Annotated in this window: 45 protein-coding genes and 3 tRNA genes (2 of these 48 cut by a window edge); 29 read left to right on the top strand and 19 right to left on the bottom strand. The window is 57.8% G+C overall.

Annotated elements, in window-relative coordinates; translation table 11 throughout:
* On the top strand, positions 1-1,874 hold the 3' portion of the coding sequence (locus tag K5Q35_RS11290) for an FAD-dependent oxidoreductase (RefSeq protein WP_220799632.1). 550 nt of this gene lie to the left of the window's left edge; 1,874 of the gene's 2,424 nt are visible here — the last part of the coding sequence; its start codon lies off the left edge, out of view; it ends in the stop codon at positions 1,872-1,874.
* 74 nt (positions 1,875-1,948) lie between these two features.
* Here K5Q35_RS11290 and K5Q35_RS11295 read toward each other — a convergent pair whose 3' ends face one another.
* The 4 genes from K5Q35_RS11295 to K5Q35_RS11310 form a co-directional block, all read right to left on the bottom strand.
* Complete coding sequence (locus K5Q35_RS11295; protein ID WP_013962216.1) at positions 1,949-3,256, bottom strand: HlyC/CorC family transporter; 1,308 nt, start codon at positions 3,254-3,256, stop codon at positions 1,949-1,951.
* A gap of 161 nt (positions 3,257-3,417) precedes the next feature.
* The gene (locus tag K5Q35_RS11300; RefSeq protein WP_220799633.1) at positions 3,418-4,389 is read right to left on the bottom strand and encodes a site-specific tyrosine recombinase XerD; all 972 of its coding nucleotides are present in this window, start codon (positions 4,387-4,389) and stop codon (positions 3,418-3,420) included.
* Positions 4,389-5,927 carry a hypothetical protein gene (locus tag K5Q35_RS11305; protein ID WP_220799634.1) on the bottom strand — a complete coding sequence of 513 codons (1,539 nt, stop codon included), beginning with the start codon at positions 5,925-5,927 and terminating at the stop codon, positions 4,389-4,391. Before K5Q35_RS11305 ends, K5Q35_RS11300 begins: the two co-directional genes overlap by 1 nt.
* Entirely contained in the window at positions 5,917-6,066 is a 150-nt protein-coding gene (locus K5Q35_RS11310; protein WP_013962213.1) for a hypothetical protein, read from the bottom strand. The genes K5Q35_RS11305 and K5Q35_RS11310 overlap by 11 nt, the downstream gene beginning before the upstream one ends.
* A gap of 77 nt (positions 6,067-6,143) precedes the next feature.
* Between K5Q35_RS11310 and K5Q35_RS11315 the strand changes: the two genes are divergently transcribed.
* Both K5Q35_RS11315 and aroB read left to right on the top strand, forming a co-directional pair.
* On the top strand, positions 6,144-6,737 hold the full coding sequence (locus tag K5Q35_RS11315; protein WP_220799635.1) for a shikimate kinase: 594 nt from the start codon (positions 6,144-6,146) through the stop codon (positions 6,735-6,737).
* Entirely contained in the window at positions 6,730-7,842 is a 1,113-nt protein-coding gene (aroB, locus tag K5Q35_RS11320) for a 3-dehydroquinate synthase (RefSeq protein ID WP_013962211.1), read from the top strand. The genes K5Q35_RS11315 and aroB overlap by 8 nt, the downstream gene beginning before the upstream one ends.
* 414 nt (positions 7,843-8,256) lie before the next feature.
* On the opposite strand, the gene K5Q35_RS11325 is transcribed toward aroB, so the two are convergent.
* From K5Q35_RS11325 to K5Q35_RS11340, 4 genes are all read right to left on the bottom strand, one after another.
* Positions 8,257-8,898, bottom strand: a complete 642-nt coding sequence (locus K5Q35_RS11325) for a response regulator transcription factor (protein WP_220799636.1) — start codon at positions 8,896-8,898, stop codon at positions 8,257-8,259.
* A complete protein-coding gene (locus K5Q35_RS11330) occupies positions 8,882-11,227 on the bottom strand; it encodes a cache domain-containing protein (RefSeq protein ID WP_220799637.1) in 2,346 nt (781 codons plus the stop codon). Before K5Q35_RS11330 ends, K5Q35_RS11325 begins: the two co-directional genes overlap by 17 nt.
* A 328-nt stretch (positions 11,228-11,555) precedes the next feature.
* Complete coding sequence (gene rhaI / locus K5Q35_RS11335) at positions 11,556-12,830, bottom strand: L-rhamnose catabolism isomerase (RefSeq protein ID WP_220799638.1); 1,275 nt, start codon at positions 12,828-12,830, stop codon at positions 11,556-11,558.
* Positions 12,831-12,843: 13 nt separating this feature from the next.
* A complete protein-coding gene (locus K5Q35_RS11340) occupies positions 12,844-14,946 on the bottom strand; it encodes a bifunctional rhamnulose-1-phosphate aldolase/short-chain dehydrogenase (protein ID WP_220799639.1) in 2,103 nt (700 codons plus the stop codon).
* Between the two features lie 186 nt (positions 14,947-15,132).
* Between K5Q35_RS11340 and K5Q35_RS11345 the strand changes: the two genes are divergently transcribed.
* From K5Q35_RS11345 to K5Q35_RS11405, 13 genes are all read left to right on the top strand, one after another.
* Positions 15,133-15,945, top strand: coding sequence for a DeoR/GlpR family DNA-binding transcription regulator (locus K5Q35_RS11345; protein WP_013962205.1), 813 nt, complete (start codon positions 15,133-15,135; stop codon positions 15,943-15,945).
* Between the two features lie 24 nt (positions 15,946-15,969).
* Entirely contained in the window at positions 15,970-16,962 is a 993-nt protein-coding gene (rhaS, locus tag K5Q35_RS11350) for a rhamnose ABC transporter substrate-binding protein (protein WP_011569207.1), read from the top strand.
* Positions 16,963-17,034: 72 nt separating this feature from the next.
* Positions 17,035-18,570 carry a sugar ABC transporter ATP-binding protein gene (locus tag K5Q35_RS11355; protein ID WP_220799640.1) on the top strand — a complete coding sequence of 512 codons (1,536 nt, stop codon included), beginning with the start codon at positions 17,035-17,037 and terminating at the stop codon, positions 18,568-18,570.
* Positions 18,567-19,547: an ABC transporter permease gene (locus K5Q35_RS11360; RefSeq protein ID WP_220799641.1), complete on the top strand. Its 981-nt coding sequence runs from the start codon at positions 18,567-18,569 to the stop codon at positions 19,545-19,547. Before K5Q35_RS11355 ends, K5Q35_RS11360 begins: the two co-directional genes overlap by 4 nt.
* The gene (locus K5Q35_RS11365) at positions 19,544-20,545 is read left to right on the top strand and encodes an ABC transporter permease (protein WP_220799642.1); all 1,002 of its coding nucleotides are present in this window, start codon (positions 19,544-19,546) and stop codon (positions 20,543-20,545) included. Before K5Q35_RS11360 ends, K5Q35_RS11365 begins: the two co-directional genes overlap by 4 nt.
* The gene (locus K5Q35_RS11370) at positions 20,542-20,859 is read left to right on the top strand and encodes an L-rhamnose mutarotase (protein ID WP_220799643.1); all 318 of its coding nucleotides are present in this window, start codon (positions 20,542-20,544) and stop codon (positions 20,857-20,859) included. The genes K5Q35_RS11365 and K5Q35_RS11370 overlap by 4 nt, the downstream gene beginning before the upstream one ends.
* Complete coding sequence (locus tag K5Q35_RS11375) at positions 20,856-22,241, top strand: FGGY-family carbohydrate kinase (RefSeq protein ID WP_220799644.1); 1,386 nt, start codon at positions 20,856-20,858, stop codon at positions 22,239-22,241. Before K5Q35_RS11370 ends, K5Q35_RS11375 begins: the two co-directional genes overlap by 4 nt.
* A gap of 849 nt (positions 22,242-23,090) precedes the next feature.
* Positions 23,091-23,789, top strand: coding sequence for a GntR family transcriptional regulator (locus K5Q35_RS11380; protein WP_220799645.1), 699 nt, complete (start codon positions 23,091-23,093; stop codon positions 23,787-23,789).
* A complete protein-coding gene (locus K5Q35_RS11385; RefSeq protein ID WP_013962196.1) occupies positions 23,789-24,616 on the top strand; it encodes a transporter substrate-binding domain-containing protein in 828 nt (275 codons plus the stop codon). The genes K5Q35_RS11380 and K5Q35_RS11385 overlap by 1 nt, the downstream gene beginning before the upstream one ends.
* A 24-nt stretch (positions 24,617-24,640) precedes the next feature.
* On the top strand, positions 24,641-25,318 hold the full coding sequence (locus K5Q35_RS11390; protein ID WP_013962195.1) for an amino acid ABC transporter permease: 678 nt from the start codon (positions 24,641-24,643) through the stop codon (positions 25,316-25,318).
* A gap of 1 nt (position 25,319) precedes the next feature.
* Complete coding sequence (locus K5Q35_RS11395) at positions 25,320-25,985, top strand: amino acid ABC transporter permease (RefSeq protein WP_013962194.1); 666 nt, start codon at positions 25,320-25,322, stop codon at positions 25,983-25,985.
* Between the two features lie 3 nt (positions 25,986-25,988).
* Positions 25,989-26,765 carry an amino acid ABC transporter ATP-binding protein gene (locus K5Q35_RS11400; RefSeq protein WP_308443347.1) on the top strand — a complete coding sequence of 259 codons (777 nt, stop codon included), beginning with the start codon at positions 25,989-25,991 and terminating at the stop codon, positions 26,763-26,765.
* Positions 26,766-26,777: 12 nt separating this feature from the next.
* Positions 26,778-27,692, top strand: coding sequence for an aminotransferase class IV (locus K5Q35_RS11405; RefSeq protein ID WP_220799646.1), 915 nt, complete (start codon positions 26,778-26,780; stop codon positions 27,690-27,692).
* A gap of 778 nt (positions 27,693-28,470) precedes the next feature.
* Here the strand turns inward: K5Q35_RS11405 and K5Q35_RS11410 are convergent.
* Positions 28,471-29,250, bottom strand: a complete 780-nt coding sequence (locus K5Q35_RS11410; protein WP_220799647.1) for a LytTR family DNA-binding domain-containing protein — start codon at positions 29,248-29,250, stop codon at positions 28,471-28,473.
* A gap of 168 nt (positions 29,251-29,418) precedes the next feature.
* On the opposite strand from K5Q35_RS11410, the gene K5Q35_RS11415 reads away from it, so the two are divergent.
* The gene (locus K5Q35_RS11415) at positions 29,419-29,754 is read left to right on the top strand and encodes a multidrug efflux SMR transporter (protein ID WP_220799648.1); all 336 of its coding nucleotides are present in this window, start codon (positions 29,419-29,421) and stop codon (positions 29,752-29,754) included.
* Positions 29,755-30,337: 583 nt separating this feature from the next.
* On the opposite strand, the gene K5Q35_RS11420 is transcribed toward K5Q35_RS11415, so the two are convergent.
* Entirely contained in the window at positions 30,338-31,219 is an 882-nt protein-coding gene (locus tag K5Q35_RS11420) for an NAD(P)-dependent oxidoreductase (RefSeq protein WP_220799649.1), read from the bottom strand.
* Positions 31,220-31,527: 308 nt separating this feature from the next.
* Positions 31,528-31,617: transfer RNA gene (locus tag K5Q35_RS11425), tRNA-Ser, on the bottom strand.
* A 1,257-nt stretch (positions 31,618-32,874) separates the two neighbouring features.
* Between K5Q35_RS11425 and K5Q35_RS11430 the strand changes: the two genes are divergently transcribed.
* Complete coding sequence (locus K5Q35_RS11430) at positions 32,875-40,893, top strand: VCBS domain-containing protein (RefSeq protein WP_220799650.1); 8,019 nt, start codon at positions 32,875-32,877, stop codon at positions 40,891-40,893.
* Between the two features lie 558 nt (positions 40,894-41,451).
* Here K5Q35_RS11430 and K5Q35_RS11435 read toward each other — a convergent pair.
* Together K5Q35_RS11435 and K5Q35_RS11440 are read right to left on the bottom strand one after the other, a co-directional pair.
* Positions 41,452-41,526: transfer RNA gene (locus K5Q35_RS11435), tRNA-Asn, on the bottom strand.
* A gap of 66 nt (positions 41,527-41,592) precedes the next feature.
* On the bottom strand, positions 41,593-42,519 hold the full coding sequence (locus K5Q35_RS11440; protein ID WP_220799651.1) for an MBL fold metallo-hydrolase: 927 nt from the start codon (positions 42,517-42,519) through the stop codon (positions 41,593-41,595).
* A gap of 42 nt (positions 42,520-42,561) precedes the next feature.
* Here K5Q35_RS11440 and K5Q35_RS11445 point away from each other — a divergent pair, with 42 nt between their 5' ends.
* Together K5Q35_RS11445 and K5Q35_RS11450 are read left to right on the top strand one after the other, a co-directional pair.
* Positions 42,562-43,887, top strand: coding sequence for an ATP-binding protein (locus K5Q35_RS11445; protein ID WP_220799652.1), 1,326 nt, complete (start codon positions 42,562-42,564; stop codon positions 43,885-43,887).
* Positions 43,888-44,112: 225 nt separating this feature from the next.
* Positions 44,113-45,285 carry a BamA/TamA family outer membrane protein gene (locus tag K5Q35_RS11450; RefSeq protein WP_259650530.1) on the top strand — a complete coding sequence of 391 codons (1,173 nt, stop codon included), beginning with the start codon at positions 44,113-44,115 and terminating at the stop codon, positions 45,283-45,285.
* A 278-nt stretch (positions 45,286-45,563) separates the two neighbouring features.
* Here K5Q35_RS11450 and K5Q35_RS11455 read toward each other — a convergent pair.
* Positions 45,564-45,640: transfer RNA gene (locus K5Q35_RS11455), tRNA-Ile, on the bottom strand.
* A gap of 125 nt (positions 45,641-45,765) precedes the next feature.
* Here K5Q35_RS11455 and purM point away from each other — a divergent pair.
* The 3 genes from purM to rnd all read left to right on the top strand — a co-directional run bounded on the left by purM (position 45,766) and on the right by rnd (position 48,658).
* Positions 45,766-46,812, top strand: coding sequence for a phosphoribosylformylglycinamidine cyclo-ligase (purM, locus tag K5Q35_RS11460; RefSeq protein WP_220799654.1), 1,047 nt, complete (start codon positions 45,766-45,768; stop codon positions 46,810-46,812).
* Positions 46,809-47,405 (top strand): phosphoribosylglycinamide formyltransferase, encoded by a 597-nt coding sequence (gene purN / locus K5Q35_RS11465; protein ID WP_220799655.1) that lies wholly within the window; start codon positions 46,809-46,811, stop codon positions 47,403-47,405. Before purM ends, purN begins: the two co-directional genes overlap by 4 nt.
* An 89-nt stretch (positions 47,406-47,494) precedes the next feature.
* Positions 47,495-48,658 carry a ribonuclease D gene (gene rnd / locus K5Q35_RS11470; protein WP_013962162.1) on the top strand — a complete coding sequence of 388 codons (1,164 nt, stop codon included), beginning with the start codon at positions 47,495-47,497 and terminating at the stop codon, positions 48,656-48,658.
* An 8-nt stretch (positions 48,659-48,666) separates the two neighbouring features.
* Here rnd and K5Q35_RS11475 read toward each other — a convergent pair whose 3' ends face one another.
* Positions 48,667-49,173, bottom strand: coding sequence for a hypothetical protein (locus K5Q35_RS11475; protein ID WP_013962161.1), 507 nt, complete (start codon positions 49,171-49,173; stop codon positions 48,667-48,669).
* Positions 49,174-49,310: 137 nt separating this feature from the next.
* Between K5Q35_RS11475 and K5Q35_RS11480 the strand changes: the two genes are divergently transcribed.
* Positions 49,311-49,721 (top strand): SufE family protein, encoded by a 411-nt coding sequence (locus tag K5Q35_RS11480; RefSeq protein WP_220799656.1) that lies wholly within the window; start codon positions 49,311-49,313, stop codon positions 49,719-49,721.
* A gap of 8 nt (positions 49,722-49,729) precedes the next feature.
* Here K5Q35_RS11480 and K5Q35_RS11485 read toward each other — a convergent pair whose 3' ends face one another.
* The 4 genes from K5Q35_RS11485 to K5Q35_RS11500 all read right to left on the bottom strand — a co-directional run bounded on the left by K5Q35_RS11485 (position 49,730) and on the right by K5Q35_RS11500 (position 52,799).
* Positions 49,730-50,368: a DUF1638 domain-containing protein gene (locus K5Q35_RS11485; RefSeq protein ID WP_220799657.1), complete on the bottom strand. Its 639-nt coding sequence runs from the start codon at positions 50,366-50,368 to the stop codon at positions 49,730-49,732.
* A 41-nt stretch (positions 50,369-50,409) separates the two neighbouring features.
* Positions 50,410-51,108, bottom strand: a complete 699-nt coding sequence (locus tag K5Q35_RS11490) for a cobalamin-binding protein (RefSeq protein ID WP_013962158.1) — start codon at positions 51,106-51,108, stop codon at positions 50,410-50,412.
* Between the two features lie 177 nt (positions 51,109-51,285).
* Positions 51,286-52,308 carry a betaine--homocysteine S-methyltransferase gene (gene bmt, locus K5Q35_RS11495; protein ID WP_220799658.1) on the bottom strand — a complete coding sequence of 341 codons (1,023 nt, stop codon included), beginning with the start codon at positions 52,306-52,308 and terminating at the stop codon, positions 51,286-51,288.
* Between the two features lie 176 nt (positions 52,309-52,484).
* Entirely contained in the window at positions 52,485-52,799 is a 315-nt protein-coding gene (locus K5Q35_RS11500) for a DUF1476 domain-containing protein (RefSeq protein ID WP_013962156.1), read from the bottom strand.
* 156 nt (positions 52,800-52,955) lie between these two features.
* Here K5Q35_RS11500 and purC point away from each other — a divergent pair, with 156 nt between their 5' ends.
* From purC to K5Q35_RS11525, 5 genes are all read left to right on the top strand, one after another.
* Positions 52,956-53,717 (top strand): phosphoribosylaminoimidazolesuccinocarboxamide synthase, encoded by a 762-nt coding sequence (gene purC / locus K5Q35_RS11505; RefSeq protein WP_013962155.1) that lies wholly within the window; start codon positions 52,956-52,958, stop codon positions 53,715-53,717.
* A gap of 46 nt (positions 53,718-53,763) precedes the next feature.
* Positions 53,764-53,994 carry a phosphoribosylformylglycinamidine synthase subunit PurS gene (gene purS, locus K5Q35_RS11510; RefSeq protein WP_013962154.1) on the top strand — a complete coding sequence of 77 codons (231 nt, stop codon included), beginning with the start codon at positions 53,764-53,766 and terminating at the stop codon, positions 53,992-53,994.
* Positions 53,994-54,662 (top strand): phosphoribosylformylglycinamidine synthase subunit PurQ, encoded by a 669-nt coding sequence (gene purQ, locus K5Q35_RS11515; RefSeq protein ID WP_220799659.1) that lies wholly within the window; start codon positions 53,994-53,996, stop codon positions 54,660-54,662. The genes purS and purQ overlap by 1 nt, the downstream gene beginning before the upstream one ends.
* Before the next feature lie 94 nt (positions 54,663-54,756).
* Positions 54,757-56,460 (top strand): ATP-binding protein, encoded by a 1,704-nt coding sequence (locus K5Q35_RS11520; RefSeq protein ID WP_245538056.1) that lies wholly within the window; start codon positions 54,757-54,759, stop codon positions 56,458-56,460.
* Positions 56,461-56,463: 3 nt separating this feature from the next.
* Positions 56,464-57,671, top strand: partial view of a sigma-54 dependent transcriptional regulator gene (locus tag K5Q35_RS11525; RefSeq protein ID WP_013962151.1) — the 5' portion only. Its footprint extends 127 nt past the window's final position; the window shows 1,208 of its 1,335 coding nt (coding positions 1-1,208); it begins with the start codon at positions 56,464-56,466; the stop codon falls past the right edge of the window.

A 57,671-nucleotide genomic window follows, 5' to 3' on the forward strand; every position in this document is an offset into this window, starting at 1 on the left:
CATGGATCGTGCGCACGACCAAAGGCGATATTGCCACCGAATGGGTCGTGAATGCGGCGGGCCTCTGGGGGCGTGAGGTTGCGGCATTGGCGGGGTTGGAACTGCCTTTGCAGCCGACCGAGCATCAGTATTTTGTCACCGAAACCATCGCTGAGATCGCAGCACTGGATCGCCGTTTGCCATCGGTGGCCGACCGGGACGGCGAATACTATCTGCGTCAGGAAGGCAAAGGGTTGCTTGTCGGTGCCTATGAAAAGGACCTGCGGTTCTGGGCCGAGGACGGCACGCCGCAGGGCTTTGGGCATGAGCTATTCGCCGATGATCTGGAACGGATTGAAGACAACATGATGCGTGCAATCGACCGCGTCCCCGCTGTCGGAGAGGCGGGGATCAAACGCGTGATCAACGGGCCGATGATATGGTCGCCGGATGCCAATGTCCTGTTCGGCCCCGCGCCTGAACTGTCGAACTATTTCTGCTGCAACGGTATCATTCCGGGGTTTTCGCAGTCGGGTGGCATGGGGCTGTTGGCCGCTGATTGGATTGTCACGGGCGAGACGCGCTATGATATGTTCGCATGGGACATGGCGCGGTTCGGGACATGGGCGGATAAGGCCTTCACCAAGGCGCGCGTTGGCGATCAATACGCAAACCGGTTCAAAATCCACTTCCCGAATGAAGAACGCAGCGCCGGTCGCCCCCTGCGCCGCCGCCCCGTCTACGACATTCAACGCGAACGTGGCGCGGTATTCGGGCTGAACTACGGATGGGAACACCCGCTTTATTTCGGCTATCCCGAAGGGGCCGAAGATCACACAGAAGGGTTCACCCGGCAGGATTGGTGGCATCAGGTCGGTGCTGAATGCCGGATGCTGCGCGAGAACGCAGGGGTCAACGACATCTCGAACTTTGCGAAATACCTGTGCAAAGGTCCGGGGGCCGAAGGCTGGTTGAATAGTGTCTTTGCAAACACCATGCCCAAGGCGGTGGGGCGGTCCTGCCTCACGCCGCTGATTGGCAAGCGGGGCGGTATCGCGGGTGATTTCACGGTTACGCGTCTGGGGGAGGAGGAGTTCTGGGTGATTGGCTCCGGTATGGCCGAACGCTATCACCAGCGATTTTTCAAGGCTGTGCCCTTGCCCCGCGACACCATATTTGAAAGCCACACCGATGCGATGTGCGGTTTCAACGTGGCCGGTCCGAGGTCGCGTGACATGCTGCAACGGCTCACCAATACGTCCCTGTCCACCGAGAATTTTCCGTTCATGCGCTCCAAACGGATTGAACTGGCCGGTGTCCGGGTCTTGGCCTTGCGCGTCAGCTTTACCGGCGATTTGGGCTGGGAATTGCACTGCGCGACTGAGGATCAGGCGCAGCTTTATGAGGCGTTGCTCGTCGCGGGTAAAGAGGTCGGTGCAGGCCCGGTGGGCAGCCGCGCCTTGATGAGCCTGCGTGTTGAAAAAGGGTACGGGTCATGGGGGCGCGAATACAGCCCCGAATACTGGCCGCAGGAAGTCGGCCTTGATCGGTTGTGCAAGATGGACAAGGCATTCCTGAACAAAGCTGCGGTTGCGCAAACACTTGCCAAAACTGCGCGTGAACATCTTGTCGTGCTCGCATTGGACAGCGCTGAAACCGATGCATCAAATGCAGATGCCACAGGGGGCGAGCCGATCTTCAAAGACGGGCAGGGCATTGGGCGCGTCACCTCTGGTGCTTATGGATACAGCGTTGGGATGAGCCTCGCGCTTGGCTTTGTGAGCGGTGCGCAACCGGGCGACGTGGTTGATGTCATGGTGCTGGGTCAGCCACACAAAGCACGCATTCTGGCTGAACCCCCGTTTGATCCAAAAGGGCTGCGGCTGCGCGCGTGATGCGCGGCGCGCGCCAGTGTGTCACGCGGGCCCGCCGCGCGACAGCTTATGGAACTAGCCGCCCGCGCGCGGGGTCAAAGCGCGCGGATTTTGAGTTCCGTAATGCGGTTGCCCTCGCGCGCGCAGACCTCGAACCGGAATCCGTGGAACGAGAAAACCTGACCGGTGGTTGGGATCATTTGTGCTTCGTGGATGACCAGCCCGGCGACGGTGTTGGCTTCTTCATCCGGCAGGTTCCAGTCGGCGGCGCGGTTGAGGTCGCGGATCGTCATCGCGCCATCAATCACGAACTGACCGTCTTCGGTCTGTTGGATCGGTGCCATATCCGTCGGGTCATGCTCGTCCGTGATTTCACCCACGATCTCTTCGAGGATGTCTTCCAGCGTAATCAAACCCTGCAGTGAACCGTATTCATCGACCACGAGGGCAAAGTGCGTCCGACGGCGCAGGAACTGGCGCATCTGTTCATCAAGGGTGGAGGTTTCGGGCACGAAATAGGGTTTCATTGCCACGTCGGACAGCTTGAAGCTGCGCAGTTTCGAGGCATCCCCCTCAGGCCCGCCGATGATCTTATACATGGCGCGCAGCAGATCTTTCGCGTGGATCACACCGATGATGTTTTCCGGATGCTCCTGAAACACGGGCAGGCGGGTGTGGTTGGATTGCAGGCACTGGTGCAGAATGTCCTGCGGATCATCATCGGCGTTGATCATCTCGATGCCAGAGCGATGCAGCATGATTTCTTCCACGGCGCGCTCGTTCAGATCAAGCGCGCCCAGAATGCGGTCGCGGTGCTCCTTTTCCACAACGCCCTCGGAATGACCCAATGTCAGCGCGCCTTCGATTTCAGCATGAATGTCGAGGATATTGCTGTTGGGGTCGATTGTCACACCGAAAAGCCGCAGAACGCCACGGACCAGAAGCCTCACAGCCGCCACGATGGGCGCAAAGACGGTCACCACAATCGCAATGGGGCGGGACACGAAGCTTGCCGCTTTCTCTGAATTCGTAATGGCGTATGTTTTCGGCAAGACTTCGGCAAAGATCAGGACAAGCAAGGTCATCACCAATGTGGCCAGAGCGACACCGCTTTCGCCAAAGGCGCGCGTAAAGATGGACGTGGCCAGAGCCGCCGCAAGGATGTTCACCAGATTGTTGCCCAGCAAAACCGACCCGATGAGCCGCTCATTGTCTTCGGTGATCTGCAGCGCACGCTCCGCGCCCTTGTTGCCTTTGTCGGCAAGCGAGTGCAGTTTTCCCCGCGATGCGGCCGTCAGTGCCGTTTCAGAGCCGGAAAAGAACCCCGAGAGCACGAGCAAAAACAGAATAACGCCTGAGGTCATCCAGAATGTGGCGTCGAGGGTGGCGGTGGACATGTCCATGTTAGAGCGTACCTTTGAGATGTGTTCATTGGTTATGGGGGCGATGGTGCCCGCAATCAAGGGATGAGCCAGAGTTGCATGTGCATCTGGGCAGGTCTGCGACAGTGTGGCGCCGTTGCGATCATCGGTGCGCCGGAAAGGCCCGTGTCAGTGGAACGGCATTACGATGCGTCCAGAACAGGTTTGTCACCCGGCGGGCGCGGGTCCTCCTGGGCCAGGGGGTGGTGCGTCAGAACCAATTCGGAAAGCCTTGCTTCAAGCACATGGGTGTAAATTTCGGTCGTGGCCACATCCGCATGACCCAGTAGTGTCTGGATCGAGCGTAGATCCGCGCCGTTCGCCAGCAGATGCGTCGCGAAAGCATGGCGCAGCGTGTGGGGGGTCACCTTGGACGGGCTGACGCCTGCATCGACGGCCAGTTCCTTGATCAACAGATAGAAACGATTCCGCGTCAGATGCCCGGACACCCCGCGCGATGCAAATAGGAAGCGTGAGGGCGGATGCCCTTCGGCCTTCTTGAGGGCTTCTTTCTCATCGCGCAGCCGCAGCCATTCTGATGTGGCATCGCGGGCAGGGGGCGAGAGGGGCACCATCCGCTCCTTTCCGCCCTTGCCGCGGATCAACAACATGCGCGGATCGCCGCGTGCTGCAGACACGGGCAGGCTGACCAGCTCGGTGACGCGCATACCGGTCGCATACAGCAGTTCCATCAGGCAGGTGTTGCGCGTCCGGTCCCCTGTGTTGCGCCCTGAGCTGCGGGCCGCCTCAAGAAGCCTGTCCACTTCTGCCTCGGACAGTGTTTTCGGCAGTTTGCGGTCGCGTCCCGGACCCGTGATCTGCAGGGCCGGGTTATCGCTGCGCCAGCCTTCCTCAAAGGCAAACCGATAAAGCTGTTTGACCGCTGAGAGCCTGCGTGCGCGCGTTGCCTTGGACAGACCCTCCGCATCGCAGGCAATCAGGTAGGCTTCGACATCAGCTTGTGCTGCGGCGTGAAAATCCAGATTTCGATGTGTCAGAAAACTGTCAAAGTCCTTGAGGTCACGGCCATAGGCCAGCAGCGTGTTGCGTGCGGCGCCCAATTCGGCGGCCTGTGCCTCAAGAAAGGCGGAAATCCATGTACTATGCGCTGCCATCAGCTGTATTTGTCCAGCAGCAGGATTTGCAACGCGGCCCGTCGGACAGTGTCTTCGAGGCCAAAGGAACGCAATGTGGCAAGTGCCTGTGTCAGGGCAACAGGATCACCCGCAGCCCCGTCATCAAGCAAGATCAAAGCGCGCAGTATCGCCTCGCCCCGCCGGCCGTTTTGCGCCATCTGTGTCAGGTCGCGGCGAGCGTTCGCAGGGTCAAACCCACGGCTGATCGCGCTGTGACGCAGATCGGTACTGATCATGGTTTCAGGTGCCCCTCGCGCCAATTCACTCAGAAATGGATCCGTGTCTTCCGACAGTTGTGCGCCTGCGTAATCCGTCGACAAAAACGCCATGGTGGTCGCTATTTCCTGTACGCGCCCACCCAGTTGATACCGGGTCAGCGTATCCGCGAACAGGTCGGCGAAGATCATTTCCAGACCCACCGCCTGCATGGCGCTCCATGCAACGGGCAGGCTTTTTGAAATCGCATCGGTGGAGCGTGTGCGCAGCGCAGTCTCAAACCGTTGAACCGCGCGCACACGGTCCCAGACGCCGCCCGAGGCTGCGGCCTGACGCGCCGTGTACAGCCCGAGCAACCGGTTTGGTGACAAGGCGCCTGTCACGGCGAGGCGTTCTGCGGCTTCAAGTTGTGGTTTCCAGCCCGCCAGATCGCGCAGATCGGCAACGGCATAGGGGCGGGGCAAGGCACCGGTTGGCAAGGGCTCTCCGATGGCTTCATGCAGCCGGAACAAGAGCGGAGTTATCTCAGCGGGCCGCGGCAGGGGGGGCGCGTCTTCAAACGCCTCAGGGTGCAGGAACCTCTCAAGGGCGACTGTCTCAGCATCGGAAAACGCCGTCAGCGTGTTGCCCGTATCAAAGAGCAGGGCGGCCGTGGGCCAATCCCCCTGCCGGGCAGCACAAAAGACGCGGTGCGACAGGGATGGTGCAAGGTGCGGCGTCGTGGTCAGAATGGCGCAGCCGGTGTCTTCTTGTCCTGTCAGCAGCGCGAGATCCATATAGGCCCTGAAATGGGCCGCATCGCGTGTGACCCCGGCCTGATCAAGCAAGGACAACGCCGCGTCATGTGCCCCGAAGCGCATCAATGCGTCCACGCGGGCAAGGGTCAGCAGATCTTCACCCGCCGTGTCATCGCCGGGACCTTTGGCTTCGGTCAAAAGCACGGTGTACAACAGGGTCTGCGCGGCAGGCAGCCGCAAAACGGGGATGTCGTTGAGTTGTGCCTGCAACGCGCGCGCATCACTGCCTGACCAGATGTCTTCGGACAGGCCAGTGACTGACGCAGGCACCAATCCGATAATGCGGCGCGCCTTTTGGTCCAGCGGCGCGACACTCACGACCGGAACATGCGCACCGGGTGACACGGGCGGCTCAAATCGCTGCGCCGGGATGGCCGAGGTCATCGCAGGCTGGTCCGGGTTGCGCTTAACCCAGTCAATGACCGACAGTGGCTGATCCTGCGCCAAACCGGCAGTGCATAGGCATATCCCAAAGAACGCGTATGAAAGATGTTTAATCGGCATCCAGTGTCACGGGTACACGTGTCTCTTCGGAGGGGGCTGAGAAATCAGCGCCGAAAAACGGACCGACATAGGCATAGCCCGCCAGCCCGATAAAGCCAATCACGGCCAGATAGATCAGAAATTTGAATAATCGGAGCATTTTACTGCCTTTATGCCTGCCGTTTTTCTTTAAGTTATATATGGCCTTTTTTATAATATCACGTCATTCAATCGATTATGAGCGAAATTGAGCAAACCGGAGCCGAAACGGGTCAAACACACAGATTTGTGTTGAAAAAGACGATCGTGATGATCGGAATGATGGGGGCGGGCAAGACTGCTGTCGGCCGTGCGCTGGCGCAATTGCTGGATGTTCCCTTTCTTGATTCGGATCATGAGATCGAAGAGGCAGCCAATATGAGCGTGCCGGAAATTTTTGCCCGTGATGGCGAAGCCTTTTTTCGGGCGCGTGAAAGTGAAGTCATAAACCGCTTGCTAGGTGGACAGGCGTGCGTGCTGTCAACGGGGGGGGGCGCGTTTCTGGCTGAGGCCAACCGCGCCGCTATTTCGGCGCGCGGTGTGTCGGTCTGGCTGGATGCGGATATTGAACTGCTGTGGAACCGGGTCAAACACAGGGACACGCGACCGCTTTTGCGCACGCCTGATCCAAAGGCAACGCTGAGCGCACTGTATGAAACGCGGGTTCCGGAATATGCCAAGGCCGATATGACCGTGCCTTGTGCCCCGCCCGTCGCGATCGAGCAAATGGCCCGGCGTGTGGCAGAGGTGTTGGTGTCGCGACCCGATGTGCTGGAGGTTGTAAATGATTGAAACTGTTCATGTCGATCTGCCCGGGCGTGCGTATGACGTACGCATTGGGCCGGGGCTTGTGTCAGAGGCTGGCGCACATATCTTGCCGCTGCTTAATCGACCAAAGGTCGCTGTTGTGACGGATGAAACCGTGGCTGCACTGCATCTGGACGCTTTGCGTGCCGGGCTGGCGCGCGAGGGCATTGAGATGACAGCACTGGCCTTGCCCGCAGGGGAAGCCACGAAATCATGGGAGCCACTTGAACGGACCGTGGGCTGGCTGCTTGATCAGAAGGTCGAGCGCGGCGATGTCGTAGTGGCTTTTGGCGGCGGTGTCATTGGTGATCTTGCCGGGTTTGCCGCTGCGATCCTGCGCAGGGGGGTGCGGTTCGTGCAGATCCCGACGTCACTTTTGGCGCAGGTCGACAGCTCTGTCGGGGGCAAGACCGGGATAAATGCGGCGCAGGGAAAGAACCTGATCGGTGCGTTTCATCAACCCAGTCTGGTGCTGGCAGATATCGACGTGCTTGGGTCCCTGACGGCGCGTGATTTTCTGGCGGGCTACGGCGAAGTCGTTAAATACGGCCTGCTGGGTGATCTGGCGTTTTTCGAGTGGCTCGAAGAAAACGGGCCAACGCTGGCGGTGGGGAATCAACAAGCACGATGTGAAGCCGTGCGGCGCTCGGTTCAGATGAAAGCAGATATCGTCATCCGCGATGAAACAGAGCAGGGGGACCGCGCGCTGCTCAATCTGGGTCACACCTTTGGGCACGCGCTGGAGGCGGCGACCGGGTACTCGGATCGCCTGTTGCACGGCGAGGGGGTGGCCATTGGTTGCGCTATGGCCTTTGAATTGTCGTCCCGCATGGGCCTTTGCTCGCAGGAAAGCCCAAGCCGCGTGCGCGCGCATCTCAAAGCGATGGGGATGAAAACCGACCTGCGCGACATTCCCGGCGAATTGCCGGATGCTGCCGGATTGCTTGATCTGATGGGGCAGGACAAAAAGGTCATGCAAGGGACGCTGCACTTTATCCTTGCGCGCGGGTTGGGCGAGGCTTTTGTGACGTCCGACGTCGCAGCCGGCGATGTGCTCACTGTGCTGGAGGATGCGTTGCGCGGGCGGTAGGCTGGTGACGTCGCAATAACGCGCCGGACTAGAGCGTCTGACGAAATATCTGAAACATCAAGTATCACGTAACGCGTTGAAATCTTTGATTTCAGGCAGCGTTATGTGATTCAGGTTTTTCGCATGACGCTTTACGTGCTTTTTAGTGTTGGATTAGTGGTGCGCTGCGATCTGTTGGTGCAAAACAGGTCGCAGCGCTATTCCAGTCATTCACGCGACAAGGCGCAAAATCTTATCCTGGACGGGAAGATAGGCCAACCGAGAACCAGCTAATTCCGTTTCTCTATCACTCGTTAACCCATTGCACCTGCAGCGCACAAAATTTCCAAAATACACACTGCACGCATACAATCGTTCAAAAGACGGCCAAGGTATATTCGCGTTGTTACCTAGGTAGACTTGCCTATAGCCCGCTCACGTCTCGGGTTTTTCAAAAAGCTGATAGGTCAGCGCCAGATCGACAAGCTCTGCGACCGACTGGACGTTCATTTTATCCAGAATGCGTGCGCGGTGGTGATCGACCGTGCGTGGGCTGATATCGAGATGACGTGCTACATCTTTGCTGGAACTGTTGGAGGGGTTCAACACCAGAAATTCTGCGATTTCCCTTTCGCGCTGCGTCAGGCTTTTCAGTTTGTTCTGGGTCATCTTTAACGCGTTATCGACGTCGCGTGCCTTTGCATCTATTTGCAGGGCGGTGTCAATTCGGGCCAGTAACGCCTCCTGACGAAACGGTTTTTCCAGAAAGTCGACGGCCCCGAATTTCATCGCGCGCACGGCTTCTGAAACGCCGCCATGCCCGGTGATGAAAATGATAGGCAACGCTCTGCCACGGTTTACAAGCACCTGCTGGAGTTCCAGACCATTCATCTGTGGCAGTCCGTAATCCAGTATCAGGCATCCCGACCGGGCGGGGTCGTAGCCCGCCAGAAACGCATGTGCGGAGTCAAAGACCTGCGTATTATATCCACGGGTGCGCAAAGCGCGCGAGAGAGACGTGCGAATGTCTTCGTCGTCATCCACGATGAAAACGCAAGGTTCAGTGGCTATATTCATATGCCTTCCCCACCTCCGTTTTTGGTTTCAATGCAGGCAGAGTAAAGCAAAATTGGGGGTTTCCATCCGGGTCCTGCTGGTACCAGATGTCCCCGCGATGCGATTCCACAATTGTACGGCAGATCGAAAGCCCCATGCCCATGCCGTCTTTTTTGGTCGTTTTGAAGTGTTCGAAAACGTCCACGTCTTCCTGTAACCCGGGTCCTGTGTCGGTGACGCTGATCATAACCCCGGATTGGGTGTTCTCTGCTTTCAGAGTGACCTTGCGGTCGCGCATGTTACTCTGGGCAATGGATTCAATGGCATTGCGCAACATGTTCACCAGCACCTGAGCGATCTGCACGCGTGATCCATAGACGGGTTCAAGATTGCTGCCTGTTGCGGTGATGCTGATGCCGTGGTCCTTAGCCTCAGCCCGCATCAGATGCAGGGACTGCTCCATCAGTTCGGCAAAATCAAACTCTGTTTTTTCAGCGCCTTCCTTTTTCACAAACGCCCGCAGCGCTTTGATGATGTCCCCGGCGCGGTGTGCGTGCCGGTCTGTTTCCACAAGAAGCTCCCGCAGGGCGGAAGCCTTCTGGTCTGTGTCCTTGAGCAGAAAAACAGCCGTGTCCATGTTTTGCGAGATCGCAAGCAGGGGTTGGTTCAATTCATGCGCAAGCCCGGTCGCCATCTGTCCCATCATGTTGATCCGTGCAGAATGCGACAGATCGGTATTCAACTGCTGGATTTTCAGGTCCGCTGCAATTCTTTCCGAAATATCGTCAACCGCGACTACGGCATAGACCGGCACGTCATTGTCATCTCGAATAACGATCACGTTTTCACTGACCCAGATGGTGGTACCGTCTTTGTGCCGATACCGCTTTTCACTGAAATACTCTGAGCGACCTCCGCCGCTTGACGCGGTGAACACTTTGGCGACGGGGTCACTGGGGTGCGATATGTCCTGAATTGTCAAATCAAGCGCTTCGACTTCGCTATAGCCCAGCAAATCGGCAAGCCGTCTGTTTATCCGCAGGATCTTACCGGTGTGCGCCTGTATCCGGGCCATGCCGCGCGCAGCAAGATCGAAGGTCCTGTCATATTCGGCTTCTGATTTCTTGCGCTCGGCGATGGCCTGAACCAGAGTTTCATTTGCGCGTTCAAGCTCTTTGTAGGTTTTGGGTAAAGGTTCCTCGGCCGAGGCTTCCCCCTGTGAAACCAGCGAGGATCGAACGGCAAAAGCGCGGACAGGTTTGTGGATGTAATTCGCCAGCATTAACCCCACCACGCCCGACGCAAGGGCAATGGTTGCTGCAATCCAGACATTCTGTGTCCGGTTTCCCGTAATCTCACCGGTGAAATCCGCTTCCGGCGCATAGACCGCGATTGTCCATGGCAGTTCATCACTGATGGCGGGCATCACGGTCGAGACATAAGTCGACCCGTCAAACTCAAACCGCGACGCAACCTCACGATCTACATAGACCTCCGACCCACGGACCACATCGGCAAAGGCGGCATGGGCGACCGGATCGTCGATCTCGTTGATGTTGACAAACCGAAATGTTCCGTCCGGGTTTTGCTTGCGGATCAGTGCTTGATTTGGGTGCGCAATGACGTCGCCGTTCCGGTTCAGGATCAGTGCAACGCCTGACTTTCCGATATTGAGCCGACTCAGAAAACCAGAAATAGCGCCAATTTCAATGTCCACCCCGACGACACCACGTAACCCGCCATCGGTATTGAAAACGGGTGATGCGGCAGTGATGCCGGGACGCTGCGAGGTGAAAAAGATGTAGGGGTCGGTCCAGATGCCTGTCAGGTTTTCCCGGGAGGATTGATACCAGGGGCGCGTGCGCGGATCATATGTGTCCGCTTTGTCGTCTTGGCGCGCAAGCACCTGATAATTGCTGTCACGCCAGATCAGCTCGGTTTCACGTGCCTCGCCGTCGCGCATCACGATCTTGGTTCGGAAGGGTCCGGGCCCTTCGCTGCGCATCACATAGACAAAGTTCCCGGCCTCATCACCATAAAAAACCCCTGCAAACTGCGGTGAAATCTGAAGCTGCTGAAAGAGAAGGTTTTCAAGCTGGTTGAAATCATCGCTCGCAATAACCTGATTCTCGGCAAGCCGTGTTGCAAGCTCAGCGGCACCTTTGGCAGGTTTGAGGAATCCCTTCGAGTGCTCGATCGTATTGGTTCCCACATCGCTCAAGAGGTCGCGCGCATGCTCCAGCAGAACTTTTTCGGAGGTGAGAAAGGATGAAAACACCACAATAGTGACGGCAACAAATTGCAATCCAGCGAGGCAGAGCGCCAGTATCAAACCCAGAGAGAACTTCATTACGCATCAGTTTCACCGAAAACCAAGAGATTGTTAAGGCCCAACAAAACGTGCTGGGCCTTTTATCGCGCATGCAATCGCTCGCGGCGCTAGGATCGGTGTCATTGCGGCATAGGTGAAGGGGCGGTCATCCTGCTTGAATATGCCTGCCAGATGAACTTGTGTGAGCGGTGCACGGGCCTTGCGGGTATAGCTCCAGCGATCTGCAGAACGAAACAAATCAACGGGAAAATGCGCGATCTAAGCGGTGGAATTCCATGCTTCAGAGGGCCATCAGCGCCCCACTGGGATCGACCGCACACCACAGCAAGCCCATGTCGCAGCTTGCCTACACGATCCCGCCACCAGCGCCGGAGACAGCAGGACGTTGTGTGCCGACCTTGGCGCGATACCCGGACGCGCGATAGGTCGCAACCGGGTCAATGGCACCGTTCTGCTCAAGACGTGCCATTGCGAGGATGGGTTCGACATCCGTGCGAAACCCCTGTTTCAGGGTCGTTGTGGCCATGAGCGCATCGTTGTCTTCCTGAAATCCAAGCAAAGCGGTGCGGTCGACCAAAAGCGCCTGCGCATAGGCGCGCTGCACCTCTGTTGCGGATACCATCAGGCTTTCGATCGGATCGGTCACGTTGTGGCTTTGATCCAGCATATGCATCGGGTCGAAATCAGCCTGCGTTTCCGCCTCAACCAACTCGTTGAACACGAGGAACAGGCGGTAGGGGTCGATGCTGCCCGTGTCGAGGTCATCGTCGCCGTATTTGCTGTCATTGAAATGAAAGCCGCCAAGCTTTCCAAACTGGATCAGCCGCGCGACGATCATCTCGATGTTCGTATTGGGCGCATGATGACCCAGATCCACAAGGCATTTTGCCTTGTCGCCCATCTGCTGCGCGATAAGCAGGTTGGTGCCCCAGTCCTGCACCACCGTGGAATAGAAGGCTGGTTCATACATCTTGTGTTCGCTCAGCAGCGTCCAGTCATCGGGCAGGGCGTTGTACACCTGTTTTGCTGCATCAAGATAGCGTTCAAACTGCTTGGTAAAGTTGGTCTGTCCCGGAAAGTTTGACCCGTCCCCGACCCAGATCGTCAGCGCCTTTGATCCGATGGCAACCCCCAGTTCAATGCATGCAATGTTGTGATCAACCGCTTGCTGGCGCGTGGCCGCGTTGGTGTGGGAAAGGGAGCCGAATTTGTAACTGTGTTGCTGTTGCAGCTGATCCTGAAAGGTGTTGGAATTCATGGCATCAAAGCGCAGACCGACTTCTTCGGCCTTGCTGTTGAGATCGGCGGCGGGTTGTGCATCCCACGGAATATGCAACGACACGGAAGGTGTTGCGCGCGTCAATTGGTGGATCAGCCCGCAATCATCAAGCTTGTCGAAAATATCGCGCGGCTCGCCGGGGCCGGGAAAGCGCGCGAAACGGGTGCCGCCTGTGCCAACGCCCCAGCTGGGCACCGCCACGCCATAGTTTGCCACCCGGTCTTTGATCGCTGCAATGTCGACCCCACGCCTCTCAAGGTGCGCGCCCAGAGCGTCATAATCTGCCTGCAATTTTGCCATCGCAGTTTCATTGGTCTGCGCGATGATGTCTGAATGGATCATGATGCTGCCCTCCCTAACGCGTGAACGCCTGAACGTTGCCTGCGTCCACGTTGATGATGTTTCCGGTTGATTTCGAGGACAGGTCAGAGGCAAGAAAATAGGCGGCCTCCGCAATATCTTGCGGCAGGACAGAGCGTTTGAGCATCGAGCGGTCGCGATACATCGCCTCCAACCCGCTTTTGTCCGTGCCATAGGTGCCCGCCCGCTGGTCGAGCCATTCCCCTTCCCAGATCTTGCTGCCCTGCAAAACCGCATCCGGATTGACCACATTGACCCTGACACCCATCTCGGCGCCTTCCAGAGCAAGGCAGCGGGCAAGGTGGATTTCGGATGCCTTTGCCGTGCAATAGGCCGAGGCATTGGGCGAGGCGGCGAGACCGTTCTTGGAGGCGACAAAAACAACCGATCCGCCCATATCTTGCACCTTGAACACCTTGAACGCTTCGCGGCTGACGAGGAAATATCCCGTCGACAGGATCGCCATGTTTTTGTTCCAAAGCGCCAGCGTCGTGTCCTCGACCGGGGCAGAGCTGGCGATACCGGCGTTTGACACAAGGATATCAATGCCGCCAAACTCGGCAGCGGTCTCGGTATAACAGGCGATGACTGCCGCCTCATCCGTTACGTCCATATTGATCGTGCGCACCACATCCGTGGAATACCGTGCCGACAGCTTTGCCGCCGTTTGCGCCAGGGCGGCGTCGTCAATATCGGCCAGCATCACGCAGGCACCTTCGCGCAGGTATCGTTCCGCCGTGGCAGAGCCGATCCCGCCCGCGCCGCCCGTCACAAGTGCCACGCGGCCTGCCAATGCCTTGGGCGCGGGCATGCGTTGCAACTTGGCCTCTTCGAGCAGCCAGTATTCGATGTCGAATGCCTCCTGCTCGGGCAGGCCCTGATATTCGGACACGGCATCCGCACCGCGCATCACGTTGATCGCATTGACATAGAATTCGCCGGAAATCCGCGCAGTCGCTTTGTCCTTGGCAAAGGTGATCATCCCCACACCCGGCACCAGATAGACAACCGCATTCGGGTCGCGCATGGGCGGGCTGTCGGCGCGTTTGCAGCGTTCATAATAGGCCTGATACCCCTGCCGATAGGCCGCCACCGCATCGCTGAGCCCCGCAAGTGTTGCCTCCGCATCAGGGTTGGCCGGGTCAAAATCCACCACAAGCGGGCAGATTTTCGTGCGCAAAAAGTGATCGGGACAGGACGTGCCCATGCTTGCGAGCCGAGTCATGTCTTTGGCATTCACAAATTCCAGCACCGCATCGCTGTCCTCAAAATGCCCGACCATATGCTGCTGATCCGATACCATCCCGCGCAGAACCGGCATGAGACGTGCCGCCGTGGCGCGGCGTGCCTCGTCTGTCAGGCTGTGATGGATTGCGCCGCCAAAAGCGTGCTTGCCCGCTGTTTGCTCTGCAAACCAATCCATCGCGGTCTGAATGATCTCCAGCGTCAGTTCATAGCAATCCTGTGCGTCATCGGCCCAGGTAAAGAGCCCATGGCTTTCCAGCACAACACCTTTGGCATCGGGGTTCTTTTCGCAGAAATCCGACAGCCATAGCCCCAATTCATAGCCCGGTCTTTTCCATGGCAGCCATCCAATGCGATCCCCGAAAATCTCTTGGGTGAGCTTTTTGCTGTCCTTTGCGGCGGCGATGGCAATAATCGCATCCGGGTGCATGTGATCGACGTGTTTTGCCGGCACATAGGCATGCAGGGGCGTGTCGATGCTGGCGGCGCGCGGGTTCAGGTTGAACGTGCAATGGGGCAGGAAGGCCACCATTTCATCCTCATACTCGGCACCACGGTAGACGCCCCGCAATGCGTTCAGCTTGTCCATATAGAGCGTCGCAAACCCATCCATCTTGATCGATCCGACATCGCCGCCCGACCCCTTGACCCAGAGCACTTCGGCAGGCTTACCCGTCAACGGGTCAGTTTCGATCACCTTGGCCGATGTATTGCCGCCGCCGTAGTTTGTGATTCTCTTGTCTGATCCCAGAAGGTTGGAGCGATATAGCAACTTCTCGGATTCGCTCATAGGGGCGGCAAGATCAACATCCCACTTGTTTTCAAGGCGTTGCGTTGCGGATGGGTGGGTCATTGCAGTCTCCATGGACGCCAGAGTTCATGATATTTCTGCGCTGCACGTTGGCCGAGCGCAGAAACCATGTCAATCACAATCAGTCAAAAGCAATCATGCTGCGATGCAGAATGATTGAATGTGACAAATATTGATTGACACGCAGCTGCGATTCGCGTCAGCTTGACGGCGAGCAAAGGGGCATCCATGCACGAAAAAGACCGTCATCGCGTAATCCTATCGGCCGTTCAGGACCGGTCCCTCGTGACGGTCATGGACTTGTGCACATTGACGGGAGCGTCCGAGGCAACGGTGCGGCGCGATATCAACACGCTGGATGCGCAAGGGCGCTTGCGTCGCGTGCGTGGCGGGGCCGAGGCGCTGGCGACAAAGCCGTTTGTGGGCCTCGCGGGGCGCCCGTTTTCAGTAAACGAAACGATGAACAGTGCTGAAAAGCAAGCCATCGCGGCGGCAGCGGTTGATCTGTGTGAGGATGGTGAGCCGATCATCATCAACGGTGGGACGACCACCTTCCAGATGGTACACCCGCTGGCCTCGCGTCGGATGCAGGTGTTCACCAACTCCTTTCCCATCGCCGAGCATCTGTTGAAGAATTCCACCAATACCGTGATGCTGTCCGGCGGGATCATCTACCGCGAACAGAACATCATTCTGTCGCCTTTTGAGAACGACGTGACGCGCAACTTCTATGCCAAACGGATGTTCATGGGGGCCGCCGGCATCGGCCCGCTGGGCTTGATGGAGCAGGACCCGCTGCTGATTCAGGCCGAGCAGAAATTGATCGGGCAGGCGGATGAATTGATCGTTCTGGTGGACAGTACGAAGTTTGAAAACCGCTCCAGCCTCGTGCTGTGTCCGTTGGAGCGGATCGATACGCTTATCACCGATGACCGCATGGATGATCGCACGGCAAACATGCTGGACGCGGCGGATATCACATTGATCGTTGTTCCGTCCGGGACCACGCAGAAAGACGGTGTGGCGCAGTTGCCCGCCTGATGTAACCACTCCAGGGAGGAAACCATGAGTGTACTTAAGAAACTAGCAGCATCCGTTGCATTGGCAGGAACGATGGTCGCAAGCCCCGCGCTGGCAGAGGACGTGCGCATCGCGCTGGTCGTCAAGGCGCTGGGTATCGGCTTTTTCGAAGCGGCTGCGGAAGGCGCTCAGGAGGCTGCGGAAGAACTCGGCAATGTCGAAATCATCTACACAGGGCCCACTGACACGACCGCTGAAGGGCAGATCGAGGTCATCAATTCCCTCATTGCCCAGCAGGTCGACGCCATTGCCGTGTCTTCCAATGACACGGACGCTTTGGTGCCCGCCCTGCAGCGCGCGATGCAGCGCGGGATCACGGTGATCAGCTGGGATTCCGGTGTGGCCCCAGAGGGGCGTCAGTTGCATCTCAACCCATCGTCCAACGCGCTGATTGGCAATATGATCATCAAACTGGCTGCGGATCATTTGCCAGAGGGCGGCGAGGTTGCCTTGCTCTCTGCGACCACAACATCCACCAACCAGAACATCTGGATGGAGGAGATGAACAAGGTGATGGGCAACTACCCGGATATCGAAGTTGTTGCGACGGTATACGGGGATGATCTTGCCGATAAATCCTACCGCGAGGCGACCGGCCTGATGCAATCCTATCCGGATCTGGACGCCATCATCGCGCCGACATCCGTCGGGATCGTGGCTGCGGCGCAAGCTGTTGTGGATGCGGGCAAAGTCGGTCAGGTGAATGTCACGGGCCTTGGCCTGCCATCCGAAATGGCCGGTGCGATTGAATCGGGTGCCTCGCAGTCTTTCGCCATCTGGAATCCGATTGATCTGGGGTATTCCGCGACCATGCTTGCCTATGAACTCAGCCAGAACGGCGTTGAGGCCGCGCCCGGTGCCGAAATCCCCATGGGGCGCATGGGCAGCCTGACGCTTGATGAAAACAACGAAGGCGCCATGGCCGATCCCTTCGTCTATGACGCAAGCAACATCGAGCAGTTCAAGTCGATTTTCTAATTTGTGACGGGTCCGGCGCATCCTCTTGCGCCGGACCAGCCCCTTTTATCAACGCCCCAAAAGAGTGTCGTCATGTCAAAGCACACCCTATCTGCAGATGTGCCCGTGGTATCCATGGATGCCATCACCAAGACGTTTCCGGGGGTCAAAGCGCTGGATCAGGTCAGGCTTGATCTTTACCCCGGGCAGGTCACGGCCCTTGTGGGCGAAAACGGGGCGGGGAAATCCACGACCGTCAAAATCCTGACCGGAATTTATCAGCCGGACGGGGGCACCATCCGGATCGCGGGCGCGCCGGTTATTCTGAACACTCCGAATGACGCCTCCGCCGCGGGGATCACGGCCATCCATCAGGAAACGGTGTTGTTTGATGAGCTTACGGTTGCTGAAAACATCTTCATCGGTCACGCGCCGCGCACAAAATGGGGTTTGATCGACAAGGCTGCGATGCACCGCAAGGCGCGCGGACTGCTGGACGAGATCGGTGCGCCTTTCGACACGGGTGCCTATCTGCGCGAACTGGGCATTGCGAATAAACATCTGGTGGCCATCGCCCGTGCCTTGTCAGTGGATGCCCGCGTTGTGATCATGGATGAGCCGACGGCGGCGCTGTCCCACAAGGAAATCGAAGAGCTCTATGAACTGGTCGAAACCCTGAAAGCGCAGGGAAAGGCGATCCTCTTCATCAGCCATAAGTTCGACGAGATTTTCCGCATTGCTGACCGCTACACGGTTTTTCGCGACGGGGCCTTTGTCAGCGATGGCCTGATCAGTGACATTGATCAGGACGCGCTGGTCAAGATGATGGTGGGGCGGGCGGTCGATCACATCTTTCCCGAACGTCAGGCAGCGCTTGGCGAGGAGGTGCTGCAGGTTGCAGGCTATGCGCATCCCACGGAATTTGCCGGTATCGGGTTCACGCTGAAACGCGGTGAAATCCTTGGGTTTTACGGGCTTGTCGGGGCAGGGCGCTCCGAATTGATGCAAGCGCTCTTTGGCATCACCCGGCCCAGCAAAGGGGTGACAAAGATCAATGGGGACATTCGCGTGATCCGCTCTCCTGCGGACGCAGTGAACAACGGGATTGTCTATGTCCCCGAGGATCGCGGCAAGCAGGGTGCGGTGATCGGGTTGCCGATTTTTCAGAACATCACCTTGCCCTCACTTGGCCGCACGTCGCAATCGGGCTTTTTGCGCATGGCCGAAGAATTCAAACTGGCGCGCGACTATGCCGAGCGGCTGGATCTGCGCGCCGCCGCCCTTGATCAGGATGTGGGCAACCTGTCGGGGGGCAACCAGCAGAAAGTCGTCATTGCCAAGTGGCTGGCCACGCAACCGCAGGTCATCATTCTGGATGAACCGACCAAGGGCATCGACATCGGCTCCAAGGCGGCGGTGCATGAGTTCATGGCCGAGCTTGCAGGCCAAGGCCTCGCGGTCATCATGGTCAGTTCCGAGATACCCGAAGTCATCGGCATGTCGGATCGTGTGATCGTGATGCGTGAAGGTCGCATCGCCGCCGAAGTGCAGGGCGATAATCTGACGCCCGAAACCCTTGTCCGCCACGCCGCGGGCATTGCACCCGCTACAGAAAGCATCCCCGCATGAGCCGTTTCATCCCTGTGCGCGAAACCATTCTTGCCGCGGCGATTGCTGTGTTGCTGATCCTGATCGCCTCGCGTTTTTCAGGTTTTGTCGCCCCTTCCAACCTTGTGAACGTGTTCAACGACACGGCACCGCTGATCATCCTTGCGCTGGGTCAGATGGTGGTCATCCTCACCCGCTGCATTGATCTCTCGGTCGCTGCGAACCTCGCCCTCACGGGGATGGCCGTTGCCATGATCAACGTCGCGTTTCCCGGCCTGCCGATCCCTTTCATCATTGCCATCGCGATCTGCCTTGGCGGTGCGATGGGGGCGATCAACGGTCTGCTGGTGTGGAAACTGGCGATCCCGCCCATCGTCGTGACGCTGGGCACAATGACCATCTTTCGCGGCATTATTTTCCTGATTTCGGACGGAAAATGGGTGAACGCCCATGAGATGAGCGAAGGGTTCACGGGTTTTCCACGCGCTGCTGTGCTTGGCTTGCCTATTCTGTCATGGTGCGCCGTGCTGACCGTCATCATCTTTGCGGTGATGATGTCGCGCACGCCCTTGGGCCGCTCGATTTTTGCGGTCGGTGGTAACCCCCATGCGGCTGTCTATACAGGGATTGATGTTGGCAAAACGCAGTTCAAGGCCTTCGTTATATCCGGCGCACTTGCGGGTCTCACGGGGTATCTTTGGGTGGCGCGGTATGCCGTGGCCTATGTCGATATCGCAGGTGGATTCGAGCTGGAAGTTGTGGCCGCCTGTGTCATTGGCGGTATTTCCATCGCCGGTGGCATTGGGTCCGTTGGTGGTGCGGTTTTGGGCGCGCTGTTTCTGGGCGTCGTCAAGAACGCCTTGCCCGTCGTCAATATCTCACCTTTCTGGCAGTTGGCCATTTCCGGCAGCGCGATCCTGATCGCGGTCGCTTTCAACGCCCAATCCGGCCGCAAGAAAGGCCGTCTCATCCTCAAGGACGCGGAGGCGACCCGATGACCGATATCGCAGCACAACGCCACATCCCCGACCGCCTGCACAGCCGCGCGTACCGGACAGTGCGCAGCTGGGAATCCCTGCTGTTGGCCGTCGCCATCGCGATCTTTGTCGTGAACAGTTTTGCCTCGCCCTACTTTCTGAACGCATGGAACCTCAGCGACGCGACCTTTAACTTTACTGAAAAAGCGATGATCGCCTTTGCCATGGCCTTGCTGATCATCGCGGGCGAAATCGACCTTTCCGTGGCCTCGATCATCGCGCTTGCCAGCACCGCCATGGGGCTTGCGACCCAATATGGCGCGGGCACCCCGGAACTGGTTATCATCGGCCTGTCGGTCGGTTTGCTCTGTGGGGCTTTTAACGGGTTTTTCGTCACGATCCTTGGCCTGCCCTCCATCGTCGTTACCATCGGCACAATGAGTCTGTTTCGCGGCATCAGCTTCATTATTCTGGGCGATGATGCGTTCCGCGGCTACCCGGCAAGCTTTTCGTGGTTCGGGCAGGGGTATATCTACTGGGTTTTCACAGTCGAAATGCTGCTGTTCGTCATCATCGCGGTGATCTATGGCGTTCTGCTTCACAAGACGAACTTTGGCCGCGCGGTCTATGCCATCGGCAACAACCCAACGGCGGCTCTGTTCAGCGGCATCCGCGTGCAGCGCGTGAAATTCATTCTGTTTCTGCTCACTGGCCTGATGTCGGGTGTCGCCGCGATCTGCCTGACGTCGCGGCTTGGCTCGACCCGCCCCAGTATCGCCACCGGCATGGAACTTGAGGTCGTCACGATGGTTGTGCTCGGCGGCGTCAATATTCTGGGTGGCTCGGGGTCGATCCCGGGCGTGGTGATCGCGGCCTTCGTCATGGGGCTTGTCACCTTCGGGCTTGGCTTGTTGAACGTGCCGGGTATCGTGATGTCCATCTTTATCGGTCTGCTGTTGATTGGCGTCATCGCCTTGCCGCGCCTTTGGGCCATGTTTGCATCGCACGGCAAATCATGACGGAACGCTACGTTTTCCGGATGCGCCTTCATGCGGGCAAACAGGCGGAATACCAGCGCCGCCATGATGCGATCTGGCCCGAGTTGGTCGATCTGTTGCGTGCCGCCAAGGTTTCTGACTATTCCATACATCTGGACCCGGAAACGCATGTGCTGATTGGCGTGCTGATCCGCCCGGAGGACCATGGGATGGCGGCGCTGCCCGATCACCCGATCATGCAGAAATGGTGGGCGCATATGGCCGATATCATGGAGACCGGGCCGGATGATGCCCCCGTCGCGGTCCCGCTGCCCTGCCTGTTTCATATGCCATGAGAAATCCGCGCCATATTGCCGTTATTGACATCGGAAAGACAAACGCGAAGCTGGCGCTTGTCGATTTGGACACGCTCAGTGAAATCGCCGTACGCACGCGGCCCAATGTGGTTTTGCCCGGCCCGCCTTGGCGGCATTTCGATACCGAAGGGCATTGGGGTTTTCTGCTGAATGGGCTCAAAGCGCTGCATGCCGAAAAAGGCATCGATGCCATTTCCGTCACAACGCATGGTGCCAGTGTTGTGCTGCTGGATGCGCGCGCAGACCTCGCGGCGCCTGTGCTTGACTATGAACAACCGATCCCATCGGATGTTTCACGGGCTTACGACGCGATGCGTCCCGCTTTCGCAAAAACGGGTTCTCCCCGGCTTGCCAATGGATTGAATGTGGGCGCACAGCTTCGGTATCAGTTCAATCAGGACCCATCTTTACGCGACCGTACAAAGCATATCGTGGGCTATCCACAATACTGGGGCCATCGCCTGACAGGGGAAATGGCGTGGGATGTGACCTCGATCGGTTGTCATACAGACCTTTGGCAGCCGGTTGCCGGTCAGTTCTCCGAGCTTGTCGATCGCTTGGGCATCGCTGACAAGATGGCACCTGTGCGACATTCTGCTGACATCCTTGGTACCATTTTGCCCGAGATTGCTGCGGCCACCGGATTGCCCAAGAACACGCCTGTCTCCGTCGGTATTCACGATTCCAATGCATCGCTTTATCCACATCTTCTGACCGAAGAGGCTCCGTTTTCTGTTGTTTCGACGGGCACTTGGGTCGTTGCCATGGCTGTTGGCGGTAAGGTACAGGACCTCGATCCAACCCGGGACACGCTCGTCAACGTCACCGCAATGGGCCAACCCCTGCCATCCGCGCGTTTCATGGGCGGGCGGGAATACGAGATCATTCAAGCCGGTCACTCGCGGCCACCAACACCACAGGACGTGGCGCAGGTTCTTGCAAATGCAGTTATGATCCTGCCGGCAGTCGAGCCATCCTCCGGCCCGTTTGGTGGCCATCAAATGCGCTGGAGGGGAGGGGAACCTGCGCTTGGCTCCGGACAGCGCTCAGCGGCATTGGCGTTTTACCTCGCGATGATGACGAACACGTGCCTGTCGTTATTGGAGGCGAAAGGCATGACGATTGTTGAAGGCCCGTTTGCGCAGAACAAGGCATTCAGGACCATGCTCTCGGTCGCAACAGGTCGACCCGTTTTGCACGGCCAGTCGTCAACTGGCACCAGCATTGGCGCATCGCTCCTTTTCAGTAAGGGCATGACGCCCGTTCTTCCGAAATTGGACGCAATCGAGGAGGACGCAAAAGAGTATCAGGCATACGCTAAGGAGTGGCACCTGCATACCAGCCAAACGCCGAACGGCTAAACAAGCACGGGAACAAGGCTTCGCGTCAGAGAAGACTGCTGAGTACACTGACATCAGCGGTGACAGCGTCTCAGGCGTGCAGAGCGGATTATGTCCGTCGTTGTAAAAAGCCGGACGTCAGAGCGGCTCAAGCAATGGAGGTTCTGGCGCGTTTGTGTGACTGGTTCTTGATGTTTCAAGCGGCGATGTCGGATTGTTTTGTCCGATGCCCTTGCTCCGAAAACGGCTCTGTCGGGCCCGAAATGGACGTTGGCTGGCCTGACGTTATTCAGGCTCTCGCGATGTCGCCGGGTATTGCAGTAGGTGAGGAAGGCCGCAACTTCACCTTCGAGATCACCCGGTAAGTCTTCGTTGTCCCGCGAAACGCGGCTCTTCAGCATCTATGGCCAACGATGGAACTTGCCTTGAGTCTGCGGGTGAACACATAATGAGATTGCTGCCGTTGCAGCCCGCATAGCTGACCTTCGCTGCAGGTACAGAATTGTAAGATCGTTCGACGACCGCCACGCGGACAAGGCCGACCCATGCAGACCACAGTTTTCCAGTGCGGCATTTCCATTCCATGAACAGCGATGACGACTTTGAAATCTATCCGCCTTCACCGCACCGATCATTCGCTGCGAAGGGTTTTGGTATTCCTAGTTCAACCGCTCGCTACCGAAGGCCGCGAGTCTGGAAAGGGATTGCTCATCATAGGGGGCGTTTTGCTGAGGGTGACGATTGTTATTTGGAGGCGCCGTGCAACAAGGCTGTGTGACGCATGCGAAATATTCGGATCTCAATAATTGTTGACAATCTTCAATCTACCGCCAACGATACGTAAATGGGCTAACAACTATTGAGTGATTCATGGTTTCTTCACCTTTGAAACGTCAGACGATGAGCGCTCAGATCGTGACGCTATTGCGGCACGCCATCCTGACGGGTGAGTTTGAGCCGGGAAGCCAAGTGGTTGAGAGCACACTTGCTCTGCGTCTCGGTGCGAGCCGGGGGCCGCTGCGCGAAGCGATGCAACAATTGATTGACGAAGGTTTGTTGGTCAGCGTGCCATATACAGGAACGCGGGTTGTCGATATTTCGCTGGAGGATGTGAATGACATATACGCCATGCGCACCTGTCTGGAGCAATTCGCCTTTGAGCAGGTCTGGGACCGGCGCGACGGCGATTTCAAGAAAGACCTGCTGGCCCGCAGCGATACCCTCAAAGAGGCGATCGACCAATCGGATCACGTGGCCGCAATTGAGGCCGAACTTGATTTACACGGGCTTGTCTATGAACACGCCAACAATCGCATCCTATTGAACACATGGACCGGATTGCGCGGGCATTTGCAGTTGTATTGGGCAGCACACCGCCGCGCGCATGGGACCGCCGTACCCAAACGAGACAGCCACGACGATTATATACGTTTTGCCCTCGGCGACAGCCTGAGCGCGATGCAGGACGAGCTAAGCGATCATATGCGACTCGGGCTCGAGACGACGAAAGCATTTGTTGAAGCGCGAAGCGCCGAAATGAAACCAAAAACCAACAAGGAGAGAAATTGATGAAAAGACGTACGGTATTGGCGGCCGCGATTGCCGCGACGGTGATGGGGGCAGGCACAGTGGCCCAAGCCCAAGACAGCACAATGGCACAGGTCCGCGATAACGGCGTGTTGCGGGTCGGGGTCACTCAGGCCCCGCCGTGGTATTCCAAGGACATCATCAGCGGTGAATGGACCGGCGGTCTTGGTGTGTCGATGGGCAAGGCCATGGCCGAAACCCTCGGCGTTGAATTTGAACCTGTTGAGGTGACATGGGGCACCGCAGTGGCGGCCCTGCAGGCAGACCGTATCGATTTGATGTTCGTGCTGGACGCCACGGATGCGCGCAAAGAGGCGGTGAATTTCCCTGAAACACCGCTGCTGTATTATTCCTTAGCCGTCTTGGCACGCGATGATCTTGAGATTACGGATTGGGCCGATTTGAATTCGTCTGATATCAGCGTTTCAGTCCCTCAGGCGACCAGCATGGATGCATTCCTGACAGAAAACGCACCCAACGCTGACATCCAGCGGTTTCCCGGCAACGCTGAGGCGATAGCCGCTTTCCAGGCCGGTCGTGTGGATGCCGTGACCTTGTTCCACCCGCCGCTGATTGCGGCCCGTCAGAAATTGGGTTCTGGCCAGATCATCGTACCTCAGCCGGTTGAATCGCGCCCCTCTTCGGTGGCTGTGCGTCAAGAAACCGACCCTGCGTTCGTGAACTGGGTGAATGAGCAGATCGACGGTTACTACAAATCCGGCCAAACGCAGGTGTGGTACGAAGAATTCCTGAGCGACTTCGGCCTTGATCCGTCCAAGGTGCCCGCGATCATACGCGAACGCCTGTAAGCCAATCAGCAGGGCGCAAAAGCAATGTATGAGTGGGATTTCACCGCCGTTATCGAGAACTCTGACCTTTTGTGGCAGGGGCTTCTCGGGACGCTGGCGATCACCGGCACAGCGTTGGCCTTTGGCCTGCCGCTGGGTCTGATGCTGGCGTTGTCGCGGCTGTCGCCACGCAAGTGGCTGGCGTGGTCTGCCGGGTTCGTCATCGAATTCTTCAGGACCACCCCACCGCTTGTGCAGCTCTTTTGGTTCTTTTTCGCCCTGCCGATCCTGATGGATATCCAGATGACGCCCTATCTGGCGGCGGCCATCACGTTTTCCATCCAATCTTCGGCGTTTTTTGCCGAAGTGTTCCGCGCTGGCATCGTCTCCATCGAACGGGGCCAATGGGAGGCCGCGCGGGCCATTGGCATGCAGCGCCCGCAGGCCATGCGCCGCATTATCCTGCCCCAAGCCATCAAACGGATGATCCCCGCCTTCACCGAACGCTCAATCGAATTGATGAAGACCACAACACTGGTCGCCACGGTGTCCTATGCGGACCTGCTGTATCAGGCCAACGAGCTGGCCCAGAAAACGTTTCGCCCCATCGAAATCTTCACCGCCACGGCGCTGATCTATTTCACTGTCATTTTCGGGCTGAGCCTGTGCGTGCAGGCCCTTGAACGTCGTCTCGCCGTGAGCGGCGACAGTACGGTGCGCTGAAATGGAATACACTTGGGATTTCGGATCGGTTTGGGAATATCGCGAAGCCCTGTGGGTCGGCCTGATCAACACGCTGCGCATCTTTGTGATCTGCCTTGTGGCGGGCCTGTCACTGGGGCTTGCGATGGGACTGGCGCGCTATTCTGTGCGCCGCTGGTTGCGCTGGCCTGCGGCGTGTTTCATCGAGTTCTTCCGCAACACACCGGTTCTGGTGCAAATTTTCTGGTTTTACTTTGCCTTCCCCATCCTCGCCCCGTTCGAGATATCGGCCCTGATGGCCGCAGCCCTTGGCATCACCCTGAATTCCGCTGCATTTTCCGCCGAGATCTTTCGCGGTGGCATCCAAACCATCGACCCTGGTCAATGGGAGGCCGGGCGCGCCATCGGCATGCGTTACCGCGAGATCATGGCCCGCATCATTCTGCCCCAGGCTGTGCGCCGGATGATGCCCGCCCTGACGAACCGAGGTATCGAGATCTTCAAGATGACGACGCTGGCCTCCGCCATTGCCTACGCCGATGTGCTGCATCAGGCGCGCCTTATTGCGTCAGTCAATTTCAACCCGATTGAGGCCTACACAGTTGTTGCAGTGGCATTTTTCGTCATTCTTTACCCCATTGTGCGGGCCACCTATGCCCTTGAACGGCGTCTGGCCAAAGGAGACTGATCGATGTCACAAGAACCGATCCTGACCATACGGGGGCTGCAAAAGTCATTCGGGGACAACCACGTGTTGCGCGGCATTGATCTGGACGTGCAAAAGGGGGATTGCATCGCCATTCTGGGTGCATCCGGGTCGGGCAAGAGCACGTTCCTGCGCTGCCTGAATTTCATGGAAATCCCGTCGGATGGGGAAGTTACCCATGCAGGCAAGACAATCGGCACCGAACGCCCCGGCAAACCGCGCGCCTATCCAGAAAATGAACTGACAAAGGTGCGCCAGAAGGTCGGTATGGTGTTTCAACAGTTCAACCTGTTCCCACACAAAACCGTGCTGGGCAACATCACCGAAGGGCTGCGGATTGTTCAAGGAAAGGACAAAGCCAGCAGCGAGGCCCGCGCGCATGAAGAACTGGCGCGCGTCGGGCTGGCGGAAAAGGCCGACGAATACCCCTCGCGGCTGTCGGGCGGGCAAAAGCAGCGGGTCGCCATCGCGCGCGCTTTGGCGCTGGCCCCTGAATTGATGTTGTTTGATGAGCCGACCTCGGCGCTGGATCCGGAATTGGTGGGCGAGGTTCTCAACGTTATTCGCGGCATCGCCGATGAAGGACGCACCATGTTGTTGGTCACCCATGAGATCGGGTTCGCCTATCACGTCGCAAATCGCGTGATCTTTATGGCGGACGGTGTCATCCAAGAGGAAGGCCCGCCCGAGCAGGTGCTGAAAAACCCTCAAAACCCCCGCACGCAAGCGTTTCTTGCCCGCCACAAGCAATTTGAATTCTGAACGGAAATATCCATGAGCAACGCGACCCAAGACAGCGCCCAAAGCTACGCACACGACCCCCGCAACGACACCGTCGAAGTTTACGTGAACGGAAACTTCTTTGCCCGCGACAAAGCGATGGTGCCCGTCTTTGACGCAGGCTTTGTTCTAGGGGACGGCATCTGGGAAGGGATGCGGTTGGTCAAAGGCAAGCTGTTGGCTGTCGATGAACATATGGCACGGATGTATGAGGGGGCGAACGCGATCCAGCTCGATATCGGCATGGATCGTGACGCACTGGTGGCGGAAATCTGGAAAACCCTGCGCCACAACAATATGGAAGACGGCGTGCACATTCGCCTGATGATCTCGCGCGGCGTAAAGTCGACCCCAAATCAGGATCCGCGTTTCATCACCGGCCCCGCGACGATTGTAATCGTCGCGGAGTATAAACAACCCAATGCCGCGCTGAAATCACGCGGCCTCAAGCTGATGACCTCGACGATCAGATGCTCCACCCCCGACGTGTTCGATTTGCGGCTCAATTCCCACTCTCGCCTGAACTTTATTCAGGCTCTGATCCAGGCCATCAACATGGGCGCAGACGAGGCCCTGATGCTTGATGATCGTGGTTTTGTTGCGAGCTGTAACTCTACCAATTTCTTCATCATCCGCGGAGAGGAATTGTGGACCTCGACAGGGACGACCTGTTTCAACGGGATTACCCGCGCCAAGGTGATCAAGCTGTGGCGCGATGCGGGAAAACCGGTGTTTGAAAAGGACTATACGCTGGCGGAAACCTATGCTGCTGACGAAGCATTCGTCACCGGCACCTTGGGTGGCATTACACCAGTGACAGTAATCGACGGGCGCAAGGTGGGTGCCGGGAAACCGGGGCCGGTGACGTCGTCGATTTCGGACTTATACAGTACGTATATAGGCGCATGAGCCGTCGGTTCGGTCGGGGAACAAGCAACGCTCGTTTTTCGCAGGAGGCTAACAGCCGCCCGCTTCGTGCGTAACGCGCTCCCGACGGTTCTCTTTTACTTCGCGATTTGCGTGTGGCCTTTTGAGTAATTTGGCCGCGCGGCCATTGGTTGAGGCACGTTCACAGCCGACTTCCTCAGCGATCTGATTGTTGTGCCAACATACGGTGAACGGGTTGTTGTGCATTCTCTGGTTTCCAAGCACAGGGAAGGGCCGCGCCCGCGCGCAACGCAACAAAACGAATGCTGCTGCATGCGCGAGGAAATGCTGGGTCTGCAATATCTACACCAAAAAAGCGTAGCTTCGTCCCGCGACCTGTGAGTTGCCCTCAAAATCGTCGCCGCCACGCAGCGTCAACATCCGAGCAAATGCGGCGATTTTCGTGCTATGCGCGCGCGGCATCACACCTCAACGACTGGTTTGGAACCCTTCCAAACCTCGGATGCGGCGCAGCATTTTGCCTGCCTAGAGCGTCTGACGAGATACCTGAAACACCAAGTGTCACGTAACGCGTTGAAATCTTTGATTTCAGGCAGCGTTATTTGATTCAGGTTTTTCGCATGACGCTTTAAGCGGCTGAAAAGAGACATGCGCCACCGGTCTGTGATGCTGCGGTCACAGCCTGCACAACGGACATTGGCGCTTATTCGCAGTATGGATGCCTCGACAACGACCGGACCGCCAACGACGCAGGCAGTTTGACGGTGTTATGCAATGTCCGCTTGATCACGAAAAATGGTCATCGGAGTGCTTCTTTCACTGATCGGCGATAGGTCCGACCAACGGGAAGTTCACGTCCGCATTGCAAGACGACGACTGGTGCCCCGTTGCGGTACCTATAAGCTTGTACTGCACGCCGAGCTACCCACCATGATCGGTGAAGCCGGACCCCATATCCACCAAGATCATTTGCTGCGTCCTGAAGCGTTGTTCTGATCAGTGTTTGGCCGAGTTCCGTTTCGGCCCTGACGTAGTGGTCCTCTGCGTGCAGTAAGATCAGATCTCTGCCCAAGTGATCCGGCAGTTGATCAAGCCAGGCGGACTCTGGCGTCGGTGTTCTGCTTGGCGCCACACCAACTTCGCGTATGGCGACGGCCTCAGATAGCGCTGACACAGCGAAACAAATCACCGCGACATGGGGCAGAAGCTCCAGCGCATCCGTCAAGAACGGAGTCGCGAAAATTGCCATATGAAAGCCCGCAAGCCAAGCTGTCACAGGGAGACTGGCAATCGCAGCTCCGATCCCAAGGCTCGTAGGCGCACCAATGCCATAGCCTTCCGCGGTGGTCGCGACGGCGAATGAAACCAGGTAGCCAAGCCAGAAAGTTGTTGTGACAATAAACAACCAATACGCGGTTCGCACTAGCGTCGGCAAAGCGTCATAGGTCCCAAATGGACCAGTCAGCCCAATCACGAAACCGGCGCCCAGAAGCCCTGCCCAGAACCGCCCGCGCCGCGCAAGGACCCGCGCCTCGGCAATGGTTTCTGCAACAACCGTGTCGTTCGCGACCTTTCCCATGCTGTTGACGCCAGACCTATTTCTTTCGCTCCCTTCGAAGGTTAGCAGGCCAGCAGAACACCAGCAACTCAACGCACCACGGATTACGATTGCACAATGAAAGGACCGGTTCGGTTTAATTTCACATGGCACCCGAGCGTGGCCAAATTACCTATGAAGGAGATCATCTTGCCAACTCATTACCTTTACCTCGTCGCATCTGTCATTGCCGAAGCGGTAGGGTATTCCGCATTGAATACCAGCGCGCAATTCACCAAGTTCTGGCCCTCGCTATTGGTGATTGCCGGGCTTGGGAGCTCGTTCTACTTTCTGACTCTGGCGCTGGAATATATGCCACTTGGCGTCACATACGCGTTAGCGTCCGGCCTTGGAATCATTGTGGTCGCCTTGGCAGGCATCGTCATTTTCGGGCAACAGCTGGACGTAGCTGCAGGCCTTGGGCTTGCGCTCATCATCGCCGGAATAGTTGTCATAAATGCCTTTTCGGACTTTGCCGTTCACTGAGGCAGATTCCGAGCGCGGAAGTCATAGACTGTGGATCGCCAGCAATTGCAAGAAAACAGCGAGACATCAGATCAGAGTCTGATGGTATCCCCATATTTTTTCCACTGCCCGGTGGTATTTATAATTGTGGCAATTGGTCTGATGACTGTGACCATGTTCTTTCAATGAAACGGCGACAGTGATCATATTCGCTACAGCTATGGATCGCGACGTGCGCTCAGGAATAGTCTAGGCGGTGGTAAATTGCTTTGTCATTTACGCGGTCTGTGGTCAAAGCGCGTGAGAGGTCTTTTGCAAAAGAAATATGTATTGAATTCTTTTGATTTGCCGCCGGGCGGAGATTTGAAAAGCGCATTTCACTTTGGTTGGCGCAACTCACCACAAAGGCTGCCATGTGGCATTTATTCAGACTACGGGAATGGCACCTGAGGGTCTTGCTGTCTCAGGGGGCGCGAATTGGATGAGACCATTTCGAAACTGTGCCGCTTTGAACGCCACCATTGGACGAGCATAACCGAAAAACCATACGCTTCGGCGGACAAGGAATTCGCAGCTTGCGACGTAAACAACAGACTTTCTGCGGTCAGTCTTTTCGGTTTGGCCCCAAATAATATTCAATCATTGTGGCCTCGTCCTCGGCGCCGTATCCGGCGCGTGTCATGATGCGGTGAACGTCGCAGCTGAGCGAAGTGAAGGGCACGGGGGTGTTTTTTTGGCGGGCGAGGTCCATTGCACCGTTCAGATCCTTGATGAAATTATCAAGCCGCCCGGTCTTGCGATAGTCGCGGGCGGCAAAACGCGGCATATATTCCTGCAGGATCGCGCTGTCGGCGCGCCCGCCTCTGAGCGCGCCGGGGATCTTCTCAACGTCGATCCCGGCATCCTCGGCAAGGGCGGTCGCCTCTGCGACGGCCATAAAGCCGATACCGCAGAGCACCTGATTTATAAGCTTGGTGGCCTGTCCTGCGCCGGAACTGCCCATATGGGTGATATTCGAAGCAATCTGGCTGAGGACTTCGCGGGCTGCTGTGACATCGCCGGCCTCGCCACCGAGCATCAAAGTCAATTCACCTGTCAGCGCCTTTGGGGCTCCGCCGGACAGCGGCGCGTCCACCCATGCGTGACCCATCCCAACAGCTTTTGATGAAAAGGCGCGCGTCGCTGCCGGAGAGACCGACGACATGTCGATGACTAACAACCCCGCTTTGGCGCGGGATAAGACGCCTGCCTCTCCAAAAACAACCTCGGCGACGGCGTCTTCGCTGTTAAGGGACAGGATTACGCTACCCGATGCCGCGCCGACCTCTGCGGGATTCGACATGCCGGTGGCCCCCTTCTCGACGAGGGCTGCAACTTTAGGCGGGTTACGGTCATAGACGTTGAGCCTTGACCCACTCTCAAGGAGCCGCGTGCCGATTGCGTGTCCCATGGCACCCGCGCCGATCAATCCGATAGTGTGTTTCACCTGCGCTCCCGTTCGAATTGAAATGGCGCAGCCGGTTTGACTGCGCTATCCGTTTTTACCTAGCGTTCCAACGCGCCGACGCCTGAGAAGCGGAAGGCTTCCTGTTCGAGCGCGTCAATTTCTTCTACTGCGGCATCTGAAATTTGCGTCAAAAATCACGGACCACACCTAATTATCATTTTATCGCAGCGTCAGGGTGAAGAGAAGAAATACAGTTCATTCATTTTCAAAATGGCGGTCTGATTGGTGGGCTAGAGACGCGTAGCGCGCCCTAAGTTACTGTTAGCTGTCTAATTTTTAAGGTAAAATGGCGGAGACGAAGGGATTCGAACCCTCGAGACCCTTCCGGGCCTACTCCCTTAGCAGGGGAGCGCCTTCGACCACTCGGCCACGTCTCCGCCGACGGGTATAACCGCGCAACTGCCAGTAATACAAGGTGAAATCGGCACTTTTTCTCGGAACCGCCACAGACACCAGAACCTCTTGAAAATAGCCAGAAACACTCGTTTTTGTATCGGTCTCGGGCAAGGTCTGAACAGATTGGAAAAAGGGTTTTCTGGCAGTCTGAAAAGGTCTTAGAGCATCCACGCTGCGAATCTACAGGTAAATCTGTCACGCAGGAATCCTGAGGCTTTGGCTATGCCTGAACCAATTGCTCCTATTTTCGATACCGCTGGATCAAACCGGTGTTCTTCGCAACAAGAAACGTCGAGCATCAGATCAGCCCCCAACTGCAGGAAGAGACTTCGCGACACAAAAAGAAATCGTAAACAGGAGACAGGCCCTTCGCAGCTACCTTTGAGGAACCCCGCACACCTCGACTAACCAAGAGAGATATCGGAACCTGATGGAACGCTGGCGAGGATGCAGTTCAAAAGGTCCTCGATGCATATGGTGTCGGCCTTGGGTTGGCGAAAAAGCTACGCTTGCCAGTGACCGACATCCGTTTTTGCAAAGGCGCGACCTACGCTGGGAGAACATGGGCGTTCGGATCAGACACTGCCGGAAATGTTCTGAAAGGCAACCTGCTTAAGTCTGAAGCGATACGGAATGCGTCTACGCGCGGGAGTAAACTTCACCAGTCGACTATCGCCGACTGTCTCGCGTAGATGGAAGAATATTTGTCGGCTGGTAGGGTGCAAGTTTGGCGAACGATGCTGCAGTGTCGACCTGCGCCTGTCGGGTGGTACCTTCAGCGCGATCGTCTCATGGAACAGGGCCTCAAATAACCAACTCGGTATTTTTCGCCTTATTTGTCAAATTGAGAGCGCCGCTTTCTGCGCGTGCATGAAGTCAGTTCGTTTCAAGATGCGAAACAGGTCTGGAGTACACGATTGTTCCACTTCGCACCCCGGACGCGCATTACTCCAGACGGTATTTTGACCGTTTTTTGGCGCTTTCGCGCGACGGGTGTTGTTGAGTTTCCCGTGTCGCTAGAGTTTACTACGAGTGGTTGCTGAAACGGACAAAAACTGGTCTGGAACAGCCCAAAAATATGTTGACGCAGTGCTGATGCCTAAATAGCGTTAACTCCAAATTAAATCAAAATTGATCGACAAGACCCCAATGCGGGGTCTTACATAGTTTATTTGAAACCAGGCTGTTCTTGCCGAGGAATTTAACTTGGAATTGGACACTGGGATGGAGAGACACCCATGGCCATTTCTTATTTCGGTAGCAATTACAACGTTGTCGCCTCCACCGTAACTTTTACTCCAAAAGACAGCCAGTTCGGCCCCGGCGCGGGTGGGGATCCGATTGAGCCGATGTTCTTTGGCATTGGCGGGGATGAGTTGCGCACGACCCCGTTCAGCGTTGGCGGCCCCGTGGTGATGGACTTACCGTTTCTTGGCGAGACTGAGGTGCTGACCGCGCGTTTGTTTGGTGAGCTTGGCGCGCGCATGGGGCTCGAGATCACCGCCGGACTGGAGAAGGGCGCGGATGACCCCGATGATCCGGACCTGATCACACCGGGTCAGATCGCGGCGGTTCTGCCCTATGATCTGGTGGTTGCCTATCCCACATTGGCAGCGGACGCTGCATCGGGTGATCTGGTTGATCTGTTCTTTGACACGACCTTCAACCCGGGTGCGAGCGCGGAAACAGGCTTTCAGACCCGCTTTCCCAGCCTGATTTTCGAGATGAACCTGATCAACGAACTGGACGTCGTTCTTGGGGCCGAGGTCGGTATATTGGGCTCGAACACGACCTTCACCCCGGTTGATTTCAATGCTTCCACGTCGATCCCGCTAATCTCCGTGGACACTGCGCGTACGGACGACGAGGGCGATGCAGACCCGCTGAACGTACTGGGCATCGGGACACAGACGATCATCAGCCTGCTGGGGCTCGACCCGATTGAGAACGAGAACGGCGAATTCGCGGGCATCTCGGTGCCGCTGAACGCCTTTTTCAATACGACATTGCCAGAAGACCGCGCCGGCGGCACGACGGATGTGACCGGTGAACAGCCCGAAGGCCGTGTGCCCGAACGGCCAGAGATCGACATCGGCCGCATTGAACTGTTCGTGCCCAACATCAATGTCACCTCCAAGGAGGTCGATGGCGTTTACGTGGCCGATCCCGATAAACGCGTGGTCAACGGCGTGGTGCAGGACGACGCGACAGGCCAGGGCAACAAAGATGATCTGGCCGCCCTCGTGCTCGATCTGGACGGGTTGACCACGCTTGCCACTGGCGGGGCTTTTCCACCGCTTGAACTGGGCTGGGAGCTGTTCAACAGCAACAACGGTGAGACCGAAGAGGACGCCAGCCCCTTTGAGCTGGCCATTGATTTCTACTACAACCTGCTGGATGTGGAATTGCGGGCCGCATTCCCGCTGGCGCAGGAGTTTGAACTGACCCCTGAAATCGCCACCAAAGTGTCTTTCTTTGAGACGACACCAGAGGGCGAAAAGGGCGATGCGGTCGCGGTACAAGTTGCGCAGACGAAAAAGCAATTGCTGTTTGATGCGTCCGGTTCGTTCACCAGTGATGCGGTGGCACAGCGCCTGTCGGAACTGGCAGCGCAATCGACACAGGTGGCGCGCGACATTGAACTCTTTGTGGACCTTGAGCGTGCCATTCCGGGTGCTTTCACCGGGGATGTGGGCGGTGTGTCGGGCGTGTTGGGCATCAGCCGAGATGGCGGCCCATTCCAGCCGCTGGATGCCTTGGGCGATGCGCCGATCGTCGAATCTGCACCGCAGTTGGGTGAAAACCAGAACGTCGACCTCGATCTGACGGGCATAGAATTCGGCTATATCATCAGCAGCCAGATCAACGGGCCGGAAACGACCGAAGTCATCCCATTGGACTTCAACCCGGACGACACCGTCTTCCGCTTTGTGGAGGTTGAAGCCCCCGCCGGATTGACGGAAACCGACTTTTTTACCGATCTGTCGGCGCTGAATGTGATCTATGGCGGTGAGCAGATCTTTGTCGAGGTCGAGACCGAGGCGCGCCCGATTATCCGCAGCACCACGGGTCTGGAGTTTGACCTGTCGTTGCTGCTGTCGGGGCTGGAGTTTGAGGCAGGCTTCAACGCCAGTGTCGATCTTGGGCCGTTCTCGGTTGGTGTCGGTCTGGATCTGGGCGTTGGCCCCTTGTTCGACGAGACGATTCCGCTGTTTGATGCGGATCTGATCACGCTGTTCGACGAGACGTTCTCGATCACGGACAGCAAGACGACCACCTTCCTGCTGGGCGGGGATGAAGCGGAGGGCGAACTGGCGCCGGGCGCCATCGTCGGCACGGAAGACGACGATAACCTGACGCCCGAAGAGTTCGGGGGACTTGATCTTGTGGCCATCGCCGCCGCGCGGCAGCAAGCCGCTGATGCTCAGGTTGTCATTGACGATACGACGCCGTTGCTGGCAGCCGCCAATGCAGCGGTGCAACCCGCGCAAGTAGCGGCAGCCCAGGCTGATGCCCAGTTTGCGGCCGCACAAGCGGTTTTCCAGCAGTTTCAAGTTCTTTTTAACCTAGGTCTCGTTTCAGCAGCTGATTTCCAGGAAGCTCGGGATGACCGCGATCAGGCGCAAGCGAATGCAACGCAGGCCAACGCGGCACTCGCCACGGTTTTGGCTGAACGCGACACGCTTCAGCAGACGCTGGACGAGGCAAATGCCGATCTGGCAGCGGCAAACCTCCTCCTTGACAGTGCGGGCAACCCTGAACTGCGCGGTACAGCGCAGGCGGATGTCATCGTCGGTCTGGGTGGCGACGACAGGCTGCTGGGTCTCGAGGGCGACGACACGCTCTTCCCGGGTGAGGGCGCGGATAGTGTCGACGGGGGCGCAGGCATTGATCTGGTAGATTTCAGTGATCTGATCGGCGCGGTCCTTACTACAGGCTACGACGGTCTTTTGCCGTCGGGCGCGCGCGCGGGCGTTGATGTGACGCTGGATGGCGGGACTGAGACCGCCGCCGAGATCAACAGCGACGCTACCGCAGGCCCGGTCACAGAGGTCAGCAATGTGGAGCGCTGGCGCCTGACCGATTTTGCTGACGTTTTGCGGATGGAAGACATCGCCTTTGGTGCTTTGGATAATCTGCGCGATGTGTCGCTGCTGGGTGGCAATGACGTAGTCGTGACGTCGTCACTTGGTGGGCGTACCATTGATGCGCCGCAACTCACCATCGATCTGGGGGAAGGCGACGACCGCTTCACAGTCACTGGCAGCGGCGGTCTGGCAGACCTTGCGCCGGGGATGACCATCCTTGGCGGGGAAGGTGTAGACACCATTGAAGTTGCCGGAAACGTCGACTTGCAGGTTTCGACTGGGCCGCTCGGGGTAACGTTTACCGGGTTCGAGAACGTCATACGGCTGGACAGCGGTGCGGGGACGCTGGCGGGCGACGACGGGGCCAACCGGCTGCAGGACAGTGCTGGCGATGGTGTTCTGATCGGGCGTGGTGGCGCGGATACGTTGCTCGGCGGGGCGGGCAATGACGTTTTGATCGGCGGCTTGGGTGCGGATTTGCTGGACGGCGGGGCAGGGACCGACACTGTCAGCTACGCCGATAGCACAACCTCCATTTTCATCCGTGAGATGCCCGGTGCGCAGATGCTGGGCTTTCGCGGCGAGGCGCAGGGCGATGTGCTGATCGACATTGAGCGCATCGAAGGCTCGGCCTTTAACGACCTCTTCCGGGGCGGCGACCGCAGCATGACCATTGAAGGCGGCGACGGCGATGATCGCATTGTAGCAGGCGCCGGAAACGATACGATCCGGGGAGGTGACGGTGACGACCTGCTGTTGCGCGCCGAAGAGGGGCAGGTATCGGGTGCCAATGTTTTTGATGGTGGCAACGGCTTTGACTTGCTGGGCGGTTTCGAGGGCGGTGAGCGTTTTGTGACGGGCTCAGTCAGCGGCACAGTACGTTTTATCGAGCGCGACCCGAACGGCATTCTGCCTTCGGTCGACAAGAACGTAGATCGAACCGGGACATTCACCTACAGCGCACCGGTGGAGCAGTTCCTGCGCGTGCGCATGGCAGATGGTGTGGCCCAGATGGTCGAGGAAGACATCAACAGCAACGCCATCTTCACAAGCGTCAGCGTCAACGGCCGCTATAACTACACGGAATTCGGCCTGTTTAACTTCCCGACGGATTGGCGCAATGTTAACATCCAGACCTTTGAGCAGTTTGGCTTCACGCGGTCGGCCTTGCTGGCGTCCAGCAACGATTTTGTAGACGGGACAGGCAGAGACTCACTGAATACTTTCATCGCTGACGCGGTCAGCGGCTTGTCGTCCAGTGAGATTGTCTCGAGCTTTTACTCCTCAGATATCCGGTCAATCGGCAGCCTGTCCTCAAGCGAAAGAATCCTGTCGACTGATACGTTCAGCAACGTCGAAGGCGTTATCGGGACCACGCGAGACGATGAACTCTTTGGCGCGGGCGCGGATGAGGCGTTCTACGGCAACGGTGGAGACGATTATATCGAGGCCGCAGCAGGTGATGACATTCTGGGCTTTGGCGAGGGCCAGGCCCTGAAAGACCTTACCGACCCACCCGGCGATACTGCCGTTCCTTCCTTCGGTCGTAGCGGCGGCACCAACGCACCGCAAAACAACCCAACTATTCTTGAACGCCTGCGCACGCTTGACCCAGATGACCGCGTGGCCAGCGCGGCGCCTGTGACTGTCACCGGCGATGTGGATGGCGCGGGCAACACCCGCGTCGATTGGGGGTCGTTCCTGTGGGGAGGAGATGGGATAGACACGCTGGACCTGCGCTTTGACAGGGGCCTGAGCTTTTTGCCGAACGACGGCCCGGCAGCGCGCGCCATCGTCGATCTGGATGTGGCACCGACCAATACCACCATTAACACCTTTACCGGGGAACGTGTCGTCTATGGCACGGCAGTCTTCACAAACCCGGGCGAAGACGCGAGCGCGCGTGGCTCCTACGTAAACGCAACGCTTTACGGCATTGAAAACGTGCTGGGAACCGCGAATGACGACATCATCAGCGGTGATGCGCGCGACAACCGGATCGAAGGCGGCGGCGGGGCCGATACGATGGACGGGCGTGGGGGCATGGATACGGCCAGCTATGCGCTGGCCTCCGAAGGCGTCGAACTGAACCTTGTGCGCGACGGGGCAGGCGTGCGACTGGACAACAGCGGCGGCGGTACTGGCGATGCGGCAGGGGACACGGCGGTCGGTTTCGAACGCTTTGAAGGGTCAGACTTCGCTGACACGGTGACCCTGACAGGGCCGGTTGCAACGGGCAATGCAACCCTTTCATTTGACGTGGCGCATTTCTTTCCCGAGGTGACGGTACCGGGTGGTTTCCCGGGCAACGATGAAACATTTCCGGCAGAAACGCGGGTCTTTACCGAAACCGTTCCGGTGTATGACCGGCTACTGACATCTGCGATACCCTTGGTTACCGTCTCGCTGGGGGATGGCGACGATGTGTTGACAGCGGGCGCCGGAATGCCGGTCGTGGCCGATATGGGTGACGGAGCCGACACCGTACATCTGACCGGTGTTGTGCATGATATCGATCTGGGCGCGGGCGACGACATGGTGAGCGTCGAGGCACTTCCTGACGGGGCCCTGACCGGGCGCTCGGCAGCGCAGCGCACCACCTTCATCGACGGGGGCGACGGTGTTGACACGGTGAGCTTTGCGTCTGATGCGTTTGTGAGCCTGCAATCCGACGGCGCGGGCCGGGCTATTGTGACCGTGGCTGCGGAACCCGCTGCGATCGAGACGACTGCATTCATCAACAGCCGCACGTTCACGGATTTCATCTTTCCATTCACCTCTGTCCAGCGGACCTCCGATCCAATCGGAGAGATCGACATAACCGGGCAGGCCAACTATACGGCGGCCTTGGATGCAATCGACGCATCCCCCGCCATTTACGATCTGACCAATGTGGAGTTCATCGAAATTGATGGCGCGCGCATTCGCCTGAACGCCGCAGACCCGGTGGTTGATGCCGATACCACGCTGACAATCACCGAGGACGCGCGCGATCCCTTTGATCTGGGCATTGTCGTACCTGCGGCCGAGCGCAGTGCCGGGGCCACGTTCCGGATCGAGGCGCTGCCCGACACTGCGCAGATCATACTGCCTGCTGATCTCGCCGCTGCCGGTCCGGTGGCTGTGGGCGATGTTCTGTCCGCCGATGAGCTGGCCGCATTGCAGGTTATCCCGGGTCAGCTTTTCGGAGATGCGGTTGATCGCTTGGAATTCGCCCGCGTCGATCCGCCGGAACCGGAAGCTTCGCGCATCGCAACCCTGCCAAGTGTTGCACCGCTGGACGGTGTGTCGCTGAACGTTACGGCGCCCACAAGCCCGGATGGCGATCCGCTTACTGTGACGATCACCCAAGCGCCCGACAGCGGCACCCTGTTCATCATGCGGCCCGACCCGGGCTTTCTTGCGCTTGGGGTGACGATGCCCATGCCCGTTGCCGTGACGGTGGGCGACACGTTGACACCGGAAGAACTTGCCGGGCTGTCCTACCGACCTGCGGACAATGCGACAGGGTCCGTGGGGGCTGTGACCTATGAGGTTGATACAGGTCTTGGTCTGCGTGAATTGAGCCAGACAACGGGGACCGACGACGCGCCTGCAGACCGTGATGGCCGCGCTGGGCAGACGATCACAATCGAAATCACACCGGTGGACGATGCGCCAAAAGTGGCGCGCTTGTTGTACCCGATTTCACCCAACGGTGTTCTGGAGGCGACTATCAACGCCGCAGACGCAGAGAATGACGCGTTTACGCTCAGTGTCGAACAGGCGCCGACGTTGGGCGCGCTGGTTCTGAATCCCGACGGTTCTTTTGTGTATCGTCAGGATGCGGAGCTGGATTTCGCAGGTGCAGATTTCCTTGAAGACAGGTTCACCGTGCGTGCAACGCAGGACGGCAGTGCCCTGGCATCACCTGCGGTCACGCAGGTTGTGCGCATTGTGAACCCAGCCAGCCAGACCGCCATTGTTTTCGATCCAACCCGGGTGGATGTCTTCTTTGACGATCAGGGCGACCCGATTGCATTGGGGGGCTTGGGCACCGACGATACGGTGATCGGCCATGATGGAAAAGACCAGCTGTTCGGCTTTGGGGGCAACGACCGTATTCTGGGCCTTGAGGGCGATGACATGCTGTCGGGTGGCTCTGGCAATGACAGGCTGAATGGCGGCGACGGCAACGACAGTATCGAAGGCGGAACCGGCGACGATGTCCTTTTCGGCAAAGCCGGGGATGACATGCTTGATGGCGGCGAGGGCGACGATGAACTGATCGGAAGCGATGGCGATGATGAGATCAACGGGCAGGCTGGCGACGATCTTCTGCGCGGTGGTGCCGGAAACGATACGATAGAAGGCGGCGAGGGCGACGATACGGTCTTTGGCGGTAACGACGATGATATCATCAACGGCGGGGTCGGTGACGATATGCTCGGCGGTAACGGCGGCAATGACACGATCAATGGTGGCAGCGGCGACGATATGCTGATCGGCGGTCTCGACAGCGACGTACTGGATGGCGGTGACGGTGCAGATGAACTGCGCGGCGGCGGGGGCGATGACACGCTCATTGGCGGTGACGGCGACGACGTGATGTTTGGCTCGTTCAATGACGATGTGCTGTATGGCGGTGCGGGCAATGACGTGTTGAATGGCAACACTCAGGTCGACTTGCTGTTTGGCGAGGCGGGGAATGATATTCTGCGCGGCGGCGACGGTTTTGACACTCTTGATGGTGGCGCAGGCAACGACACGCTCGAAGGGGGCAATGGCAAGGACATTCTGAACGGTGGCAGTGGGCAGGACATCCTGCGCGGACAGGCCCAGAACGATACTTTCGTCTTTGCAAACGCCTCGGATTCTGCCTTTGGCAGTGCGGACCTGATCGACGGCTTTGATGGTGTCGGCAGTCAGGGAGGCGATGTCATCGACCTGTCGTTGATTGATGCCGATTTCGCGGCCAGTGGAAATCAGGGTTTCGTGTTCCTTGGCGCTCTGACAACCGCACAGGGCCTCGCGGCAGGCGCTGGCGCGCTGTGGGTTGAGGATTTTGGCACTCAGACGCGGCTCTATGGTCTTGTGGACGATGACAATACCATTGATCTGGCGGTTCGGATCAATGACGGTGCTGCCACGAGAGCCAGTGATTATTTAGTGGGTGATTTTATTGTCTGAAGCTCAACCCTTGCCCGCCACCGGTTGTTGAAGCAACTGGTGAAGCGGATCGACTGTCCGTTTTCGCGTAAAATGGGATCCCGTAGCTGTTTGAGCACGGGAGGTTCTGGTTCGCTTGTGTGATGGATCAGACCCAGATTTTGACATTTGGATGCACCCCGAAGACTTGCGTCTTGTGGGCATTGAAGCTGACATAAACGGGACACCTCGCCTTGATGGCGCGACCAAGGCGCCGGAGTGCATCCAATGCACGAGAGAGCAGCCCCATGGAAGAAGTTGGATAGACGGTCGAACCTTTCGAGGACTGTTTGATACGAACGGGCGAAGGCAACACCCTCGGTGTTGCGAATATGGACCCGAAGGTACTCCCCTCCGGTATGTTGACATACATCTTTAGGAGATCTTCGGAGACAACTCAGGACACCGTTTGCAAGCTTGTCGATGTGGCCGATCTTTGGTGGGACAGCCATTTGTGGCTTCCATGGTTGTGCAAATATGTGCTGAGGGATGAACGAAAACGCCGAATTTCAATGAAACACGGGGGTTACGTGGGAAAAATGGCTCCGGCGGTAGGGATCGAACCTACGACCAATTGATTAACAGTCAACTGCTCTACCGCTGAGCTACGCCGGAACGGTTTGGGCGATATAGCAGTGCTCTTAATATGCGTCCAGTGCCTTTTTTGAGAAAATGAGGAAATTATCGATGATATCGGTCAGTCCGTTCGAAAGAGGTTGTGACGTCGAGCGGTCCTGTGAAGGCAACTTGGAATTTACCTTGCAAATCAATCAGGTGCGCGATGACATTTCGTTGTGCCGCAGGGATGAGGGCAGCCGGTGTGTCGTGGTAAACGTGATGTGTGATCTTCACAACATTGGCTGGACCATCGGCGAGATAATCAAGGATCGCGGCTTCCCTCGCTTTTCTGTGCGAGATCAGCCATTCCAGCCTGTCGTGAGGGGCCTCGATACGATCGCCGTGACCCGGTAGAAACCGACGCCAGGGATGGCATTTGAGACGCGCGCAGGAGGCCATGAAATCTGTCAGATCTCCATCGGGTGGGGACACGAGTGAACTGGCCCACCCCATGACATGATCGCCCGTAAAGCAGATATCCCCGTGCGCTAAGGCGATGTGGTTCCCCAGGTGGCCGGGCGTGTGAATGACTTTCAAAGCCCAGTCCGAGCCGCTTATGACCTCTCCGTCTGATACGCAAATGTCCGGGGAAAACGACAGATCAATGCCTTCGCCGCCACCGGACAGCCCGGCGTCTGCCAAGTGTTGCATCACTGGCGAGCGGCCGGCAAAGGGCCCGCCAAAAGCAAGGACGGGCGCACCGGTTACCTCGGACAATCGCGCGGCCAAGGGGGAATGATCCAGATGACTGTGCGTCACGATGATCTGCGTGATGCGTTGGCGGCCTGTCACACAGGACAGAAGAGCTGTGAGGTGCCTTTCGTCGGCCGGGCCGGGGTCAATCACAGCAATGTCGCGAGTGCCCACCAGATAGGTGTTGGTGCCCTTGTAGGTCATTGGGGATGGGTTCGGGGCCACGATACGGCGTATATTCGGTTCTATCACCTGCGGGATGCCGATGGGTGGGTCGAAATCATCTGCCATGGTCATTCGGTCTTTCTAATGGGGAGGGGCGCCGCTAGGGTCTACCCCATGTTATTTGGGTGGCTCAAACAGTATATGCCCCGCAGCCTTTATGTACGGGCTGTTTTGATCCTGCTGTTGCCGGTCGTTTTCTTGCAACTGGTGGTCACCATACTTTTTCTGACCCGCCATTTCGAGGATGTCACCCAGCAAATGGTGACAGCCGTCTCCCGTGAGGTTTTGCTGGTACTCGACATTGTTGATTCTGCGCCTGATGCAGGGTCCGTTTCAACGCAGGTGGTGGCACAGGCCAGCCAATTGGCGCTGACAGCAACGCCTGTATCACCCGATGATGTGCCAACACAGATGCTGCGCCACTGGTATGACTTTTCCGGACGCGTGATCGTGGCGCGTTTGCCATCGCGGGTCGCGCAGATTGAAACAATTGACCTTTTGGACGATCAGCGCGTCCATGTATATGCGCAAACCCGCCATGGTCCGATACGCATGAGCTTTGATCGCAATCGCGTCTCAGCCGAAAATCCGCATCAGCTGTTTGTGAATATGGCGTTTTTCGGTGGGTTGGTGACGGTCATCGCGATTTTGTACCTGCGCAACCAGTTACGCCCGATCAAGCGGTTGGCGCGGGCTGCTGAAGCCTTTGGGCGCGGGCGGCATGAGCCCTATACTCCGGCCGGTGCGTCCGAGGTTCGCGCTGCTGGCAATGCGTTTCTGGATATGCGCAACAGGATCGAACGCCAGATCGAACAACGCACATTGATGTTGTCAGGGGTGAGCCACGATTTGCGCACGCCGCTGACACGCATGCGGCTGAGCTTGTCGATGCTGGAAGACGCGGAGCGCGAACTGTTGGAGCAGGACGTAGATGACATGCAGGAAATGCTTGATGCCTTTCTGAGCTTTGCCAAAGGAGCGGGAGAGGGTGAGCCCGAAGCTGTCGACCCGCGCGCCTTGGTCAGCACGGTAGTAGAAGATGCAAAACGGGCAGGACGGGACGTCACATTGGTCGCGCAGGAAGGCGAAGGTACCGGAACCGTCAAGCTGAATGTGCTGGCCATGCGGCGTGCATTGGATAACCTGATTTCCAATGCGGTACGGTATGGCTCACGCGCGCAGGTGTCGGTCATGCTGAGCGATAAATCCCTCAGGGTGCGGGTTGAAGATGATGGGCCGGGCATCCCTGAACAGCGACGAAGCGAGGCGACACGACCGTTTACGCGTCTGGATGCGGCGCGTAATCAGGATAAGGGCGGTGGCGTCGGTCTGGGACTTGCGATTGCAAATGATATTGCCCGCGCGCATGGCGGTACCCTGAGGCTGGGCGTGTCTGAACATCTGGGCGGTCTGTGTGCCGACATCGTTATCGCGCGCTAAGGGTGCATATCTGCGCTTGGGGTGTTTCAGGCTGGCATATCGTCGATCCGTCACAAAGGCAGCACATCAAACAGTGCGCCGGTTTCAATCGAAGATTTTTTATGATGTGGTGCCTACCATCCGTAAACGAAAGTACGAGGCGAAACAGGTATGGCGGTTCTTCGGGCGGGCGCACATGCTCATGGGGACCGGACTGCGTTCGGCGCGGGTTCACACTTGAAGCCGATGTTGTATGGGGCCGTCGATACAAGCATTCTGCCCTCTGAAAGGCATCTTGTGGCGCATGTCCGATCGCTTGTCATTGGGGCGGCTGCCTTCTGTCTTGTCTGCTCACTTGCGTTTGATGAGGCCGCCGCACAGTCCAGCGTCGTCGATGATCCGCTTAAATCTGTTCGATCCGTACAGGAAAAATCTGATTACGGTTTGGGAAACGGCTCCTTTCTCGTTGCGCCGATTCCGTTCTCGAATCCGGTTGTCGGTGCGGGGCTGGCGCTTGGTGGAGGATATCTGTTTCAGCTGGACCCTGAAGCTGACACGTCCTTTGTGGGACTTGGCGCATTGGCATCTGACAATGGCAGCAGCGCAATTGGAACCGCCTTGAACCTGTCATTTGGCAACGGGTGGCGCTTTGATTTCGCACTGGTCGACGCGGATCTGAGGTATGATCTGTTCTTGGGACAACTGGAGGTTCCGATTGAACAGGACGGGACGTTGCTTAACAGCGGTTTCGACTACAAGATTTCCAAGACGATCTCTGTGGGCGCCGCTTTCAGGTATTTGGACTCGACGATTGGCCTGCGCAATTCCGAAACGGCTGTTCCGCCGGAACTGCTCCCGGATCTGGGGCTGGAACTGATGAGCCTTGGCGGCCGGTTTGAGTGGGATGTCCGCGATGACGGGGATTACCCGACGCAGGGGGCACTGTTCAGCATTGCCGCGAACCGAGGCTCCACGCTTTCCGGGCCCGCACGCAGCTATGGTTATGGATCAGCGAATTTTGATGTCTATAACGCGCTCAGCGATACATCCGTGCTGGCTGGCAGGCTATCTACCTGTGCTGCATCGGAGAACGCCCCGTTCTTTGACAAATGCTCTATCGGGTTCAGTGATGCGTTCCGCGGGTTTTCACCCACAGAATTCTACGACACCCGCATGGCCTCGGCCCAGATTGAGGTCCGCCAACGCTTGGGGAACCGGTGGGGCGTGGTTGCGTTCGGGGGCATCGGCTGGACGGGCTCCAGTTACGGATCACTTACCGAAGACGGAGACCGCATCGCCGGCGGTCTTGGCGTGCGCTATCGTGTCTCGCAGCAATTTCCGATCGACTTCTCAGTGGATGTGTCGCGCAACAATGACAGCGAAGAGTTTTTGTATATTTACGTCGGCCAGCGGTTTTGATGTCTGGCTCTTGTGACGGCGCACGGTTTGACCTCACGGCGCGCGGTTATCGGGTCCAATACAAGAAGAGCGACCGGGGTTGGGCTCTGGTCAGGGTTCAATCGACGCCGCGACCTTTCTGTTAGCGGATGCGCAGGATCATCAAACGGCCTCTGAAACCCAGTGTCACCTTCGAGCGGTGATGCGCCGGACAAACGGTCAATGAAAAACCAAGGCCGTAAGACGAGGGTGTGACCGCTCTGACACGTGACCGAAGAAAAGGAGTGTATATAGTATGGTGGTAGGCCCGGCAGGACTTGAACCCGCAACCAAAGCGTTATGAGCGCTCTGCTCTAACCAGTTGAGCTACAGGCCCGCCATAACCGCTGGGTAATCGCCCGTGTGCACGACGTCAAGACCCTGTATGATCTGCTTTGGATTGCAGTCTGCTCAGATATGATTTACCTCGGCCCCAATCATGCTCACGCAGGAGAGAGCGCCATGAATTTGCCGAAAAACGGGATGACTTACGCCGATGCAGGCGTGGATATTGACGCCGGGAATGCGCTTGTGGACCGGATCAAACCGGCAGCCAAGCGCACGAACAGGTCCGGTGTCATGGCAGGGCTGGGCGGCTTTGGTGCGCTGTTTGATCTGAAAGATGCAGGCTACACTGACCCGATCCTTGTGGCCGCGACGGACGGTGTCGGCACGAAACTTCGGATCGCCATTGATACCGGCCATGTGGACGGCGTTGGTATTGACCTGGTGGCCATGTGCGTGAATGATCTGGTCTGCCAGGGCGCGGAGCCACTGTTTTTCCTTGATTATTTTGCCACGGGTCTGCTGGAGACTGAAAAAGCCGCACGCATTATCGAAGGCATTGCGCTTGGCTGCGAGCGCGCCGGATGCGCGCTGATCGGTGGTGAAACCGCAGAGATGCCGGGCATGTATCCTGCCGGTGATTTTGACCTTGCAGGGTTTTCCGTCGGCGCGATGGAACGGGGCGGCGCACTTCCGGCGGACGTGGCACAGGGCGACGTGTTGCTGGGCCTTGCCTCTGACGGTGTGCATTCCAATGGCTACAGCCTTGTGCGCAAACTGGTCGAAGTCTCCGGGTTGTCGTGGGATGCGGCCTGTCCGTGGTCCGATCAATCTCTGGGGGCTGAATTGCTGACCCCGACGCGGTTGTATGTAAAACAGGCGCTGGCGGCGATTGACGCAGGGGGCGTACATGCGCTTGCGCATATTACCGGCGGCGGGCTGACGGAAAACCTGCCGCGCGTTTTGCCCGAGGGGCTGGGGGCGGATATTGATCTGGGCACATGGTCTCTGCCTGCTGTTTTCCGCTGGATGGCACAGACGGGCGGCATGGAAGAGGCTGAAATGCTCAAGACATTCAACTGCGGGCTCGGCATGATTCTCGTTGTCGCGGAAAAAGAGGCCGACGCGCTGACGGAACTGCTGGCCGGTTTGGGCGAGGATGTCGCGCGCATCGGGCGTGTCAGCGCGCAAGACGGTGTGCACTATTCCGGCATGCTTTTGTGACGAAACGGGTCGCGATTTTCATCTCGGGTGGTGGATCGAACATGGTCCGCCTGCTGGACAGCATGACCGGGGATCATCCGGCGCGCGCATGTGTGGTCTTGTCGAATAACCCCAAGGCCGGCGGGCTGGAGCGGGCCGAGGAACGCGGTGTGCCAACCGAAATCGTGCGACACCAGCCCTTTGGTGCGGATACCTCCGGCTTTGAACACGCGATCCTTGGCGCGCTGGCGGAGCACAAGCCGGATATCATCTGTCTGGCGGGTTTCATGCGGATCCTGACGGCGGAATTTGTCAACAGGTGGCGCGGGCGGATGCTCAACGTTCATCCCTCATTATTGCCAAAATACAAAGGGTTGCACACACATGCGCGGGCAATTGCGGCCGGGGATACCGCGCATGGATGCACGGTTCATGAAGTAACGCCGATTTTGGATGACGGCCCGATATTGGGTCAGGCACGGGTGCCCGTGCACCCCGACGATACCAAGGACACGCTGGCGGCGAGGGTATTGGTGCAGGAACACATTCTGTACCCTATGGTTCTGCGTCGCTTTACCAATGGTGACAGGACGCCCGTTTTTCTAAACGATTGACGGATTGTGCTGCTGGTCAATCCGATCAGGCTCGTGTAACAATTTCCCTACTGGGTGGACGTAAACACTAAAAACAAAGAATTGCCCGAATGAAAACCATCACAACGACACAAGCGCTGGAAGAATTCTGCACACAGGCAGCCCAGTTTGATTATGTGACGGTCGACACGGAATTTCTCAGAGAGCGCACATATTATTCCAAGCTGTGCCTTATTCAGCTTGCCATGCCGGGTGAGGATGACAGCACCGGCTGCATCGTTGACCCGCTGGTGCCCGGTCTGTCGCTTGAACCGCTTTACGCGTTGTTTCGCGACACATCCGTGGTCAAGGTGTTTCACGCCGCACGGCAGGATCTTGAGATTTTTTACGTCGATGCCGAGGTCTTTCCCGAGCCTTTGTTTGACACGCAGGTCGCTGCCATGGTCTGCGGTTTTGGCGAACAGGTGGGCTATGAAACACTGGTGCGCCGGATCGCCAAACAGCCGCTGGACAAGACCTCGCGTTTCACCGATTGGTCGCGCCGCCCGTTGACGGATGCGCAGATGAAATATGCCTTGGCCGATGTCACCCATCTGCGTGATGTCTACGAATTTCTCGCAGAAAAGCTTGAAGAAACCGGGCGCAGCCGCTGGGTGCGCGAGGAACTGACCGTTCTGACCAGCCCGGAAACCTATATCATTCCACCGATGGACGCTTGGCGGCGGGTAAAAACGCGGACGAATTCACCCAAGTTTCTGGCCGTTGTGCGGGAATTGGCGGCGTTCCGCGAAATCTATGCGCAGGAGCGCAACGTCCCACGCAACCGGGTGTTCAAGGATGATGCGCTGATCGAACTGGCCTCGAACAAACCAAAGACACAGGAAGAGTTGGGGCGCTCGCGCCTGTTGCTGCGCGAGGGGCGGCGGGGCGATGTTGCGGATGGCATTCTGCAGGCGGTCCAGCGCGGCGTGGAATGCCCGCAACAAGACATGCCAAAACCGGACCGATCACGCGACAAACTGCAGGTGAACCCTGCACTGGCGGATCTGTTGCGCGTATTGCTCAAGGCCAAAACGGAAAGTGCGGGTGTTGCGGCCAAGCTGATTGCGCCCGCCGCTGATCTGGATGCGATTGCCGCGGGTCTGCGCGATGTGCCAGCGTTGAACGGATGGCGGCGCGAAGTCTTTGGGGAAGATGCACTGCGTCTGTGTGAGGGAAAGATTGCCCTCGCCGCGGAAGGCGCAAACGTGCGTATCGTCAACCTCGACGCATGATCACACGCTCAGCGTCGCCGCTCCAATGCGTTTTGCAGACCTTCAACCCGGATCGTGCGCGTCCCTGACAATTCCTGATCCGTGAGCGTGCGCGCGACGGTGACTTCGCGGGTTTCCGGCGTGCCGCCTGCAATCTGCGTGTACTGCGCCTGAAGCTGGTAGGTCAGTACGCCATCTTCGGGCAATTCGTCTTCATTGCTGGGCGTCAGCCGTGCGTTGAAGGGGCCTTGGGTCGATGCAAGCCCGGTCGCACGGATCAGCACCCCGCCGGGGACGCGTTCCAGCGTCAGGTCCGCAATCGCGTCGATCGTTGTTCCGGGATAGATCGCAATCTGATTGCGCCTGTTCTGGAAAACGCCGTCGCTTTCCGGGATCAGCGGATTTGCCGCGTCGATCGGCTCCAGAACGCTTTCATCCGGTGCGTCATTTCCAAACCAATTCATGGGGTTGGCCGAACTGCCGCATCCGGCGAGAAAGACAGCACTTACCAACAAAGCGGGGATTGTTATACGCATGCGTTCGCCAATTACGTTTTCTGTTCCCTTTGACCTAGACTATCTGCGGGCTGATGAAAAGTGTCCATCAGAGGCTGGGACCTTTACCTTTGCGCGGTGCCGACTTACCTGTGACGTCAAAAGACAGGAGACCCGTCATGGCACAGGCTGCATTCGAAGAATTGGTCGAAGATTTTGAATTTCTCGACGATTGGGAAGATCGCTATCGTCTCGTCATCGAAGAAGGCAAATCGATGGCGCCTCTTGATGCCGCACTCAAGGTGCCTGCCACAAAGGTTGAGGGCTGCGCCAGTCAGGTCTGGCTGCATGTGACGCCCGAAGATGGTGTGATGCAGTTTGAGGGCGAGAGTGATGCGATGATCGTGAACGGCCTGATTGCCGTTTTGCGCAAGCTCTATTGCGGGGCGCCGCTGAGCGAGGTGGTGGCCATTGACGCGCGCGCTGAGATGGGGCGTTTGGGGTTGAACGACCACCTGTCCGCGCAGCGTTCAAACGGTCTGCGCGCCATGATCGAGCGGATCAGGGACGTCGCCGCCAAATCCGCGTAGACGCCCCGCTACAATCTGGCCAACGCGGTCGATAGGTCCCCATAGCCGGTAAATCGCCGCTCGAAAGTCAGTCCAAGCCGTTCGGCGCAGCGTTCCGCTTTCTCGGTCAGTGCGGGATCGTCGGTCTGCGCCTGATAGACCAGTTTTTCGTAATGTGCGAAATACATATCGCGCAGCTCTGGGTGGCGGTCGAGGCCCATCGGCCGGATCACGAAAGCGTCGAACTGACGGACCAGAAAATCGGTCAGATAAAAGGTTGTGATCTCATGCTCTGCCGCTTCGGCAAAGTGCGCGTTGCCTTCGAAAAAGCTGTAGCAATGCGGACCTGATATCATCTCGACCCCCAAGGCGTCGCAGGCCGATTGCAACTGTCCGCCGGTGCCGCAATCGGCATAGACGACGAAAATGTCGCTATAGTCTTTCCTGTGTTTTGCAACGGCGTCGCGCACCGCCGCCGTTATCTTGTCAGGGTAAAGATGCAGATTGGCGGGCAGGCAGGTCAGATCCAGATGGGTCCAACCGTTTGCCGCCTTGAGGTCCAGAATTTCGCGCGCCAAAGCCCCGCAGGCAATCAACAGAACGCGCCCTGTCTGATGCGCCATGTCCAACCCGTCTTCGGTTAGCTGCTGGTCATTCAGATCCGTCATCTCCATGCCTCACACAGATCTCCGACCGGGCGCGGCGTGTTTCAGGCCGATTTTTGATTGTGTTTACGCCCAACCCATTCTTTTGCCGTTTCCACGGCCACGGCTGCATCACGGCAATAGGCATCTGCGCCGATGGCCTTGCCGAATTCTTCGTTCAGCGGCGCGCCACCCACCAGCACGATGTAGTCATCACGCACGCCTTTCTCGACCATCGTATCAATAACCACTTTCATATAGGGCATCGTGGTGGTGAGGAGGGCGGACATGCCAAGGATCTCGGGTTGCTCTTTCTCCAGCGCTTCCATGTAGGATTCAACGGGGTTGTTGATTCCCAGATCGACGACCTCAAAACCCGCGCCTTCCATCATCATGCCGACAAGGTTCTTGCCGATGTCATGGATGTCGCCCTTGACCGTGCCAATGACCATCTTGCCCACGCGCGGGGCCCCCGTTTCGGCCAGCAGCGGTTTGAGAATTGCCATGCCGCCTTTCATAGCGTTTGCGGCGAGCAGAACCTCAGGTACAAAAAGAATGCCGTCCCGGAAATCAGCACCGACGATTGTCATGCCGCCGACCAAGGCCTTTGTCAAAATATCATAGGGCTGCCATTCACGTTCCAGCAGGATGTTGACGCTTTCTTCTATTTCCTCTTTGAGGCCATCATAGAGGTCGTCAAACATCTGCTGGACCAGTTCTTCATCGTCCAGTTCCGACAGAATGATTTCGTCTTCATCCGACATGATCGTTCCTTTACCAGAGGCACAATGGGTGCGTCACTTTGGACCATCTTTCGCTTGAACCGGGGCTGCGCACTGTCCGGATTGCGACACGGTGAAAGCGGAGTGCGACGCGCGCACGCGAAAGTGTCACGCGGTATGTGCATCGTGTGCGGCGGCAATCTGGTCGGAATACGGGAATTAGCTGGCGCGTCTGCTTCTTCGCGTTGCGCGGCGTGCCGGTGTGTTTTCCTTATCGGTTCCGTCTGCGGCAGAGGAGAATGCGCCCAATCGGTCCACGATTTCTTCTAACGCCGGGGGATGATCCATGGTTCGTGTATCCAGCGCTTCGCGCATGTGGCGCAGATGCTCCGGCATGGTGCCGCAGCATCCGCCGATGATCCGCGCACCGCTCGCGCGCGCCATTACCGCGTAATCCGCCATCAGTTCCGGGGTGCCGTCGTAATGAATATGACCGTCGACATATTTGGGAATGCCTGCGTTGCCCTTGGCAATGACGGGGCGTTCGGGGCCTTGCGCAGCGAATCCCAGAATCGTGCGCAAAAGATCAGAAGCGCCAGTGCCACAATTCGCGCCAAAAGCCAGCGGCGCATGATCGCCCAGATCATTGACCATTTTGACCATATCGGCGCTGGTCAGCCCCATCATGGTGCGCCCGGCGGTGTCAAAGCTCATCGTGCCGCACCAGTCCAGCCCGGCCAGCGCGAACCCTTCGGCTGCGGCGCGGTATTCTTCAGGCGCGCTGATCGTTTCGAGCCATCCAATATCCGCACCGCCTGCCTTGAGACCGTCTGCGGTTTCGTGAAACATCTCGACCGCCAGCGCATGGCTGAGCGTACCAACAGGCTCCATGATTTCGCCGGTCGGTCCGACGGAGCCTGCGACAATCACAGTGCGCCCGGCGGTATCCGCAACCTCGCGTCCGATCTCGGCAGCGACACGGCTCAACTCATGAACGCGCTTTTCTGCGTTGTGCAGTTTCAGGCGCGAGGCGTTGGCCCCGAACGAATTTGTCAGAAACAGATCGCTGCCTGCATCAACCGCGCCTTTGTACAGCGTTTTGATTTTTTGTGGCTCTTGCGTGTTCCACAACTCCGGGGCGTCGCCAGACATCAGTCCCATGTTGAAAAGATTCGTGCCGGTCGCGCCATCGGCAAGCAATACGCCGTTTGTTTCGAGAAGGTCGCTGAAAGGGTTGGGCATGATCACGCTCCGTCATCGTAGGAATGCGTCATGTCACAGGTGGCATTATGTAGCAAATTCATAATTCTCATTATTTTCATGAAATAATTAAGGGAATTTGAACGTGTTGTCGCGCCTGTGAGAAAGTGAATGTGCCGCCGGGCAGGCGACACATGAGGGCTGAGCCGGGGGCTTTGTTATTCGCTTGCCATCAACTGACGCTTGGCCTCGACCATCAGGGACGCCATCTGCGCGCGAATCGTGGCCTCATCCGCCTTGTTGCCAAGATCGCCTGACACCTTGCGGTAGACATCTTCGTCACCGGCTTCTTCGAAATCGGATTTCACGACCTCTTTGGCGTAGTCATCCGCATCAGAGCCGGTTTTGCCCAGAAGTTCTGCCGCCCAAAGACCCAGCAGCTTGTTGCGCCGCGCCTCTGCCTTGAACTGCATCTCTGCATCATGGGCATATTTGTTTTCAAACGCATTTTCGCGGTCATCGAATGTTGTCATGGGCCTGTCTCCTGGTGGCGTGGCTGTTTCCGTCTTAGATATGCGAGTTCGCAAGCCGTTACGCAAGATGCCTCGGCTTGCAGCGACGCGGGCGTTCCACTAAGACAGGCGCAGATAAGCCCCTGATCCTCAGGGCTCAGTCTTGAAAGGACGCCCATGGCCCGGCGCAAGAAAATCTACGAAGGCAAAGCTAAAATTCTGTATGAAGGCCCGGAACCGGGCACGATCGTGCAGTACTTCAAGGATGATGCGACTGCATTCAATGCGGAAAAGAAGGCCGTGATCGAAGGCAAAGGGGTGCTGAACAACCGTTTGTCTGAATTTTTCATGACGGGTCTCGGCCATATTGGCGTGCCGACGCATTTCATCAAACGACTGAACATGCGCGAACAGCTTGTGCGCAGCGTTGATATCATTCCGCTCGAAATTATCGTGCGCAACTATGCTGCTGGTACCATGTCAAAGCGTCTTGGGCTGGAAGAGGGCGTTCAGTTGCCAAGGCCCATCGTTGAATACTGCTACAAAGATGACAAGCTGGGCGACCCATTGGTGAGCGAAGAGCATATCGCAGCCTTTGGCTGGGCGAGCCAGCAGGATATGGACGACATGCTCAGCCTTGCGCTGCGGGTGAATGATTTCCTGTCAGGCTTGATGTTTGGGGTCGGGATCCGGCTGGTGGACTTCAAGATTGAAGTGGGTCGCGTTTATGACGGAGATTTCCAGCGTCTTGTCGTTGCAGATGAGATCAGCCCGGACAGTTGCCGTTTGTGGGACATCGAATCCGGTCGCAAACTGGATAAGGACGTGTTCCGGCGCGATCTGGGCGATCTGGCCGATGCCTATACGGAAGTGGCCGAGCGTCTTGGTGTAATGCCGAAAAAGGCCACGCCGATGACAAAGCCAACTCTCATCAACTAACATCGAACAAAAAACAGAGCGTCCGGGGCGCGCAGAAGGACAAGACATGAAAGCACGAGTACATGTTATGCTGAAAAACGGTGTGCTGGACCCGCAGGGTGAAGCCGTGCGCCACGCTTTGGGGGCCATGGGGTTCGCGGGGATCAATGGCGTGCGACAGGGCAAGGTTATTGAACTTGATCTGGCCGATGGCGCGACGGAAGAAGACGTGAAGGCGATGTGCGAAAAACTGCTCGCCAATACGGTGATCGAATCCTACTCGGTGGAGATGTCCTGATGCACGCGGCGGTCATTGTCTTTCCCGGGTCCAATTGTGATCGCGATCTTGCCGTTGCTTTTGAAGCTGCCGGTGCAAAAGTGACCAAAGTCTGGCACAAAGATACCGACCTGCCGCAGGGTGTGGATATGATCGGCATTCCCGGTGGGTTTTCCTTTGGGGACTACCTGCGTTGTGGCGCGATTGCTGCAAATTCTCCGATTTGCAAATCTGTCGCCGCGCATGCCGATCGGGGCGGCTATGTGATCGGCATCTGCAATGGGTTTCAGGTGCTCACCGAAACCGGGTTGTTACCGGGCGCGTTGCTGCGCAATGCCGGGTTGAAATACATCTGCAAGACGGTCGCGCTCAAGGTTGAGACATCCGCATCGCCTTTTACCGAAGGGTACAATGCCGGGGATACCATCAATATTCCAATCGCCCATCACGACGGCAATTACTTTGCCGATGATGAGACAATCGCGCGCCTTCAGGGCGAAGACCGTGTGGCCTTTACCTATGAGGACACGCCCAACGGTGCCAAGGCCGATATTGCCGGTATCCTGTCGTCGAACCGGCGGGTTCTGGGCATGATGCCGCACCCGGAGCGGGCGGCGGATGCCAGACATGGCGGGACAGATGGGCAAGCGCTCTTCCGCGCATTGGCAGGCGCGCTGGCGGCTGTGTGACTTGAGCCGACAGGCGCCTTTGGCGTAAGCTCACTGAATGGAAGGTGAGCTTCAATCAAAAGAGCCGAGCCCCATCAGCTCATGGCGGGTGCGCATGGCTGTGGGCATTTTGCTCGCGCTGGCGGTGACGGTCGTTTCTGTCACCAACAAGCTGCTGACCGACCGCTTCACCGACACGACCCGCGACCGTGCCGAACTGAGGCTCGCGCTCTATAGTGGGAACTTGCTGTCCGAGTTGCGCCAGAACGCCATCGTGCCGCAACTGCTGGCGCGCGACCCTGAGCTGATCGGCGCGCTGAACTCTGCCGATTATACCGCGTCTACACGGCGGCTGATCTCTTTTGTCGAAGAGATCGGCGCGGCCTCTTTGATGTTGCTGGATATTGACGGGCGGACGGTTGCGGCGACCGACCGTAACCGTCTTGGCTCGATGCACCGCTCAGAAGCCTATTTCATTGATGCCATCCGCGCCAGCGGCACCGTATTCACCGTCGCAGAGCGCGAAGAGGGGGGCTACGGATTTTTCTATTCGCGCAGGGTGCAGTCGGGCTCGGATGTGTCCGGCGTAATCCTCGTTGAGGTCGATTTGCAAAAATTCGGCCGGGCGTGGGCCGGGATATCGGATGCGGTGATCGTGACAGACAGCACGGGCACCATTATCCTGACCACAGAACCGCGCTGGCGAGGGCGCACCGAAGAAGAAGCGCTGGCCCGGCAAACGCCCCAGAACGCCATCCAGCGCGCCATACAGGCCACCGCAGACTGGACCGCGCTGCCGCCTGATGCCTATCTGCAGGGCGAGGCCGTGATGCGTCTGGAAACACGGATACCGTTCCGCGGTTGGCGCATGACCAGCTATACCACCTATGCGTCAGTGCGCGAACGCGTGAATGGTGTGCTGGCACTGGAGATCATGGGATTTGCGATTCTGCTCGCTTTGACCTTCTATGCGCTCAGCCGGCGCACCGCCTTGCGCATGGCGCTTTTCCAGCGGGAATCTGCCGAATTGAGGTCGCTCAACGCGGCGTTGCAGCGAGAAATTGCCGAGCGTAAAAGGGTGCAGGAGACGCTTGCCGTTGCTGAACAGACCCTTGAACAGTCAAGCAAACTGGCCGCACTGGGTGAGATGTCAGCGGCGGTCAGTCACGAACTAAATCAACCTCTTGCCGCGATGAAAACGTACCTTGCCGGAGCGCGTTTGTTGCTGCGGCGCAACCGCCACGAAGAGGCGCTCTCCTCCTTTGGGCGCATTGACGATCTGATTGAGCGGATGGGGGGCATCACGCGCCAGCTGAAGTCCTACGCGCGCAAGGGGCAGGAGGCGTTCGCGCCAGTCCCCATGGGCGATGCGCTTGCCTCAAGCCTCGCCATGATGGAGCCGCAATTGCGCCAAAGGCAGGTACAGATCACCCGAATTTTGCCCGATGATCCGGTTGAGGTCATGGGCGACCGGCTGCGCATTGAACAGGTGATGGTGAACCTCTTGCGCAATGCCATTGACGCCACCAAATCAGCCGCAGCGCCAAAGGTGGACATCATCCTGTCTGCCGGGGAAACGGCGACGCTGACGGTGCGTGACAACGGGCCGGGAATTGAAGACCTCGATGCTCTTTTTGAGCCCTTTTATACGACCAAACAGCCGGGGGATGGTGTCGGGCTTGGGCTTGCTATCTCGTCCCAGATCGTGACAGACCTTGGTGGAAGACTGACAGCGCGCAATGGCCAGCAGGGTGGCGCGGTGTTTGAAATGCAGTTGCCGATCCTAAGCGGCGAACCAGCGAAACAAGCGGCGGAGTAGACAATGACACAAGCCATGAAAATCGCGATAGTCGATGACGAACAGGACATGCGCCAATCCATCAGCCAGTGGCTGGCCCTCTCGGGCTATGACACGGAAACCTTCGGCAGTGCCGAGGATGCGTTGAAAGTGCTCGGGCCGGAATACCCGGGGATTGTGATTTCGGACATCCGGATGCCGGGCATGGATGGGATGCAATTTCTCAAAAAACTGATGGGCAATGATTCCGCATTGCCGGTGATCATGATTACGGGGCATGGCGATGTGCCGATGGCTGTGGAGGCCATGCGCGTCGGCGCCTTTGATTTTCTGGAAAAACCGTTCAACCCGGACCGGATGTCGGACCTGGCCAAAAAGGCGACAGGTGCGCGCCGTCTGGTGATGGACAACCGCGCATTGCGGCGGGAACTTTCCGACGGCACCCAGTTGATGAGCAAGCTCATCGGGCAAAGCCCTGTGATGGAGCGGCTGCGCGAAGATATCCTCGATCTGGGGCAGGCGGATGGCCATGTGTTGATCGATGGTGAAACCGGAACCGGTAAAACGCTGGTGGCCCATGCCTTGCATGCGGTCGGCAGCCGTGCGGGCAAGAAGTTCGTTCTGGTCAGCTGCAGCGCGTTTGAAGAGGATGCGTTGGCAAAACGGTTGTTCGGTCCGATGATGCCCGAAGATGCGCAACTGCCGGCCATGGAAGAGGCACGCGGTGGCACGCTGGTGCTGGAAGACATCGAGGCCTTGTCAGAAACGATGCAAGCGCGCTTGCTCAGTGTGATAAACGAACAGGGCACCCCGGCGGAGACGCGCCTCGTGGCGATCTCGAACCTTCAGGAAGCAGGGCGCACTTCCGAGGATGCCTTGCGCTCTGATCTGTTCTACCGCATCGCGGCCTTGCGCATCACCGTGCCCCCGCTGCGTATGCGGGGCGAAGATATCCTCACCCTGTTCACCCGTCTGAGCGAACAGTTTGCCGAAGAATACGGCTGCGAAACACCGCAGGTGACGGCACAGGAGGCCGCGCAGCTGTTGCAAGCGCCCTGGCCGGGCAATGTGCGCCAACTGATCAACCTCGCGGAACGCGCGGTGCTGCAGTCACGGCGCGGGGCAGGGACCATATCATCGCTGCTGATGAACGATCATGAAGACATGCAGCCTGTGATGACGACCGAAGGCAAACCGCTGAAAGAATACGTCGAAGCCTTTGAACGGATGCT

It is taken from the genome of Roseobacter sp. OBYS 0001 (genome assembly GCF_019654895.1).
In the GTDB taxonomy this organism is placed as follows: Bacteria; Pseudomonadota; Alphaproteobacteria; order Rhodobacterales; family Rhodobacteraceae; genus Roseobacter; species Roseobacter litoralis.

Coding starts and splice junctions, on each gene's coding strand:
- K5Q35_RS11295 (WP_013962216.1), bottom strand. CDS start 3,256: ATGGACATGTCCACCGCCACCCTCGACGCCACATTCTGGATGACCTCA.
- K5Q35_RS11300 (WP_220799633.1), bottom strand. CDS start 4,389: ATGGCAGCGCATAGTACATGGATTTCCGCCTTTCTTGAGGCACAGGCC.
- K5Q35_RS11305 (WP_220799634.1), bottom strand. CDS start 5,927: ATGCCGATTAAACATCTTTCATACGCGTTCTTTGGGATATGCCTATGC.
- K5Q35_RS11310 (WP_013962213.1), bottom strand. CDS start 6,066: ATGCTCCGATTATTCAAATTTCTGATCTATCTGGCCGTGATTGGCTTT.
- K5Q35_RS11315 (WP_220799635.1), top strand. CDS start 6,144: ATGAGCGAAATTGAGCAAACCGGAGCCGAAACGGGTCAAACACACAGA.
- aroB (WP_013962211.1), top strand. CDS start 6,730: ATGATTGAAACTGTTCATGTCGATCTGCCCGGGCGTGCGTATGACGTA.
- K5Q35_RS11325 (WP_220799636.1), bottom strand. CDS start 8,898: ATGAATATAGCCACTGAACCTTGCGTTTTCATCGTGGATGACGACGAA.
- K5Q35_RS11330 (WP_220799637.1), bottom strand. CDS start 11,227: ATGAAGTTCTCTCTGGGTTTGATACTGGCGCTCTGCCTCGCTGGATTG.
- rhaI (WP_220799638.1), bottom strand. CDS start 12,830: ATGATCCATTCAGACATCATCGCGCAGACCAATGAAACTGCGATGGCA.
- K5Q35_RS11340 (WP_220799639.1), bottom strand. CDS start 14,946: ATGACCCACCCATCCGCAACGCAACGCCTTGAAAACAAGTGGGATGTT.
- K5Q35_RS11345 (WP_013962205.1), top strand. CDS start 15,133: ATGCACGAAAAAGACCGTCATCGCGTAATCCTATCGGCCGTTCAGGAC.
- rhaS (WP_011569207.1), top strand. CDS start 15,970: ATGAGTGTACTTAAGAAACTAGCAGCATCCGTTGCATTGGCAGGAACG.
- K5Q35_RS11355 (WP_220799640.1), top strand. CDS start 17,035: ATGTCAAAGCACACCCTATCTGCAGATGTGCCCGTGGTATCCATGGAT.
- K5Q35_RS11360 (WP_220799641.1), top strand. CDS start 18,567: ATGAGCCGTTTCATCCCTGTGCGCGAAACCATTCTTGCCGCGGCGATT.
- K5Q35_RS11365 (WP_220799642.1), top strand. CDS start 19,544: ATGACCGATATCGCAGCACAACGCCACATCCCCGACCGCCTGCACAGC.
- K5Q35_RS11370 (WP_220799643.1), top strand. CDS start 20,542: ATGACGGAACGCTACGTTTTCCGGATGCGCCTTCATGCGGGCAAACAG.
- K5Q35_RS11375 (WP_220799644.1), top strand. CDS start 20,856: ATGAGAAATCCGCGCCATATTGCCGTTATTGACATCGGAAAGACAAAC.
- K5Q35_RS11380 (WP_220799645.1), top strand. CDS start 23,091: ATGGTTTCTTCACCTTTGAAACGTCAGACGATGAGCGCTCAGATCGTG.
- K5Q35_RS11385 (WP_013962196.1), top strand. CDS start 23,789: ATGAAAAGACGTACGGTATTGGCGGCCGCGATTGCCGCGACGGTGATG.
- K5Q35_RS11390 (WP_013962195.1), top strand. CDS start 24,641: ATGTATGAGTGGGATTTCACCGCCGTTATCGAGAACTCTGACCTTTTG.
- K5Q35_RS11395 (WP_013962194.1), top strand. CDS start 25,320: ATGGAATACACTTGGGATTTCGGATCGGTTTGGGAATATCGCGAAGCC.
- K5Q35_RS11400 (WP_308443347.1), top strand. CDS start 25,989: ATGTCACAAGAACCGATCCTGACCATACGGGGGCTGCAAAAGTCATTC.
- K5Q35_RS11405 (WP_220799646.1), top strand. CDS start 26,778: ATGAGCAACGCGACCCAAGACAGCGCCCAAAGCTACGCACACGACCCC.
- K5Q35_RS11410 (WP_220799647.1), bottom strand. CDS start 29,250: ATGGGAAAGGTCGCGAACGACACGGTTGTTGCAGAAACCATTGCCGAG.
- K5Q35_RS11430 (WP_220799650.1), top strand. CDS start 32,875: ATGGCCATTTCTTATTTCGGTAGCAATTACAACGTTGTCGCCTCCACC.
- K5Q35_RS11440 (WP_220799651.1), bottom strand. CDS start 42,519: ATGACCATGGCAGATGATTTCGACCCACCCATCGGCATCCCGCAGGTG.
- K5Q35_RS11445 (WP_220799652.1), top strand. CDS start 42,562: ATGTTATTTGGGTGGCTCAAACAGTATATGCCCCGCAGCCTTTATGTA.
- K5Q35_RS11450 (WP_259650530.1), top strand. CDS start 44,113: ATGTTGTATGGGGCCGTCGATACAAGCATTCTGCCCTCTGAAAGGCAT.
- purM (WP_220799654.1), top strand. CDS start 45,766: ATGAATTTGCCGAAAAACGGGATGACTTACGCCGATGCAGGCGTGGAT.
- rnd (WP_013962162.1), top strand. CDS start 47,495: ATGAAAACCATCACAACGACACAAGCGCTGGAAGAATTCTGCACACAG.
- K5Q35_RS11475 (WP_013962161.1), bottom strand. CDS start 49,173: ATGCGTATAACAATCCCCGCTTTGTTGGTAAGTGCTGTCTTTCTCGCC.
- K5Q35_RS11480 (WP_220799656.1), top strand. CDS start 49,311: ATGGCACAGGCTGCATTCGAAGAATTGGTCGAAGATTTTGAATTTCTC.
- K5Q35_RS11485 (WP_220799657.1), bottom strand. CDS start 50,368: ATGACGGATCTGAATGACCAGCAGCTAACCGAAGACGGGTTGGACATG.
- K5Q35_RS11490 (WP_013962158.1), bottom strand. CDS start 51,108: ATGTCGGATGAAGACGAAATCATTCTGTCGGAACTGGACGATGAAGAA.
- bmt (WP_220799658.1), bottom strand. CDS start 52,308: ATGCCCAACCCTTTCAGCGACCTTCTCGAAACAAACGGCGTATTGCTT.
- K5Q35_RS11500 (WP_013962156.1), bottom strand. CDS start 52,799: ATGACAACATTCGATGACCGCGAAAATGCGTTTGAAAACAAATATGCC.
- purC (WP_013962155.1), top strand. CDS start 52,956: ATGGCCCGGCGCAAGAAAATCTACGAAGGCAAAGCTAAAATTCTGTAT.
- purS (WP_013962154.1), top strand. CDS start 53,764: ATGAAAGCACGAGTACATGTTATGCTGAAAAACGGTGTGCTGGACCCG.
- purQ (WP_220799659.1), top strand. CDS start 53,994: ATGCACGCGGCGGTCATTGTCTTTCCCGGGTCCAATTGTGATCGCGAT.
- K5Q35_RS11520 (WP_245538056.1), top strand. CDS start 54,757: ATGGCTGTGGGCATTTTGCTCGCGCTGGCGGTGACGGTCGTTTCTGTC.